Raw genomic sequence first — 56,973 nt, forward strand, 5'->3', positions numbered from 1 at the left:
CGCCTGCGGTAGCGCCGGGCCATGCCCGGCGAGGCGTAACGCGGCAGTGGGTTCCGGTGCCGCCGGGCATGGCCCGGCGCTACCGTCCTTCGATTGCGTGGAGGGCGGTCATGCCGCCGCCAACAACTCTGGCTGCAATGCGCTGAACACGTGCGCCAACCGCTGCGCCCAGGCCTGCTGGCCGGCCACGTCGGCAATCAGGTCCTGGCGGATTTCCAGTTCCACATGCACCAGCCCGCGGTCTTCGCCATGCACCGGCACCGCGTAGTCGCTGTTGCGGTTCACCGAATACGGTTCGTTGTCGCCCACCACCAGGTCGCCCTCGGCACGCAGCGCCCGCAGCAGCGCCTGGGCGAAGCGGGTGTCCTGGTGGTACAGCACGCCGGCGTGCCACGGTCGGGCGACGTCGTTCATTGCCGGGGTGAAGCTGTGCATCATCACCAGCAGGGTCGGGCGGCCCGCATCGCGGCGCGCGTCCAGTTCGGCATTGATGCGTGCGTGGTACGGCGCGTGGATCGCGTCGATGCGCTGCTGGCGCTGCGCCGCCGACAGCCCGGCATTGCCCGGCACCACGGTGTGGTCGCTCACTTCCGGGATCAGCGTGGGCGAGGCCAGCGGCCGGTTGCAGTCGATCAGCAGGCGCGAATAGGTCTGTTCGATCGCCCAGGCATCGAGCAGCCCGGCCAGTGCACGGGTGGTGCCGGCAATGCCGATGTCCCAGCCGATATGGCGATCCAGCTCATGCTGCGGCAGCCCCAGCTGCGCCAGCCCGCGCGGTACCTGCTGGCCGGCATGGTCGGCCAGCAGCAGGTAGGGCGAAGCCCCCTGCGCGCGATGGATCGTGTAGACGGCCGGGTCGTCGGCGCCCAGCAGGGCCGGCAGCCCGTGCAGGTCGGCGTCAGCCACGCGGGCGGCCATCCAGGTGATGTTCGATCATCCACAACCCGGCCCACAGCTTGGCGTCCAGTTCGTAGCCTTCGCCCATCTTCTGCACCAGCCAGGCGGCCGCCTCGCTGCGCGGAATCTCGTGCACGGTGATGTTCTCGCTCTCATCGCCGCCGCCGTTGCCGACCCGGCGCAGGCCGGTGGCGCGCACGAAGGCGATCTTCTCGCTGCTGGCGCCGGACGAGGTCGGGCCGATCATCAACACTTCGGCGTGCGCGGCGGTCCAGCCGGTTTCCTCTTCCAGTTCCCGCACGGCCGATACTTCGATCGATTCGCCGGCATCGACATCGCCGACCAGGCCGGCGGGCATCTCGATGGTCGGTGCCTGCAACGGCACGCGGAACTGTTCGACGAACAGCACCTTGTCTTCGGGGGTGACGGCGATGATGATCGCGGCCAGGCCGCCGGCGTGGGTGCGTTCGCTGTATTCCCACGTACCGCGCACGACCATGCGCTGGTACTTGCCTTCGTAGACGACACGCGGTGCTTCAGTGTTGCGCTGGCTCATGCGGGCTCGCTGGGTGTGGGAAGAGGGTCGGCCATGCCGGTGGCGGCGAACAGGCGGCGGCGGGTCAGCGGCCCGAAACGCAGGGTCTGGCACAGGCCATCCAGCAGTTCCGGGTCGGCGGGCTGGCGCAGCAGGCCCAGCGCGCTGCCGTCCAGCGGCGCATCCAGGGCAATGGTGGTCAGCTGCCGCCACAACAGCGCGTGTTCGCGCTGCTCGCGCAGGCGCACGGCCATCTGTGCCGCGCCGCGCAGGCGCAGGAACGGCACTTCATCGATACGTTCGAACAGGGCATCCATGCTGCCGAAGTGGGCCAGCAGCACCGCGGCCGACTTGGCGCCCACGCCGCTGACGCCGGGAATGTTGTCCACCGCATCGCCGCACAGCGCCAGGTAATCGGCAATCTGGTGCGCGTGCACGCCGTGGCGGGCCTTGACCCCGGCCACGTCCCAGCGCTGGTTGCGTGCGTAGTCCCACTGTTCGTCGTGGTCCAGCAGCAGCTGCGACAGGTCCTTGTCGGCCGAAATGATCACCCCGCGGTGGCTGCCGCGGTGGCGGTGCAGGGCGCTGCCGATCAGGTCGTCGGCCTCGAAATCGTGGTGGGCCAGCACCGCAAGCCCCAGCGCCGCACACAGCGCCTTGCAGTGCACGAACTGGCGCTTCAGCGCCTCCGGTGCCGGATCACGGTTGGCCTTGTAGGCCGGGTACAGCCGGTGGCGGAAGCCACTGTCGAGCGCTTCGTCGAAAGCAATGGCGATATGGCGGGGGCGCTCGCGTTCCAGCAGGTCCAGCAGGAAGCGGGCAAAGCCGTGCACGGCATTGGTCGGCCAGCCCTGGCTGTCCTGGAACTCGTCCGGCAGCGAGTGCCAGGCGCGGAACACGTAGATGCTGGCGTCGACCAGGTACAGCGGCGGTGCGGGGTGGGCGCTGATGGCGCTCACGGTGCGGTCCAGTCCTGCAGCAGGGCGGCCGCATCCGGGCGCTCGCGCTCGGGCACCGCCGCCTTGGGTGTGCCGATATGGATGAAGCCGGCAATCCGCTCGCCTTCCGCCAGGCCCAGGTGGGCGTGCACGGCCGGGTCGAAGGCCATCCACGCGGTCAGCCACTGCGCACCGAAGCCCAGCGCCTGCGCGGCCTGCAGCAGAGCGAAGCAGACGCAGCCGGCGGTCATCAGCTGTTCCTGCTCGGGCACCTTGGCGTCCGGGCGCGGGCTGGCCACCACCACGATCACCAGCGGGGCGTGGCTGAAGCGCTGCCGGTCCTTCTCGAACACGGCCTCGCCGGCGTGCGGATCGCGCTCGCGGCTACGCTCGGCCAGGAAATCGCCCAGAGTGTGACGCGCATCGCCGGCGATCTTCAGGAAGCGGAACGGCACCCGCTTGCCGTGGTCGGGCACGCGCACCGCCGAGGTCAGCATGCGCAGCAGGGTGGCGGGGTCCGGTCCGGGTTCGCCCAGCTGCCGCGAGGGCACCGAGCGGCGGGCATCCAGGGCGAGCAGGGCAGCGGGGTCGGGCATGGAGTCTGAACCGGTCATCACGGGCACATGATTATAGTCGGGGTGGTTGATGACGCCCGTCGTGTCGCGTCTGCCATTCAAATAACAAACTGTGATGAACGTCATGCCACTGGCGCGGCGCCCAACGCCGCTTCCCCTCGCCTCGCAGGCCCCGCACGGCTTACGATACCCGTCTTGCCGGGCCGCCGGTCGTGAGGTTTGAAGTGAGGACTGTTTCACTGTCCGTGACAGGCTGGCCGGCCTACCATCGGCGTACCGGTGCATGGGGTGCACCGGCCGTCGCGATGTCCATGATGTCAGTCGCAATAGAGAAGGTGGGGAGCCTTCCCGAATGATGAGCGCGCCCACTCCGATGGGATCGCCGGGTCGTGACCCGGCCCAGCTTCAGCTTGCCCGGGACATGGTCCTGCCGGCGCTGTGCCAGGCTTTTGCCGCGGCACTGGCCCGCTTCGACGATGCCCTGTTCGACCGTGCCGGCAATGCCGGTGCGTCGCAGCTGCTGTTCCTGGACGCCATGCGCGAGCTGCGCCGCCGTCGTGCCGAGATCGAGGCCGCCTACGCCAGCCACCTGCAGCGCGCCTGGGCGGCGCTCGCCGCCGGCGAGCCGCTGTCGGCCGAGGCCACGCTGTCCGGGCCGGCCGAAGAGGGCCTCAGCCTGATTCCCGAACATGTGCTGGAATCGCGGCTGGCCGTGCGCAACTTCGCCACGGTGCTGCTGCGTGACTTCAAGCCGGTGCTGGCGCGGCTGGACCGCCGGCTGGGCTGGCTGGCCGCCACCGGCGAGCTGGATGCCGATCGCAACCCGATCAGCCCTGAGCACCTGGGCGTGGCCATCCACGAGGCGTTCGCGCACTGCGAACTGGCCCCGGAAGTGCACCTGGTACTGATCAAGCTGTGCGAGCGCGACCTGCGCGTGCCGGTCGGGCGCATCTACGAGAAGCTGGACGAACAACTGGCTGCCGCCGGGGTGATGCCGCAGATGGGCGCGCCGCGTCGTGCCCCGTCCGCCACGCCGTCGCGGCCGCCGCCGGGGCTGGATGATCTGGTCGAGCAGCGCGCCATGCCTGGCTTCGACACCGATTTCAGCGATGAAGAACAGGCCGCGCCGGCCTGGGCGCAGCGCTTCGCCGCGCGCTGGTCCGAGCGCCGCGGGCACATGCAGCAGCACTTGGGCGTGGAAGAAGGCCCGGCCGGGGAAGGCTACGGCGGCCAGCAGGGCATGCTGCTGGAAGCCCTGCACGAACTGCTGCAGCAGACCCGCCACGTGCGCGAAGACGCGACGTCGGCCGCGCAGGTGGCGGTGGGCCAGCATCGCCCGCTCAGCCAGCGCGAAATGATGTCGGTGCTGTCGTTGCTGCAGGCCACGCCCAGCGCCACGCTGCGGGCGGCCATCGGTGAAGACGGCGAATCGCTGGCGCAGCGGCTGAAGAGCGAAGTGCTGTCCAGCGCCACCCGGCTCGGCGCCGATCCCGGCCAGACCCGCCTGGACCCGCAGGACGAGGATGCGATCGATCTGGTCGGCATGCTGTTCGACGTGATGCTGGACGAACGCGAGCTGGAAGGTCGTTCGCGCGAGCTGATCGGCCGTCTGGTGGTGCCGTTCGTGAAGGTGGCCATGCTCGACCGCCGCATGTTCGTGCAGAAGACCCACCCGGCACGCAAGCTGCTCAATTCGCTGGCCGAAGCCTGCGAGGGCAACACCGGCGAAAGCCAGGCCGAGCGCATGCTGATGGCCAAGGTGGAAGAAATCATCGAACGTCTGGTGGCCGAGTTCAACGAGAACCTGGCCATCTTCCTGACCCTGGAAGAAGAGTTCCGCGAGTTCCTGGTGCAGCACCGCCGGCGCGTAGAAATCGCCGAGCGTCGTGCCGCTGAAACCCAGCGCGGCCAGGAGAAGCTGGAAATGGCCCGCAGCCGCGCAGGCGCTGAGCTGGACCGCCGTATCGGCGATGCCACGCTGCCGGCGGCGATTGCCGAGTTCCTGCGCCAGCCCTGGCAGCATCATCTGACTCTGGCGCTGCTGCGCGAGGGCGAAGATGGCAGTTCGGTGGCCGAGGCGCTCACCCTGGGCGATGGCCTGCTGGAAGAAGTGGCCGAAGCGCGCCGCCAGATCGTCGGCAAGCCGTGGCTGCAGGCCTGGCAGCCGGCACTGGCCAAGGTGTTCGCCAGCGTGGGCGTTCACGGTGACGCCGCCAGCGCGGCGATCGATGCGCTGCACGACACGCTGCAGGGCATCGCCGAATCGCGCCCGGAACTGCAGCGCGCGCTGCCGGAGCTGCCGCAGGTCGCCCTGCCGACCGCGCCGGCGCCGGAAGCCGCGGCGGTGGAGCTGGGTGGGCAGGTGGACACCGATGATTTCGACAATGCCGACGCCGACCGCTTCCGCCGCATGGAAATCGGCAACTGGCTGGACTTCGTCGACAAGGACGGCAAGGTGCAGGCGGGCAAGCTGTCCTGGGTCAGCCCGATCTCCTCGCGCCTGCTGTTCGTCAACCGTCGTGGCGTGCGCTTCTGCGTGGCCTCGCCGGAAGAGCTGGCCGTGATGGTGCGCCTGGGCCGCCTGCGCGCCCATGTGGACGACGGCGCCTTCGACAGCGCCATGCAGGGCGTGATCGACCGCCTGGACCCGGGCAGCGCCACCCTGCACTGAGCCGGGCACCCCTGCTAGGATCGGGAAAACTCACCGATCAGCGGGGACTGCATGGCCGTGGCGTTGCTGGGGATGAAGGAGACCGCGCCGGGCGAACGGCGCGTGGCGCTGACGCCGGAAACGGCGAAGAAGCTGGGCGCACTGGGCATCACGGTCTGGTACGAAGCCGGCGCCGGACGGGCCGCCGGCTTCCCCGATGCCGCCTATGACGATGCCGGCGCACGCGTGTTCGACGCGGCGCGCTGGAGCGAGATCGACATTCTGCTGTGCGTGCAGGCGCCTGCACCGGCGCAGTTGGGCCTGCTCAAGCCCGGCGCCAGTGTGATCGGGCTGCTGGCGCCGGCGTCCGACCCGGCCCTGGCCGCGTTGGCTGCCGACGAGCGCCTGCGGCTGTTCCCGCTGCAGCAACTGCCGCGCACCACCCGTGCGCAGGCCATGGACGTGCTCAGTTCGCAGGCGGGCATGGCCGGCTACAAGGCGGCGCTGATCGCGGCTGATCGCGCGCCACGCTTCTTCCCGATGCTGACCACCGCCGCCGGCACGGTGCGGCCGGCCAAGGTGCTGGTGATCGGTGCCGGCGTGGCCGGCCTGCAGGCCATTGCCACCGCACGTCGCCTGGGCGCACAGGTGGAAGGCTTCGATGTGCGGCCGGAAACCCGCGAACAGATCCAGTCGCTGGGCGCACGTTTTCTCGATCTGGGCGTGAGCGCGGTGGGCGAGGGCGGCTACGCGCGCGCGCTGACCGATGACGAACGGGCTGAACAGCAGCGTCGCCTGGGCGAGCACCTGCGCAGCGTGGACGTGGTGATCTGCACCGCGGCGGTGCCCGGGCGACCGGCGCCGACCATTGTCACCGCGGCCATGGCCGAAGGCATGGCGCCGGGCAGCGTGATCGTCGATCTGGCCGCTGAAAGTGGCGGCAACTGTGCGCTGACCCAGCCTGGCCAGTGCATCGAACACAACGGCGTGGTGATCGATGGGCCGCTGCACCTGGCCAGTCGCGGTGCCACCCAGGCCAGCGAAATGTATGCGCGCAACCTGCTCAACTTCGTCGCGCTGTTCGTGCGCGAAGGGCAGCTGGCGTTCGACTGGGACGACGAACTGCTGGCGAAAACGCGCTGGCAGCCGTGAACCGCAGTGGGGCCGGATCCCTTTGCGCCAGCAAAGGGCTCTGACCCCGTTTCCCCCAGGCCAGGGGTCGGATCCCTTTGCGCCAGCAAAGGGCTCTGACCCCATTCCAGGCGCCTTACCGCGGCCGGGCCGGCGGCGGGTTCTCGCGCACCCAGTCGTTGCGCTGTTCCGGCGTCATCTGCGACCACCGTTCCCGCAGGGCATCGCGCTGGGCCGGGCTCAGCTGGCGCATCTGCCCGAACAGGGCACGGGCCTGTTCGCGCTGTTCCGGGCTCATGTGCTCGAAGCGACGCAGCCCGCGCCGCGCTTTGTCCCGCTCTTCCGGGCTCATCGACTGCCAGCGCTGGCCATGCGACAGCATGCGCTGGCGCTGCCCGGCGTCGGCACCGTTCCAGCGGTCACGCAGGGGCGCCAGCAGGGCTTCGCGCTGGGCCGGGCTCAGTTGTTCCCAGCCAGGTAGGGGCGTGGTGGGGGCCACGCGCGCGGGCGCGGCCGGTGGCGCAGCCTGGGCCAGCGCCGGTGCCGCCGGCAGCATGGCCAGGGCGATCAGGATCGGCAGGGTTGAAACTCGCAGCATGGTTCACTCCATCGCCAGGTCGGTGTCGCCCAGCCACAGGTACAGATCGGGATTCTCGTCGTACAGCGCACTGTTGTCGTCCACCGCAGCTACGGCAGGCGGCGCTACCGGCCCAGTATGCGGGGCGGTGCCGGTGAACTGCACGCCGATGCCCAGTGCAACCACCAGCGAACACGCGGTGGCCAGCCACCAGCGGCCACGGTCGCGGCGCGCGCCTGCAGCGCTGTGCCGGGCCTGCCGCAGCCGCGCCAGGGTGTCCGGGGAAAGCGACTGCAACGCGTGCGCGTGCAGGCTGCGCAGGGCGTCGTCGGAAGGCAGAGGGCGGTTCACGGGTCGATCTCCAGATGGTGCTGCAGCGCCTGTCGGGCGCGTGCCAGATGGGTTTTGACGGCACCTTCGCTGCAGCCCATGGCGCGCGCGGTGGTGGCGCCATCCAGGTCCTGCAGTACGCGCAGGGTGAAGGCTTCGCGCTGGCGGGCGGGCAGGGTGCGCAGGGCCTGCACCAGCTGCTGGTACTGCTGGCGCTGCTCGTGCGCCTGGGCCGGGTCCGGGCCAGGGTCGGCCCAGTCGATGTCGGCGCCGTCGGCGTCCTGGTTGTCGCGCCAGAACGGCAGGCGGAAGCGGCGCCGGCGCTGCATGTCGATCACCCGCCGGCGCAGGATGCTCCAGAACAGCGGCGCCCACTCGGTGGCCGGCTTGTCGGCATAGTCCAGCATGCGCAGCAGGGCGTCCTGCACGGCATCCAGCGCATCGTCGCGCTGGCGCAGGCCCGCTTCGGCGAAGCGGAACGCGCGCGGGCCCACGCCGGCCAGGAACGCCTCCAGCGATGCCGGCAGGGCATCGCTGTCAGCGGTCGGGGGAAGGGGGCTGCTCACCAGCACAGGGTACGGTTCCTCGTTCACGGTCACCATCGACAACGCGTGAGCGCGCCCGTGGTTGACCGGCCCGCGCGCCGGGTTCAGCCCATGGTTATGATGGGGCGACGAAGACAGAGCGGGAGGCGTTGCCGATGAGTGACGGGTTCGTGGCGCTGTACATCTTCATGCTGGCCGCCATTGCCGGCCACGTGATCATTTCGCGGGTGCCGGTCATCCTGCATACCCCGCTGATGTCGGGTTCCAACTTCATCCACGGCATCGTGCTGATCGGTGCCATGGTGGTGCTGGGCCACGCACAGACACCGCTGGAGAAAGCGCTGGGCTTCCTGGCCGTGGTGCTGGGGGCGGGCAACGCCGCCGGCGGCTACGTGGTGACCGCGCGCATGCTGGAAATGTTCAAGCCCAGCGCACCCAAGGGCGGCAAGGATGCAGCGAAGGAGCCGCAGGCGTGAACATCAGCACCGTTGAACTGCTTGATTGGCTGGTCAAGGCCAGCTACCTGGTGGCCGCCACCCTGTTCCTGCTGGGCCTGCAGCGCATGGCCTCGCCGCTGACCGCGCGCAGCGGCATCCGCTGGGCCGGGCTGGGCATGCTGCTGGCCACCGCGGCCACCTTCTTCCTGCCCGAACTGCACAACGTCCCGCTGATCCTGGTGGCGCTGCTGCTGGGTGCGGGCCTGGCCTGGTGGTCGGCCGGCAAGGTGGCCGTCACCGACATGCCGCAGATGGTGGCGCTCTACAACGGCATGGGCGGCGGTTCGGCGGCCGCCATCGGCGCGGTGGAACTGCTGCGCTATGCCTTTCTGGCCCACCGCGATACCAGCCACTGGAGCGCGCAGGCGCTGGCCGACCTGGCCGCGCGCCAGCCCTCGGCCACCGTGCTGATGCTGGCGGTGGTCGGTGCAGCCATCGGTGCGGTGTCGCTGTCCGGCTCGGTCATCGCCTGGGCCAAGCTGGATGGCCGCCTGGACAAGCGGGTGACCTGGCCCGGCCAACAGATCCTGAACCTGCTGGTGGCCCTGGCCGTGGTGGTGCTGGGCATCATCGCCGCCAGCACGCTCAGCACCTGGGCCATCGTCGGTTTCTTCGTGCTGGCGCTGGCGCTGGGCGTGTTGATGACCCTGCCCATCGGTGGCGCCGACATGCCGGTGGTCATTTCGCTGTACAACGCCTTCACCGGCCTGGCCGTGTCGTTCGAAGGCTACGTGCTGGGCAACGAGGCACTGATCATCGCCGGCATGATGGTCGGCGCGGCCGGCATCCTGCTGACGCGGTTGATGGCCAAGGCCATGAACCGGCCGATCCGCAACGTGCTGTTCTCCAATTTTGGCGGCGGCGCCAGTGGCGAAGCGCAGGCGATCAGCGGCTCGCAGAAGCCCATCGATGCGGCCGACGTGGCGGCGATGATGGCCTTCGCCGAACGCGTGGTGATCGTGCCGGGCTATGGCATGGCCGTGGCCCAGGCCCAGCACAAGATCTGGGAGCTGGCGCAGCGGCTGGGGCAGCGCGGGGTGAAGGTGAAGTTCGCCATCCACCCGGTGGCCGGGCGCATGCCCGGGCACATGAACGTGCTGCTGGCCGAAGCCGGCGTGCCCTACGACCTGATTGCCGACATGGACGACATCAACCCCGAGTTCGCCACCACCGACGTGGTGCTGGTGATCGGCGCCAACGACGTGGTCAACCCGGTGGCGCGCACCGACCCGGCCAGCCCGATCTACGGCATGCCGGTGCTGGATGTGGTGAACGCGCGCAACGTGGTGGTGATCAAGCGCGGCAAGGGCACCGGCTTTGCCGGCATTGAAAACGCCCTGTTCTATGCCGACAACACGCGCATGCTGTACGGCGATGGCGCCGAGGCCGCCGCTTCTCTGGTCAGCGAATTGAAGGCCCTGGACGGCGGCCATTGAAAGGCGGTTGCACCCGGTAGGTGCGGACCTTGGTCCGCACGCTCCTGCCGGCCGGCAGCCGGCCCTCCCCGCATCCACGCATGGCGTGGATCTACCCGGCCATCCCTGGTAGGTGCGGACCTTGGTCCGCACGCTCCTGCCGCGTAGCAATCGGCGGGCTCAGCGCGCCAGCCAGGCGCCGACCACCACGGCCACCGCCAGCCAGATCCATTCCATCGCCCCGTTGGCCAGAGTGGTCAGGGTCCAGGCCAGGTGCGGGCCCATGCGCAGGGACGCATCCATCGGGTTCAGCCCGATCGAACCGCCCATCCACGCACTGGCGATGCCCCAGTAAGCCACCGCGCTCACCAGCAGCGTGCCCAGTACCACCAGGGCAATGCGCAGCCGCCCCGGGCCCAGCGTGCCCAGGCGCAGCATGAACGCCAGTTCCAGTGCGGTCACCACCGCCATCCAGCCGACCTGGCGGCCGGTCATCAGGGCCAGCAGCACCCAGGCCATGGGAGCAACAACCAGGCCCAGCAGCAGCATGAAGGGCCAAAGCCAGGTCACGGTCCTGGCACGCGTGGCATTGGAGGACATCGAAGCTTCCTGAAAGTCAGCCACAGGATACTGTGGTTTGCCGCAGCGCACCGGCGTCGGTGGGGCGGGCGGGGTAGAATGCAGGCTTGCGCGGCCCGGCCCGCGGCCCCATATCGATCCCCATGTATTCCCGTAGCAGCGAACCTGTCCACTTCGAACGCGACTGCGAGGCCGTGATGGTCCCGCAGGGCGACACCGTCACCCTGCCTGCCGGCAGCTATGGGTACATCACCCAGGCGCTGGGCGGCAGCTATTCGGTGTTTGTCGAAGGCAATCTGTTCCGTATTGCCGGCAAGGATGGCGATGCCATCGGCAAAGAGGCGCCAGCACCGCTGGAACTGCCCGACGACGCCACCGACGAGCAGGTCGAACAGCTGGTGTGGCAGCAGCTGCGCACCTGTTTCGACCCGGAAATTCCGGTCAACATCGTCGAACTGGGCCTGGTCTACGAAGTGGAGATCAAGCACCTGGACGAAGGCCAGCGCGAGATCGACGTGAAGATGACGCTGACCGCGCCGGCCTGCGGCATGGGCGACATCCTGGTGGACGATGTACGCAGCAAGCTCGAAATGATCCCGACGGTGGCCCAGGCCGACGTCGAGCTGGTGTTCGACCCGCCGTGGAACCAGCACATGATGTCCGAGGCAGCGCGGCTCGAAACCGGCATGCTTTGACCCACGGTCCCGCCCCCGGCGGGCCCGGCACTACCCGCAACCAGAACAGGAATCCTCCGGTGTCCCAGTCCATCCCCAGCTTCGCCGTTACCCGTTCGGACCACCCGCGCAGCGCTGAAGAGCGCGCCCAGATCCTGGAGAAGCCGGGCTTCGGCCTGCACTTCACCGACCACATGGTGGAAGTGCGCTGGGACAAGGATGCCGGCTGGCACAACGCCAACGTGCGCGCCTACGGCCCGCTGCAGCTGGACCCGGCCGCGGCCGTGCTGCACTACGGCCAGGAAATCTTCGAAGGCATCAAGGCCTACCGCCACGCCGACGGTTCGATCTGGACCTTCCGCCCGGACGCCAACGGCCGCCGCCTGCAGCGTTCGGCCCAGCGCCTGGCGCTGCCGGAACTGCCGGTGGAGATCTTCGTTGAATCGCTGAAGCAGCTGATCGCGCTGGACAAGGACTGGGTGCCGTCGGCCGACGAATCCAGCCTGTACTTCCGCCCGTTCATGATCGGCGACGAGGCCTTCCTCGGCGTGCGCGGCGCGCACAAGGCCGGCTACTACGTCATCGCCAGCCCGGCCGGCCCGTACTTCGCCAAGGGCGTGGCCCCGGTGTCGATCTGGCTGTCCACCGAATACGCGCGTGCGGCCAAGGGCGGCACCGGTGCGGCCAAGTGCGGTGGCAACTACGCCGCTTCGCTGCTGCCGCAGCAGAAGGCGCAGGCGCAGGGCTGTTCGCAGGTGCTGTTCCTGGACCCGGTGGAAGGTAAGTACCTGGAAGAACTGGGCGGCATGAATGTCTTCCTGGTCTACAAGGACGGCACCCTGGTCACCCCGGAACTGTCCGGCAGCATCCTGGAAGGCATCACCCGCGAAAGCATCCTGCAGCTGGCCCGCGACCGCGGCATGAAGGTTGAAGAGCGCAAGGTCACCATCGACGAGTGGAAGCAGGGCGTGGCCTCGGGCGAGATCGCCGAAGTGTTCGCCTGCGGTACCGCTGCGGTGGTCACCCCGATCGGCCAGCTGAAGGGCGAAGGCTTCTCGGTGGGTGACATCAACGCGCCGGCCGGCGAAGTGACGATGTCGCTGCGCAAGGAACTGACCGACATCCAGTACGGCCGCCTGCCGGACCGCCACAACTGGCTGGTCAAGCTGGGCTGATCGCCCCCATGCAATCGTAGAGTCGAGCTTGCTCGACTGCATCGCTCCACGCTCCTGTAGAGTCGAGCCATGCTCGACTGCTCTGCTGGTTTCCCCGGAAAGCCCGTCCCCGCGACGGGCTTTCTGCGTTGTAGCGACCCATCCCGGCAGCGCCACTGCCGATGTCAGCAAAGACATCGCAGGACAGCTCATGTCCCAGTCATGTCTGTGCAGGTGGCGTGAAAGTTCCTTCACCTTCACAAACCCTCCACACGGGAAGTCTCAGAACAGACATTTCATGTTGCTGAAAAGACACTGAAAATCTTGTGGTGTCCGGATTGAGCCTTTAGCGTCATCTGACAGCGGATCGACAGGGGAATCCGCTGACTCACCGGACGCCGAGCCGCGCCCTCGTTCCTTGCCAAGCGCTCGCTCCGGTGCTTCTGCCGATTCCGGCATTCACACCACTAGAAAGGGAAATTCCGATGTCCCAGGTTTCGCATCTGCGTGCGCGCAAGTCGTGGGTGGTTCTCAGTGCATCCGTTGTCACCTCCCTGCTGCTGGCCGCCCCGGCCTTCGCCGGTGACGTCCAGCTCAGCGGCCTGCAGTCCGCCCCGACGCACCAGCGTTTCATCGTGAAGTACCGTGAAGGCAGTGCCCCGGTGGCCAACACCACCGCACTGGCCTCGTCCCTGAAGACCGCTGCAGCCGGCCTGTCCAGCAGCCAGGGCCGCGCCCTGGGCCTGCAGGAAGTCCGCAAGCTGGCCATCGGCCCGACCGTGGTCAAGACCGACCGCGCGCTGGACCAGGCCGAATCCGAGCTGCTGATGCGCAAGCTCGCCGCTGACCCGAACGTGGAATACGTGGAAGTCGACCAGATCATGCGGCCGACCCTGGTGCCCAACGATGCCCGCCTCAGCGAACAGTGGGGCTTCGGCACCTCCAACGCCTCGATCAACGTCCGCCCGGCGTGGGACAAGGCCACCGGCACCGGCGTAGTCGTGGCCGTGATCGATACCGGCATCACCAGCCATCCGGACCTGAACGCCAACATCCTGCCCGGCTATGACTTCATCAGCGATGCCGCGATGGCGCGCGATGGCGGTGGCCGCGACAACAACCCGAACGACGAAGGCGACTGGTACGCCGCCAACGAATGCGGCACCGGCTACCCGGCATCCGATTCCAGCTGGCACGGTACCCACGTGGCCGGCACCATCGCTGCGGTCACCAACAACAGCACCGGCGTGGCTGGTACCGCCTTCAACGCCAAGGTCGTGCCGGTGCGCGTGCTCGGCAAGTGCGGTGGCTACACTTCCGACATCGCCGACGCGATCGTCTGGGCCTCCGGTGGCACCGTCAGCGGCGTGCCCGCCAATGCCAATCCGGCCGAAGTCATCAACATGTCGCTGGGTGGCAGCGGCAGCTGCTCCACCACCTACCAGAACGCGATCAACGGCGCGGTTGGCCGTGGCACCACCGTGGTCGTCGCCGCTGGCAACAGCAACACCAACGTGTCCTCGGCCGTGCCGGCCAACTGCCCGAACGTGATCGCCGTGGCGGCCACCACCTCGGCCGGCGCCCGCGCCAGCTTCTCCAACTACGGCACCGGCATCGACGTGTCGGCACCGGGTGCCAACATCCTGTCCACCCTCAACAGCGGCACCACCGTGCCGGCCAGCCCCAGCTACGCCTCGTACAACGGCACCTCGATGGCGGCGCCGCACGTGGCCGGTGTGGTGGCCCTGATGCAGTCGGTGGCACCGAGCCCGCTCAGCCCGGCCCAGGTGGAAAGCATCCTGAAGAGCACTGCACGCGCGCTGCCGGGTGCCTGCTCGGGTGGCTGTGGTGCCGGCATCGTCGACGCCGATGCGGCGGTGACTGCGGCCATCAACGGCGGTGGTGGCACCACCCCGGAACCGGGTGGCACCGTGCTGCAGAACAACGTGCCGGTGACCGGCCTGGGTGCATCCAGCGGCGCCTCGCTCAGCTACACCGTGCAGGTGCCGGCCGGCAGCAGCCAGCTGCGCGTGGCCATCAGCGGTGGCAGCGGCGATGCCGATCTGTACATCCGCCAGGGCAGCGCCCCGACCGATACCACCTACACCTGCCGCCCGTACCTGAGCGGCAACAACGAGACGTGCACGGTGAACAGCCCGGCGGCGGGCACCTGGCATGTGCGGGTGAAGGCCTACAGCACCTTCTCGGGCGTGTCCCTCAACGCCCAGTACTGAGCCCAAGTCCCTCTCCAAGGGCACGCCCCGGCTTCGGCCGGGGCGTTTTTTTCATGGGCGGCGGCTGCATCAAAGCGTCGCGGTGCAAGGTACTTGGTCCTGCTGGCCGCACGCGGCGATCTGTCAGGAGGGGATGATCCCCCCGATGCAGGACCGCAGGCGCCAGGGATGGCGCCTACGAGCCCCCATGGACGGGTTTACGGCGTGTCCTGCGTCGGGGGGATCATCCCCTCAACCCAGCAGCAACCGAAACGCCGAATCCATCCGCGCGACAGCGCGCCGTGGAACCTCAGACCGATTCGAAGCGGTTGGCGGCCACGTTCTTGCGCACGTGCTGCGGATCGAAGATGCGGCCGTTCATGGCGATGTACACGCCCGACGGCAGCGACTGCACCGCGCCAATCGCACAGCCGATGTTGAATTCGGCATCCGAGCCGCGGAAGCGCGCCGGGCTGAGCGCACCGGTCATCACGATGGTCTTGTCGGCAATGGTCGACAGCACCTGGCCGGTCTGCACCATCGAATCGGTGCCGTGGGTGACCAGCACGTGGCGGGTCGGCTGCGCGGCGATGGTGGCGCGGATCAGCTCGCGGTCCTCATCGTTGATATGCAGCGAATCCTTGCGCAGGATCGGGATCACGTTGAAACGGAAAGTCACCCCCAGCTCGCGCAGGATCATGCCGATCTGCGGGTCGCCGATCTGGTAGTCCGACTTGTCGTCGAAATAGATCTTGTCGATCGTGCCACCGGTGGTGACGACCAGGAGCTCTTCCATCATGTGCATGCGCGAAACCAGGACTGGTACAGCGGCGCGGGGCCGGGACTGCAGATGATACGTGGCGCCGGGCGCAGCGTCAGCGCCGCTTGCTGAAGCGGGCCCGCAGGCCGGGCAGGCTGGCGGCGAAGATCACCAGCAGCGCCAGTGCCACTTCGATCAGGGCCAGCCCGCGGGTCTGCGGGTGGCTCCAGGCGCTCATCACGCCGTGGCTGAACCAGCCCAGCGCCAGCACCGAGGCCCAGAAGCCGGCCTTGCGCCAGCCCAGGCGCAGGGCGATCGCCAGCGCCACCGGCGGGGCGGTGAACACCAGCTGGGTCGCCAGCCAGTGCTTGTCATTGATGAACCAGCCGACGAACAGCGCGGCCAGGCCCAGCAGGGCCAGCAGCAGCACGGTGCGCGGCGCGCGGTTCATCGGGCCAGCCGCTGCGCGATATCGGCCACCCGCCGGCCCAGCGCCCGCGCCAGCAGGGCTTCATCCTCGCTGGGCTGGGGGTCGTCGGCGGCGCCGGCCACGTGGCTGGCACCGTAGGGCGTACCGCCGCCGGTGGTGTGGCTCAGCGCCGGCTCGGTGAACGGGATGCCCACGATCAGGCAGCCGTGGTGCAGCAGCGGCAATTGCATGGAAAGCAGCGTGGATTCCTGGCCGCCGTGCATCGAGGCGGTGGAGGTGAACACCCCGGCCGGCTTGCCGGCCAGCGTGCCGTTCACCCATTCGGCGCCCAGCCCATCCAGGAAATGCTTGACCGGCGCGGCCATGTTGCCGAAACGGGTCGGGCTGCCCAGCAGCACGCCCTGGCATTCGGCCAGGTCCTGCACGCTTACATAGGGCGCGCCCTCATCGGGCACGGGGGGCTGCGCCGTCTGGGTCACCGCGGCCACCGGCGGCACCGTGCGCAGGCGCGCGCTCATGCCCGGCACTTCGCCGATGCCACGCGCGATCTGGCGCGCCAGCCGTGCCACCGAACCGCCGCGGCTGTAGTACAGCACCAGGATCTCGCCCATCGTGCCCAGGTCTCCTCATCGTGTGGACGCCAGTATGGCTATCCTGCACGCATTCCGCATCGGGTACCCTTGCGCCGATGGAACCTCTGGATACGCTCAACCTGTGGATGGAGCGCGCGCGGGATCGCGCACGGACCGCCAGCTTCGGCCGCTTCCTGTGGCGGCGCTTTCTCGACGACCGCCTTTTCCAGGCCGCTGCGGCGCTGGCCTACACCACCGTGTTCGCGCTGGTGCCGCTGGCGATCGTGGTGTTCGGGGTGCTTTCGGCATTCCCGGTGTTCGATCGCTGGAGCGACCAGCTCAGCGACTACGTGTTCTCCAACTTCGTGCCCAGCGCCGCGCGCGCCGCTGAAGGCTACCTTCGGCAGTTCTCGGCCAGTGCCGGCCAGCTCACCGCCGCCGGCTTCATCGCGCTGGTGGTGTCGTTGCTGATCACGCTCAACAGCGTGGAAGAAACCTTCAACAAGATCTGGCGCATCGGCAACAGCCGCCCCAAGCTCACCCGCTTCCTGGTCTACTGGACGGTGCTGACCCTGGGCGCGATGCTGGCTGCGGCCTCGCTGGCGGTGTCGGCGCGGGTGTTCGCCCTGCCGTTGTTCGGCACCCAGGAGGGGCGCTGGCTGGCGGATCTGGCACTACGGCTGGCGCCGGTGCTGATCGAATTCGTCTGCATCATGCTGGTCTACCGGGTGGTGCCGCACCACACGGTGAAGTGGCGCCACGCGATTCCCGGCGCCGTGCTGGCCGCGGTGATGCTGGAACTGGTGAAGTGGGGCATCGGCGCCTACCTGGGCAGTTTCCAGTCGTACCAGAAGCTGTACGGCACCGTGGCGTTCGTGCCGATCCTGCTGTTGTGGATCTACCTGTGCTGGGTGGCGGTGCTGCTGGGCGCCTCGCTGGCCTCGTCCATGGCCGCCTTCCGCTACCAGCCGGTCGAACTGCGCCTGCCGCAGGGCTACGAGTTCTATGGCCTGCTGCGCCTGCTCGGGCGCTTCCACTATGCGCGGGCTGCAGGCAAGGGGCTGGATGATGACGAGATCCTGCGCATGGAGCCGATGCTGACCGATTCCCTGCTGCAGGACCTGGTGTGCAACCTGCAGGCCATCGGCCTGCTGCGCCGTGACGAGCGTGGCGAATGGCTGCTGGCGCGCGACCTGGACCAGGTCAGCCTGGCCGACCTGTACGAGTCCACGCAGCTGCGCATTCCGGTGGCCGAACAGCATCTGCCGTACCGCGACGACAGTCTGGGCCGGGCCGCCATGGCGGCGCTGGATGAACTTCGCCTGCCGCTGCGCGAGCGCCTCAAGCGCCGCGTCAGCGATATCTATCCTGATTCTGGAGACACCCCATGATCCGCACCACTCCGCTGCCGCTGGTCCTTGCGTTGGCTGCATCGCTGGCGCTGTCGGCCTGCAAGCCGGCCCAGGAACCGGCGCCGTCCAGCAGCGCGCCGCCCGCACAGGCCCCGACCGCCGCCGCGCCGGCGCCGATCGATGAAACGCCTGCCGAGCGAACCACCGCCGAATTTCCCACGCTGAAGATGAAGGCGGTGGACGGCAGCGACTACGACCTGGCGGCCCATCGCGGCAAGTGGGTGGTGGTGAACTTCTGGGCCACCTGGTGTGCGCCGTGCCGCAAGGAAATGCCCGAGCTGTCGGCGCTGCATGCCATGCGCAACACCATCGAAGTGGTGGGCCTGGCCTACGAAGACATCGAAGCGCCGGACATGCAGGCGTTCCTGGTCAAGCACCCGGTGACCTATCCGATCGTGGTGGTCGATCCCTTCGACCCGCCGGCCGATTTCGCCATCCCGCGCGGGCTGCCGCTGACCCACCTGATCGCGCCCGACGGCAAGGTCGCGCACACCTTCCTGGGCCCGGTCACCGCCGCCGACATCGAACAACAGATCGCCGCAGCCCGGTAGAGTCGACCGTTGGTCGACTGAAAAAACGGCGGGGTCGGATCCCGTTGCTACGCAACGGGCTCTGACCCCCTCCCGATCCATCCACGCATGGCGTGGATCTACCGATCCTCGACCGGGAAGTCCTCGATCGGCTCCAGCACGTCGTAGTGCTCGCGGTGCAGCTTGCCTTTCAGCGCCGGCAGTTCCGGCAGCGGCGCATCCACCCGCGTGTCGGGCAACCGGTCCAGCAGGTTGCGTACCAGGGTCAGCCGCCCCAGCCGCTGGTCGTTGAAATCCACCAGGGTCCATGGCGCCTGCTCGCGATGGGTCGCACGCAGCATCGCCTCGCGTGCCTCGGTGTACGCGCTGTACTTGCTGCGCGATTTCAGATCGACCGGTGACAGCTTCCAGCCCTTCAGCGGGTCCACGTGGCGCTCGGCGAAGCGCTTCTCCTGCTGTGCCTGGTCCACGCAGAGCCAGTACTTGAACAGCAGGATGCCCTCATCCACCAGCAGCTGTTCGAACACCGGCGCCTGGCGCAGGAACCGCTGGTACTCGCCTTCGCTGCAATAGCCCATCACCCGTTCCACGCCGGCACGGTTGTACCAGCTGCGGTCCATCAGCACGATCTCGCCGGCGGCGGGAAGATGGTTGGCGTACCGCTGGAAATACCACTGGGTGGCCTCGCGGTCGGTTGGCTTGGGCAGGGCCACCACCCGGCACTGGCGGGGGTTCAGGTGCTGGCTGATCGCCTGGATCGCGCCCCCCTTGCCGGCGGTATCGCGGCCCTCGAACAGCACCAGCAGGCGCTGCCCCGTGTGCTGTACCCAGCGCGCCATCGCCGTCAGTTCCAGTTGCAGCGGCTGCAGCAGTGCGTCGTAGTCCTTGCGTTTTATCTTGCCCATGGGTGCACCACGCGGGAAGGAGTCCCGAGCCTAGCGCAGCGGCTGCCCAGTCGATGTGGACGCCGGGGTAGAGTCGACCGTTGGTCGACTATCGCGCGCAGCGCGGGGTTTTCAGTCGCGGCCCGCGGGAGCAGTCGACCAACGGTCGACTCTACCCAGCTACGCCCACCCACCCGTGCTCGCGGGCCAGTGCCTGCAGCAGCATCGACAGGTCGCGCGCAAACCCGGCCATATCGAACACGCCGCTGCGCTCGCGCGCCTGCGCCAGCTGCGCGCGCAGCGCCGACAGGGCCACGGGATCGTTGCCCAGCGCGCTGGCGGTGGCCACGAAGGCGGCATCGTCAGCCACGTTCATCGCGTCCAGGCCCAGATGATGGTTGAGGCTGCCGGCCACGCGTGCGGCGAAGGTATCGCCTGGGCAGGTCAGCACCGGGCAGCCAGCCCACAACGCGTCCGACGCGGTGGTGTGGGCGTTGTAGGGATGGGTGTCCAGGAACAGGTCGGCCAGCGCGTAGCGCGCCAGGTATTGCGGGTGGGCCAGCTTGGCCATGAACACCAGTCGCGAGGGATCCACCCCGGCCGTCTGTGCCGCCGTGCGCAGGCGCGCATCGGCATTGCCCGGCCCGGACAGCAGCCACAGCACGCTGCCCGGTACCGCCTGCAGCACCGCAAAGGCGCGTGCCATGCTGCGCGGGTTGAGCTTGTAGCTGTTGTTGAAGCAGCAGAACACCACGCCCTGGGCGGGCAGCCCGCAGGCAGCACGGTCCGGGGCCGGTTCCAGTACGCGGGTGTTGTCCGACGGCTGGAACGCGCGCGGCAGGCGCAGCACGCGTTCGCTGTAATGCGGTTCCAGCGCAGCGGGCAGGGCGAACCCATCGGCCACCACCGCATCCAGCCACGGCGCGCCCGACGTACCGGGGTAGGCCAGCCAGTTCAGCTGCAGTGGGGCAGGGCGCATGGCCAGCACCTCCGGCGTACCGCCACCGCCCCAGCCGCGCAGGTCGAACAACACGTCGATGGCCTGCGCGCGGATGCGTGCGGCGGTCTCGGCGTGGCGCAATCCGGCCACGTCATGCAGCGTGGTGGCCGCCTGCAGGCGCTGGCGGATACGGCTGCCGTCATCGCGGTTCAGGGCAAACAGGTGCAGTTGCAGAGCGGGATCGGCACGCAGCTGTTCGAACAGTGCCACCGTCAGCAGACCGGTCGGGTGCGCACCGAAGCCGTTGGACAGCAAGCCCACCCGCAGCGGCCCGTGCGCGCGCACCGTTGCCGGCGCCAGCGGGCGCACCGAGGCAGCCACGGCCGTGGCGCGGCCGCGCGCGCAGGTCAATTGTTCAGCCGCGCTGGCGTCTTCGCTGAGGAAGGCGAACGGTTCAACGGCGCCCTGGCCCGAGGCCACCGCACGCCGGACCTGCGCGGCCAGCGCATCCAGGTCCTGCCAGTCGCATAGACGGCGTTGCCAGGCCAGGCGTTGCGCCGCGATGTAGGGCTCGCCCGGCAGCAGGGTGTGCGCGCGCCGGTAGGCGTCGGCAGCACCTTCAGCATCGTTGGCGTCTTCCAGCGCATGGCCCAGCCACAGGGCAATGCCCGGATGCTGCGGCGCCAACGCAGAGGCCTGGCGCAGCAGGGCCGCCGCATCGGCATGTACGCCTGCCATCCAGGCCACGCGGCCCAGCCGCGCCAGCGCTTCGGGATGGTCCGGGCGCAGCTGCAATGCACGGCGTGCGGCGCGTTCACCGGCGGCGATGTCGCCGGCTTCCAGCTCCAGGTCGGCCAGCATGACCCAGGCGATGAAATCGCCGGGCTGGCGGGCCAGTGCCTGCTGCAGTTGCTGCCGTTGCTGCCAGGCCGACACGCCGCTCAGCCCGCCGACAGCTGGGCCAGGGCGTCCACCTGGTGCTCGTGGCTCAGGCGCTGCAGCAGGGGATCCAGATCGCCGGCCAGGACGTTGGGCAGGTCGTACAGGGTCAGGCCTTCCACGCGATGGTCGGTGATCCGGCCCTGCGGGAAGTTGTAGGTGCGGATGCGCTGGCTGCGGTCACCGCTGCCCACCTGCAGGCGGCGCGATTCGGCCTGCGCGGCATCCTGGCGCTGGCGCTCGGCATCCAGCAGCTGCGCCTTCAGGCGCTTCATCGCCTTGTCGCGGTTGGCGTGCTGGCTGCGCTCGGTCTGGCATTCCACCACCACGCCGGTCGGCACGTGGGTGATGCGGATCGCCGATTCGGTCTTGTTCACGTGCTGGCCGCCCGCGCCGGACGAACGGAACGTATCGACCTTCAGGTCGGCCGGGTTGATGACGATGTCATCCACTTCGTCCGCTTCGGGAATGATCGCCACCGTTGCCGCCGAGGTATGGATGCGGCCCTGCGATTCGGTGGCCGGCACGCGCTGCACGCGATGCGTGCCCGATTCGAACTTCAGGCGCGAAAACGCGCCGCGGCCGACCACACGGGCCACCACTTCCTTGTAGCCCCCATGTTCACCGGGGCTGTCCGATTCAACTTCGACCTTCCAGCCCTGGCGCTCGGCGTAGCGCGCATACATGCGGAACAGGTCGCCGGCGAAGATCGCGGCTTCGTCACCGCCGGTACCGGCGCGCACTTCCAGGAACAGGTTGCCGTCGTCGCGCGGGTCGCGCGGCACCAGCAGCAGCGCCAGTTCCTGTTCCAGTTCCTGCAGGCGGGCCTGTGCGGCGGCGATCTCTTCGTCGGCCAGCTCGCGCAGGTCGGGGTCGGCACGCATGCTTTCGGCCGCGGTCAGGTCGGCCTTGGCGCGGGCTTCCTCGGCCAGGGCCGTGGCGATCGGTTCCAGTTGGGCGAATTCGCGCGAAAGATCGCGGAAACGTGTGTTGTCGGCGACCACGTCGGGTTCGGCGAGCAGGCGTTCCAGTTCTTCGCGGCGCTCGGCCAGCGCTTCCAGCTTACGGCGCAGGGTCGGCGTCATCGGGTCTCACGGGTGGATGGTGGTAGCCCGGCGTGGCCGGGAACAGGCGCTGCGCGGCGCGGGTCAGGTCGGCATCGCCGGTGAGCGCGGCGGCGCGCAGGGCCGCAGTGGGCGGGTGCAGCAAACGGTTGGTCAGGCCGTGGGCCAGCAGCTCCAGTACTTCGTCGGCCGGCTTGCCGTTGGCCAGCTGCTGGCGCGCACGCTCCAGCAGTTCGGCGCGGGTGGCTTCGCCGAAGGCGCGCAGCTGCCGCAGCGGTGCCTGGTGGGCGCTGGCCTGCAGGGTTTCCACGTAGCGCGACACCTGCAGGTCGATGATCGCTTCGGCTTCGGCGGCGGCCTCGCGGCGCCCGCGGCGGTTGTCTTCCACCGCGCGTTCCAGATCATCCACGGTGTACAGGAACGCATCGTTCAGCGTGCCCACCTCCGCTTCGATGTCGCGTGGCACGGCCAGGTCGAACAGCAGCATCGGCTTGTGCCGGCGCGCGCGCAGGGCATTGGCCACGGCCGCGCGGTGGATCACCGGTTCGCGGGCGGCGGTGGCCGAAAACACCACGTCCGCTTCGGCCAGGTGGCGTTCCAGCTCGGTCAGCGGCAGGGCCACGCCACCATGGCGGCTGGCCAGCTCCTGGGCATGGGCCAGCGTGCGGTTGGCAATCAGCAGGCGCCGCACCTTGCCTTCGCTCAGGTGGCGCGCAGCCAGTTCGATGGTCTCGCCGGCGCCGACCAGCAGTACGGTGGATTCGTCCAGTCGTGCGAACGCGTTCTGCGCCAGGCGCACGGCGGCCGACGCCACCGACACCGGGTTGGCGCCGACCTGGGTATCGGTTCGGGCGCGCTTGGCCACCGAGAAGGTCTGCTGGAACAGCCGGTCCAGGCGTTGGCCGAGCAGACCGTGGTCGCGCGCGGTGGACCAGGCATCCTTCACCTGGCCCAGGATCTGCGGTTCACCCAGCACCATGGAATCCAGCCCGGTGGCGACCCGGAACAGATGGCGCACGGCCTCGGCGTCGGCGTGCTGGTACAGATAGCCCTGCAGATCGCCGGCCTGCTGCTGCAGCCACTGGTCCAGGGCCTGCGCCGAGTCGGCCACCGCGTACAGTTCGGTGCGGTTGCAGGTGGACAGCAGCACCGCTTCGGCGATCTGCGGGGTATCGCGCAGCGAACCGAGCGCGCGCGGCAGCGCCTCACCGGCGAAGGCTGCGCGTTCGCGCAGTTCCACCGGTGCGGTCTGGTGATTCAGTCCGAGCACCCACAGGGTCATTGTTCAGTTGCTTGCGATAAGCTGCTGGCCATTGGATGACATTTTAAGGCCCCGATGCCGACGATGCCCGCATTGATTCGCATCCCCAGTGTTCTGCTGCTGTCCCTGGCCTGTGCCCAGGTGCTGGCGGCGGCGCCGGCCAAGGCCCCTGCGCGGGCCCCGGCGGCGGAAGAACTGGCCCTGGAACCGGTGATGGCCGGGGAATTCGCCCTGCAGGCCGGCAAGCTGGCCGAGGCCGCGCGCTGGTACCTGCAGGCGGCCCAGCAGACCGACGGCGATGCCGGGCTGGCCGAACGGGCCACCCGTATTGCCATGCTGGCCAACGACGATGCCAGTGCCGCCAAGGGCCTGGCGCTGTGGCAGCAGCGTGCCCCGGCTTCGCTGCCCATGCGCAGTGCCGCCGGTGCGCTGGCCATGCGCCAGGGCAATGTGAAGACCGCCCGCGCCGAACTGCAGTCACTGCTGCAGGATCGCGACGAGCAGGGCTGGAAGTTCGCCCTGGCCGCGCTGATCGGCGGTGGTCGCGACCCGGCGGTGCCGGCCCAGGTGCTGGGTGAACTGGTCGATGCCAATGCCATTCCGGCGAAGATCGAGGCCTGGCAGGAGTTCGGTCGGCTCGCGCTGCGCATGGAAAAGCCCGAACTGGCGCAGCGGATGATCGACGAAGTGGTGCGCCGCTTCCCGGAAGAACCGCGGGTGGCCCTGTTGCGGGCCAGCCAGTTGCAGCAGGCCGGCCAGACCGGCCAGGCCCTGTCGTTGCTGCAGGGGGTCGAGCCCAAGACCCGGCAGGACCCGGAACTGCGCAATGCGGTGGCCATCGCCTATGACAGCCTGGGCCAGCCGGCCGCCGCCGAGCGCGTGCTGGCGGTCGGCCCGCAGAACGTGCAGACCTGGGGCATGCGGGCTTCGCTGCTGGCCAAGCAGGGCGACAACGCCGCCCTGGGCAACCTGTACAACGAGCTGTCGCGCCAGGCGGCCAAGCCTGACCCTGCGCAGCGCCTGCTGCTGGGCAAGATCGCCGAATACCTGAAGCGTTACCCCGAGGCGGTGAACTGGTACCACAGCGTGCCGGGCGGCGAAGAGCTGAACGAAGCGCGCCTGCGTGCGGCCAACGCGCAGGGCCTGGCCGGGCGCCAGGACCTGGCGCTGCAGGAAGTGCATGCCATCCAGTCCGACGCGACGGTGGACGATGACGTGCGCCGCGATGCCTATCTGCTGGAAGCCGAGCTGCGCCAGCGCGCCGACGATCTGCCGGGCGAGCTGGATGCCCTGGCCCGGGGCCTGGCCGCCTATCCGGACGAAAACGCGCTGCTGTACGCGCGCGCACTGGCCTGGGAGCGCCGCGATGACATCGCCCGCGCCGAGGCCGACCTGCGCAAGATCCTGGTCACCGAGCCGGAGAACGTGCCGGCGCTGAACGCGCTGGGCTACACCCTGGCCGACCGTACCGGGCGTTACCAGGAAGCGCTGGAACTGATCGACCGCGCGCGCGTGGCCGAGCCGGACAATGCCGCCATCGTCGACAGCTACGGCTGGGTGCTCTATCGCCTGGGCCGCAATGACGAAGCGCTGGTGCAGCTGCGCCGCGCCTGGACCCTGGCCAAGGACCCGGAGATCGCCGCCCATGTGGGCGAAGTGCTGTGGGTGCTCGGCAAGCACGACGAGGCCCGCCACTTCTTCGACGAAGCGGCCAAGCTGGACCCCGAGAACCGCGCGCTGCTGCGCGCCCGCGAGAAATTCAATCCATGAGTGTTTCCTCGATCCGGCCGCTGCTGCTGGCGGCCGTGACCCTGGCGGTCAGTGCCTGCACCAGCGTCGGCACGCAGAAGACCCCCGCGCCTGAAGTCGTCTATACGGTTTCGCCGGCCGCCGAGCGCGCCGAAGAGGCCCGCGTGCAGGCGCTGCGTGCGCAGCCGGACTACGCCTTCCAGGGCCGGGTTGCGGTAAGCAAAGGCAAGAATGGCGGCAGTGGTCGCATCGACTGGGTGCAGCAGGGCAGCCAGTACCGGGTGCAGCTGAGCGCGCCGGTCACCCGCCAGAGCTGGACCCTGCAGGGCGACGCGGTGCAGGGTGGGGCGCGCCTGGAGGGGCTGGGCGACGGCCCGCGCGCCGGTGACGACGCGCGCCAGTTGCTGCTCGATGCCACCGGCTGGGACATTCCGGTCAACGAACTGTCTGACTGGACCCGCGGCCTGGTGCTGCGTGGCAGCGGCGAAAGCACCGTGGAGCGTGATGCCGACGGCCGACCGCGGCGCATGCAGCAGGCTGGCTGGCTGATCCAGTACCTGGACTGGTACCCGGCGCAGGAAGGGCGCCCGGCGCTGCCGCGGCGCATCGAAGCCAGCCGCGAGGACGCCAAGGTCCGTCTGCTGGTGGACCAGTGGGGCAGCGACGCGCCATGACCGCGCAGATCGACGCCGAGGGCTGGTCCTGGTGGCCGGCCCCGGCCAAGCTGAACCTGTTCCTGCACATTACCGGCCGCCGCGCCGACGGCTACCACGAGCTGCAGACCGTATTCCGGCTGCTGGACTGGGGCGACCGGATCGGCCTGCGCCTGCGTGAAGATGGCCAGGTGCGTCGCCAGGGCGCGGGTCTGGCGGGCGTGCCGGAGGATCAGGATCTGGCCGTGCGTGCGGCGCGCCTGCTCAAAGAGTCTGCCAACGTCGCCCATGGTGCAGATATCGTCGTCGAAAAGCATGTTCCGGCAGGCGGTGGCTTCGGCGGGGGGTCTTCCGACGCGGCGACCGTGCTGGTGGTGCTGAACCGGCTCTGGCAGGCCGGTCTGGACGAAGATGCGCTGGCCGCCCTGGGTCTTCGCCTGGGGGCGGACGTGCCGGTGTTCGTGCGTGGCCGCAATGCCTGGGCCGAAGGGGTGGGCGAGCGCCTGCGCCCGATCACCCTGCGCCCGGCCTGGTATGTGATCGCCGAACCCGGCGTTCATGTGCCGACCCCGGCCCTGTTTGCGGACCCGGATTTGACGCGCGACAGCCCAGTTGCGAAAATAGAGGACTTCGCTTCCGGCGCTCTGGTCGGAAACGTGTTCGAGCCGGTGTTGCGCCGCCGCGAGCCTGCCGTCGAGGCGGTGCTTGCCGCGTTGAGCCACATAGGCCAGGCACGTTTGACCGGGTCCGGAAGTGGTTGTTTCGTCGAGTTCGATTCGCAGGCTGCCGCAGAGCAGGGACGAGCGAAATTGCCGAAGGAGTTGCGGGCAAGGGTGGCAGCGGGCGTCATGCGTTCGCCACTGCTGGAAGCACTCGAGCAACACTGATTCATTACTGCAGGGGCGTCGCCAAGAGGCCCAAGGCACCAGGTTTTGATCCTGGCATTCGTAGGTTCGAATCCTACCGCCCCTGCCAATTGCGGCTGTGTCCGCGCCTTCCAGCGCATCGACCGCGCGGGACGTGGAAACAACCGCGGTGTTGTCAGCAGCAAGGGCCGCAAGGTCCTTGCCGTTACCGGATCCCCGCCACTCGTCCCCGCCCGAGACAATCATGATGCAAGAGTCCCCGAACCTGCTGGTCTTTTCCGGCAACGCCAACAAACGTCTGGCGCAGAACATCTGCAAGGAACTGGGGGTTCGCCCGGGCAAGGCACTGGTCTCGCACTTCTCCGATGGTGAAGTGCAGGTGGAAATCGAAGAGAACGTGCGCAAGCAGGACGTCTTCGTGATCCAGCCGACCAGCGCGCCGAGCGCGGAAAACCTGATGGAACTGCTGGTGCTGATCGACGCGCTCAAGCGCGCATCGGTGGCCAGCGTGACCGCCGTGGTGCCGTACTTCGGTTACTCGCGCCAGGATCGCCGCATGCGTTCCTCGCGCGTGCCGATCACCGCCAAGCTGGCCGCGAAGATGTTCAGCACCGCCGGCGCCGACCGTGTGCTGACCGTCGACCTGCACGCCGACCAGATCCAGGGTTTCTTCGATATCCCGGTGGACAACGTGTATGCGTCCCCGCTGCTGCTGGCCGACATCTGGCGCGCCTACGGCACCGAGAACCTGATCGTGGTGTCGCCGGACGTGGGTGGCGTGGTCCGCGCCCGTGCCGTGGCCAAGCGCCTGGATGACGCCGATCTGGCGATCATCGACAAGCGCCGCCCGCGCGCCAACGTCTCCACCGTGATGAACATCATCGGTGACGTCGAAGGCAAGACCTGCGTGATGGTCGATGACATCGTCGATACCGCCGGCACCCTGTGCGCTGCTGCCGCTGCCCTGAAGGCGCGCGGTGCGCTGAAGGTCGCCGCCTACTGCACCCACGCGGTGCTGTCGGGCCCGGCAGTGGACAACATCACCAATTCGCAGCTGGACGAACTGGTGGTCACCGACACCATTCCGCTGAAGGACGCCGCGCGCGTGTGCAGCAAGATCCGCCAGCTGAGCGTGGCGGAAATGCTGGCCGAAACGATGCGCCGCATCGCCTTCGGCGAGTCGGTCAGCTCGCTGTACGTCGATTGAGTTTTTCGCCCCTGCCGGCAACGGTGGGGGCATGCCCCGGATGCTTCTGGTCGCGGAAGCATCTTCAACCGCCTCGCCGCAAGGCAAGGCAACAACCTGAGTAGTCGAAAATGTCGAAGACCCATGAAATCAAGGTCACCAAGCGTGAACTGCAGCGTAAGGGTGCGAGCCGCCGCCTGCGTCACGCTGGTGTGATCCCGGCCATCGTGTACGGCGGCAACGCCGAGCCGGTCGCCATCAGCCTGGACCACAACGAAATCTGGCTGGCCCAGCAGAACGAGTGGTTCTATGCCTCCATCCTGGACCTGAACCTGGACGGCCAGGTGCAGAAGGTCCTGCTGCGTGACATGCAGCGCCACCCGTACAAGCAGCTGATCATGCACCTGGACTTCCAGCGCGTGAACGAGAACGAAGCCCTGACCGCTTCGGTCCCGCTGCACTTCGTCAACGAAGACACCTCGCCGGCTGGCAAGGCTGCCGACGTCGTGGTCACCCACGAACTGAAGGAAGTGACCATCACCTGCCTGCCGAAGGACCTGCCGGAGTCGATCGAAGTCGACCTGGGCGAGCTGAAGGCCGGTGACGTGGTGTACCTGTCCAACATCAAGCTGCCGAAGGGCGTGGAAATCCCGGCCCTGGCGCTGGGCAAGGACCACGACGACGCCATCGTCACCGCCAAGGCCGGCAAGGCCGATGCGGCCGACGAAGAAGCGGCTGCCGAGTAATACCCAAGCGGTGCCTGCCTTCGGGCAGGCACCGTGCTGGAAGGAACCATGGCAGGATTGCGACTGATTGTCGGTCTGGGCAACCCCGGATCGGAACACGCCCGGACCCGGCACAATGCCGGGTTTCATTTCGTTGAGGCCCTGGCTGAAAAAGCCGGTGCGCGCTGGAACGTGGACAGCAAGCTGTTCGGCGAGACCGCCAAGGTCGAGATCGCCGGGCAGACGGTCTGGCTGCTGAAGCCGGCCACCTTCATGAACCTCAGCGGCAAGTCGGTCACCGCCGCACAGCGGTTCTGGAAGATCGAGCCGGAGGAAACCCTGCTGGCCCACGACGAACTGGACCTGCCGCCCGGTGCGATACGGCTGAAGTTCGACGGCGGCCACGGCGGCCAGAACGGCCTGCGCGACACCATGCGCCTGCTCGGCCACGGCAAGTTCCACCGCCTGCGCGTGGGCATCGGCCACCCCGGCCACAAGGATCGCGTGGTGGGTTGGGTGCTGGGTCGCCCATCCAAGGAAGACGACGTCCTGATTGCCCGTGCCATCGACGATGCCATCGACGTGCTGCCGCTGGCGGTGCAGGGCGATTTCAACGAAGCGATGAAGCGGCTGCACACCCCGAAATAGCGCTTCTGGCAGGTGCCAACCTTGGTTGGTGCACGTTTCACTCCGGTAGGTGCCAACCTTGGTTGGCACACAATGATCGACACCGAGATGGATTGGCCAAGCAGCGCGCGCGCTGTTTCACCAATCACTTTCACCCCAGAGAGCTGTCACCCATGGGTATCAAATGCGGCATCGTCGGCCTGCCCAACGTCGGCAAGTCGACCCTGTTCAACGCGCTGACCAAGGCGGGCATCGCCGCGGCGAACTTCCCGTTCTGCACCATCGAACCGAACGTCGGCATCGTGCCGGTGCCGGACCCGCGCCTGGGCGAACTGGCCGGCATCATCAATCCGCAGAAGGTCATTCCGACCGCCGTGGAATTCGTCGACATCGCCGGCCTGGTGGCCGGTGCTGCCAGCGGTGAAGGCCTGGGCAACAAGTTCCTGGCCCACATCCGCGAAGTCGATGCGATCACCCACGTGGTGCGCTGCTTCGAGAACGCCGACGTCATCCACGTCAACAACAAGGTCGACCCGATCTCGGACATCGAAACCATCGATACCGAACTGGCCCTGGCCGACCTGGACAGCGTGGAAAAAGCCCTGAACCGTGCCGAGCGCGCTGCCAAGGGTGGCGACAAGGAAGCGGCCGCGCGCAAGCCGGTGCTGGCCAAGCTGCAGGCCGCACTGGCCGACGGCAAGTCTGGTCGTTCGGTCGGCCTGGACGAGGAAGAGAAGGCCCTGGTCCGTGATCTGTTCCTGCTGACCCTCAAGCCGGTGATGTACATCGCCAACGTGCTGGAAGATGGCTTCGAGAACAACCCGCACCTGGACGCCGTGCGCGCCCACGCCGCCGCCGAAGGCGCGCAGGTGGTGCCGGTGTCGGCCGCGATCGAAGAAGAGCTGTCCCAGCTCGACGACGAAGACCGCGACACCTTCCTGGCCGACCTCGGCCTCAGCGAGCCGGGCCTGAACCGCGTGATCAACGCGGCCTACAGCCTGCTGGGCCTGCAGACCTACTTCACCGCTGGCGTGAAGGAAGTCCGCGCGTGGACCGTGCGCAAGGGCGCCACCGCCCCGCAGGCGGCCGCCGTCATCCACACCGACTTCGAGAAGGGTTTCATCCGCGCCGAAACCATCGCGTATGACGACTTCATCAAGTACAAGGGCGAAGCCGGCGCCAAGGAAGCCGGTCGCCTGCGCCTGGAAGGCAAGGAATACCGCGTGCAGGAAGGCGACGTGCTGCACTTCCGCTTCAACGTCTGATCCTGCCGCACCGGATCGACCCCGAACGCCCCGCCCTGTGCGGGGCGTTCGCGTTTCCAGTCCACCGCCGGTTGCTGGCGAAAAAAATGACCATGCGTTGAAACGCTTGCGCCGCAAGACTCGCGCACACTTGTCCACACCAAACCCCCACCACTTTCCACGCCCGGTGTGGAAAACCAAGGGGTCGGATCCCTTTCCACAGGAAAGGGCTCCGACCCCGATCCAACGCGTCGACCCGTGGACAAATTTTCACCACGCCCCGAAACGCCTGCGCTGCAACGCTCGCGCCCACTTGTCCACACCAAGTTCCCATCGCTTTCCACGTGCCATGTGGAAAACAACCGTGGCGCTGGATAAAAAATCACCACCCCTGCAAACGCTTGTGCGGCAAAGCTCGCGCCCACTTGTCCACATCAAGTTCCCATCGCTTTCCACCCGGTGTGTGGAAAACCCGCATGTCCGGGCGGATATCACTTTCGGATGTGTTGCATGGAGCACTGCACGCTGCTGCGTCAGACTGTCACTTCACCCTTTCACTGATATCGGCGCGCGGTGTGATGCCCCTCCACTATCCGGGAACAACTTCATGACACCACGAACGTACTGGCTGGTAGTCACGATCTTCGTGGTCGGATTACTGCTGGCCTTCGTATATCGATACGTGGCCGCGCGGCCCACCAAGCTCGTCGGACCTGGGGCAGCGCGGGAGTGCAGTGCGCAAGCCCTGCTGAACGCAATGCGCGAGCAGCTGCGGCCTGAAGTGGATTCCAGCGAGAACCAAGGCATCTACCTCGACGCGGCCGACCCGGCCGACAAGGAGGCACTGGCCGCTTACGCAGTATTGGGGCGCATGTGCCAGGAATCCTCGGGGCGACGCGCCAGCGAAGGAGCGCCCTTGGCCGAACGGCTGGCCCGTACCGCATCGGGTTTCATCATGCAGGGCAAGCTCGAGCCCGGCCGCTACGTCCTGACTGGAGCCATGGGCGGCTCCGGGGGCGATGGAGTGGTGACCGTGTCATCGGAACACCTGGCGTTGCTGCGAAGCATGAACACTCGCACACAGGGGCGTGCAGTGATGCTGATGGACGGCAAGCGTCCCTATGGGGATATGTCGTACTTCTACATCGACATGGCCCGTGCACTGGGGGAGCCGGTTGCGCTCGATGCGAGCGGGCGGGCGTCGTTTGCCCCGGAAGTCATCGCCCGGTACGACGAACTGCATGGACAGATGCCCGCCGTGGTCCATGTCTTCTGGAGCGTTGCGGAGCCGAGTCCCGCTTCGTCCTGAGAAGATAGGCGCCAAAAGAAAAGGACGGAGGCCTGCGCCTCCGTCCTTTTCTGTCCCGCGCACCGCAAGCCTTACAGCGCGCTGCCACCAAACTTGTGGGTGTACTGCAGGTTGATCGTGCGCCCCACCGTGTCGAACCAGGAAACGTCGTAGTACGGGTAGGCCGTATACGAGGCATCCTTCGGCGGCATCTTGTTGAACACGTTCACCACCGACAGCGACAGGCGCGCGTGGTCGTCGAAGCGATACTGCACCGACGCGTTGTAGCGGTAGGTCGCCTTGATGTACGGGCTGTCACCGCTGTCCCAGTCGAACACCTGGTCATAGCTGTCCGAGGTCGGCAGCTTGCCCAGCCGCGAGCCGTACACCGTGGCCGACCACGCCGCCTTTTCCCAGGTCACGCTCAGGCTGGTCTTGGTGCGCGGAATGTCGAAGCCACTGTTCACCGCGAACTGGTCTTCCACCGGGTCGCCCGGGAACTGCTGGAAGTCGTGCTTCTTCACCCAGGTGTGGTTGCCGTTGAAGGAGAACTCGCCGATGCCGGTCTGCACGCGCCAGCGCAGGCCCACATCCACGCCCTGGGTGCGCTCGCGGGCGATGTTCACCGGGTTCACGTGTACGCCGTACAGACGGCCGTCGTCGGTGCGGGTCACCCGTGCAAGGGCATCCACGCAGGTGGCCGAGGTGGCGTCCAGCTCGCCCAGGCGACAGGCCGCCTCGTCGCGCAGGATCGCGTCCACGTTCATGTCCTGCACCTGGTTGCGCATGTCGATGTCGAACCAGTCCGCGCTGACATCGAAGCCGCCGCCGGGTGACCAGACGAAACCGGCGCTCCAGGAGGTGCTGGTTTCCGGATCGAGGCGACGGTTGCCTTCGCGGCTGCGGATCAGGTTCTCTTCGTAGTCGCTGCAGTCGTCAGCGCCGTCGGACAGGCAGCCGTAGTAGTCGTTGCCGGCAGTCTCGTCATTGCCAGGCCCGGCGTACACGTAGTGCAGGTCCGGCGCACGGAAGGCGGTGCCGTAGGAGCCGCGTACCAGCAGGGTATCGATCGGACGCCATTCCAGGCCGCCACTCCAGGTGGCCTTGCCGATCGTGTTGCCCGAATAGCGGTACTGGTCGTATCGGCCAGCCACGCTCAGGTTCACGCTGTCCAGCAGCGGCATGCGCAGCTCGGCGGCGGCGGCCCAGCGGTTGCGCGAGCCCTGGCCGTCCGAATCCTTCCAGCTGTAGTAGTAGTACTGCGTGGCCAGCGGATCGGGATTCAGCGCGTAGGCCTGCTGGCCCACTTCCACGGTGGCGGCAAAGCCGGCATCGCCGCCGGGCAGGCCGAACAGCGCGCCGTTGGTCAGGGTGAAGGCGGCCGTTTCCGTGCGCGACTTCGGCGTATAGGTGGTGCGCGCAGCGATCGAATCGTATTCGGCGCGCGTCAGCGGGCGATACAGGCGTTCCGGATCGGCGTTGTAGATCGGGAAGCCGTCGTCGTCCTCGCCCAGCTGCGGGCCCAGGAACAGATCGTTGGCCTTGGCCGCCACGATCTGCGGCCAGCTGATCCGCGACTGGTACTGCGAATGGCTCAGGGCCGCTTCGTAATCCCAGTTGCCGGCCAGGTTGCCCTTGAAGCCGGTAGTCACGCTGAAGGTCTTCTGCGTGCTGCGCACCATGCCATTGCGCAGGCCGCCCATTTCCTCCGGCGAGAACTGGCGCTGCCAGAACTCGATTTCACCGGTGGCTGCGTTGTTGAAGTAGCCCGACTCGTCGCCATCGGGCGCCATGCGGCCCCAGGAAGTGACATCGCGCATCAGCGCCAGGCTGTGGTAGCCCAGCTGCACATCGGCGAACCACTGCTGGCCGTTGTCGAAGTCGTAGCTGAGCGAGGCATAGCCGTTGGCGCCGCGGCGCTTGCTGAGGATGGTGCCGTAGCCGATCGACGCGTCGCTGCCGCAGTAGTAGCCGTAGCGCGGGCGGAAGGCATGGTAGGTGCTGCCGTTGTTCTGCCCGGCCAGCCCGTCGCAGGTCGCTGCACCCGGGTCCAGATAGTCATCGTTGTAATCGGTGCGCAGGTAGGCGCGGCGGGCAATGCGCGAGCCTTCGGTGGGGCCGTCCTGGGTGGAGTCCTGCTGGTCGCGCTCGTAGGCCCACAGCGGGGTCTGCGACTGCAGTTCCACGCTGTACACCGCGTTGAAGTTGCCGCGGCTGAAGCCACTGGCCACGCTCATGTCGAACGAATCGCCGCCACCTTCGGTAGTGGTGCCCATGCGCACGTCCACCGTGGTGCCATCGGCCTGCTTCTTCAGGATGAAGTTGACCACGCCGGCGATCGCATCCGAGCCGTAGATGGCCGAGGCGCTGCCGGTCAGCACTTCGATGCGCTCGATCATGCCCAGTGGGATGTTGGACACATCGGTGAAGTTGCTGCGGCCCTGGAACGGCATCGGGAAGTCGGCGATGCGGCGGCCGTTGACCAGCACCAGGGTGTGGTTCGGCCCCAGCCCGCGCAGATCGACCTGCTGTGCGCCGGGCGAGAAGTCGGCACCGCTGGACGACTGCTGGCTCTGCGTCTCACCGCCGTTCTGGGTCATCGCGCGCAGCACGTCGGGCACGCTGGTGAAGCCGGCCGACTGGATCTGCTCGGCACTGATCACCGTGATCGGCGCCGGGCCTTCAACCTGCGCACGTGGAATGCGCGAGCCGGTGACCTGCACCGCATCGAGCTGTTGAACCGAAGAGGTCGCTGGGGACTGGGCTGCTGCCGAAGCGGCCACACCCATCAACGCCAGCTGGATCGACCACGCCATCGCCTGTCTACGCATGAAGAATTCCCGGAAGTGATGCCGGCCCGCAGAGGAGGGGCCCTGTCCCCCATTCAGTTTTCCCGGATGGGCGCGCGCATTTAACGCCTTTTTTATGTTCTTGACTACTGGCTTTCTATCTGGCAAAGAATGAAAACGGTTGCAAGTCGATTCTGTTCAGGGAGATCAACATGCGACAGGTCTTTCCCGGTCCCTGGCTTCGCCTGGCCCTGTGCACAGGGCTGGCGCTGGCGTGGGTGCTCCCGGCGGCAGCGCAGAGCGCGCAGGAACCCGGCTTCGCCTATTACGAGGCGGGCAATCTCGACGCACCCCGGCCCGGCCCACGGGCGCCCGCCATGATGCTGATGGGCGGGGGCGAATGGGTGCCCGAGGCCTTCCATTGGTGGTTGCGGCAGGCCGGCAACGGACGGGTCCTGATCCTGCGCGCCTCCGGCGGCGACGATCTGCAGGAGCGCCTGTACCACGACATCGGCGGTGCCACCGCGGTGCAGACCCTGGTCTTCGACAGCCGACGCGGTGCGGACGATCCCGCCGTCCTTCGCGTGGTCGCGGCGGCCGACGCCATCTTCATCGCCGGCGGCGACCAGGCGCGCTACATCCGTTTCTGGAAAGGCACCGCACTCAACCGCGCGCTCAACGCACACATCCGCGCCGGCAAGCCCATCGCCGGGACCAGTGCCGGGCTGGCGATCCTCGGCGGCTATGCCTATGGCGCGCTGGATGGCGGCAGCATCGATTCGGCCAGTGCGCTGGCCGATCCCCGCGGCGCGGCCGTCACCCTCGACCACGGCTTCCTGCAGATGCCGTACCTGCAACGGGTGGTCACCGACACCCACTTCGACAAGCGCGACCGGCTGGGCCGTTTGATCGTGTTCGTCGCCCGGGCCGCGCAGGACAGTGGCGACCCGGACATGGTCGGTATCGGGGTGGACGAAGATACCGCCCTGTGCGTTGAACCCGATGGTCAGGCGCGTGTGTACAGTGCGGACGGGCAGGGCCGGGTCTGGGTGGTGCGGCCGGGGCGTGGCGCCGACCACATGGTCGATGGCGAGCCGCTGCGTTTCCAGGCCGTGCCGGTAACGGTGGTTGCCTCCGGTGGCCGCCTGCGGCTTGATGATTTCCAGGCCGACGTGGACGATCAGATGCTGGCAGACGTCGATGACGGCCAGATCGAGCTCACCCGACGGTAGGGCCGGGCCGTGCCCGGCCAGACCGAACCTCATTCCCCTGGAGATGCACCTGATGAAACTGCGCATGGCCCTGTCCGCGCTGCTGTCGCTTCCCCTGCTGGCCCACGCCGCGCCTTCGCCTTCGCCGCTGCTGGTCATCCACGGCGGCGCCGGCGTGGAGCGCAAGGACCTGTCCCCGGCCGAGGAGAAGGCTGCGCGCGATGCGCTGAAGGCCGCGCTGCTGAAGGGCCACGCCGAGCTTGCGGCAGGTCGCCCGGCGCTGGCCGCGGTGACGGCTGCGATCACCGTGCTGGAGGACGATCCGACCTTCAATGCAGGCAAGGGCGCGGTGTTCACCCATGACGGGCGCAATGAACTGGATGCGGCGGTAATGGATGGCGCCAGTCAGGCCGCCGGCGCAGTGGCAGGCGTGCAGCGCGTGCGTAATCCGATCCTGCTGGCGCAGGCGGTCATGCAGAAGTCGCCGCACGTGATGATGGTGGGGCAGGGCGCCGAGGCGTTTGCCACCGAGCAGGGCATCGGCCTGGTCGATCCGTCGTACTTCCGCACCGACAAGCGCTGGCAGCAGCTGCAGCGTGCGCTGAAGGAAGAGGCCAGCGGCCAGGCCCATGCCGACCTGGAAACGGCCCGGCACTTCGGCACGGTCGGTGCCGTGGCCCTGGATGCGCAGGGCCATCTGGCTGCAGGAACATCCACCGGCGGCATGACCAACAAGCGCTATGGCCGCGTGGGTGATTCGCCGATCATCGGCGCCGGTACCTGGGCCGATGCGCAGTGCGCGGTGTCGGGCACCGGCTGGGGCGAGTACTACATCCGTACCGCCGCGGCGCACGAGATCTGCGCGCGCATCCGCTACCAGGGCCAGTCGCCGGCACAGGCGGGCAGGGCGGTGATCAACGAGACCATTCCGAAGATGGGCGGCGACGGCGGCGCGATCGTGCTGTCGGCGGACGGAAAAATGGCCACGCCGTTCAACACCCAGGGCATGTATCGGGGCTGGATTGGCGCCGACCGCGTGCCACATGTCGCTATTTTCGCCAGCGAGTCCCTGCCGCTTCCAGGGCAATAACGTTGTGCATCAAGGGGTTTGCAACAACGTGTGAAAAAAGTGGAAAAAAGCGTTGACAGCACCCCGCCCCATCAGCAGAATAAGCGGCTCACCACCACACACCGCACCGCTTCGGCGGAACGGGATGGGGCGGTAAGGAGGGATACCCAAGCGGCCAACGGGGGCAGACTGTAAATCTGCTGGCTTACGCCTTCGGTGGTTCGAATCCACCTCCCTCCACCAGTTTCACGTTGTGACATTCCCGGCGCGGGAGTAGTTCAATGGTAGAACCTCAGCCTTCCAAGCTGATGGTGCGGGTTCGATTCCCGTCTCCCGCTCCATTGAATGAACTTTGAATATTATCGAGTTCGTGTCATAATGCAAAACTCGGCTCACGTAGCTCAGTCGGTAGAGCACTTCCTTGGTAAGGAAGAGGTCGAAGGTTCGATTCCTTTCGTGAGCACCATCTTAAGCATCACCTCTCAGACGAATTCGAGATAAGCAGCCATGGCCAAGGGTAAGTTCGAGCGCACCAAGCCGCACGTCAATGTCGGCACCATCGGTCACGTCGACCACGGCAAGACCACGCTGACCGCCGCACTGACCAAGATCGGTGCCGAGCGCTTCGGTGGTGAATTCAAGGACTACTCGGCGATCGACGCCGCGCCGGAAGAAAAGGCGCGTGGCATCACGATCTCGACCGCGCACGTCGAATACGAATCCACCACCCGTCACTACGCCCACGTTGACTGCCCGGGCCACGCTGACTACGTCAAGAACATGATCACCGGTGCCGCCCAGATGGACGGCGCGATCCTGGTGTGCTCGGCCGCTGACGGCCCGATGCCGCAGACCCGCGAACACATCCTGCTGTCGCGTCAGGTCGGCGTGCCGTACATCGTCGTGTTCCTGAACAAGGCCGACATGGTTGACGATGCCGAGCTGCTGGAACTGGTCGAAATGGAAGTCCGCGAGCTGCTGAGCAAGTACGACTTCCCGGGCGACGACACCCCGATCATCTCGGGTTCGGCCCGCCTGGCGCTGGAAGGCGACCAGAGCGACATCGGTGTCCCGGCCGTCATCAAGCTGGTTGACGCCCTGGACAGCTGGATCCCGACCCCGGAGCGCGACGTCGACAAGCCGTTCCTGATGCCGGTGGAAGACGTGTTCTCGATCTCGGGCCGCGGCACCGTGGTGACCGGTCGTATCGAGCGCGGCGTGATCAAGGTCGGCGAAGAAATCGAAATCGTCGGCATCCGTCCGGTGCAGAAGACCACCGTGACCGGCGTCGAAATGTTCCGCAAGCTGCTGGACCAGGGTCAGGCAGGCGACAACGCCGGTCTGCTGCTGCGCGGCACCAAGCGTGACGACGTCGAGCGCGGTCAGGTTCTGGCCAAGCCGGGTTCGATCAAGCCGCACACCAAGTTCGACGCCGAAGTGTACGTGCTGTCGAAGGACGAAGGTGGCCGTCACACCCCGTTCTTCAAGGGCTACCGTCCGCAGTTCTACTTCCGTACCACCGACATCACCGGTGCGGTCGAGCTGCCGGAAGGTGTCGAGATGGTGATGCCGGGCGACAACATCAAGATGGTTGTCACCCTGATCAACCCGGTCGCCATGGACGCCGGTCTGCGCTTCGCTATCCGCGAAGGTGGCCGTACCGTCGGTGCCGGCGTGGTTGCCAGCATCCTCGAGTAATCCTGCAAGGCCGGCGGTTGCATAGCACTGCCGGTTGCGCGAGTGGCGGGCCGGGAACCTCGGTCCGCCTTCGCCGTCTAAGGGAAGGCAAGTTTCAATCTGTACGCCAGTAGCTCAATTGGCAGAGCAGCGGTCTCCAAAACCGCAGGTTGGGGGTTCGAGTCCCTCCTGGCGTGCCATCTGCCACCCTATCCAGCGGCCCAGCCGTCGCTAAAGCAGATATAGCCTGATGAATAGCAAGATCGAACACTCCAAGGATGCCTCCGCCACCGGTGGGGATATCGTCAAGTACGCGCTGGCCTCGCTGCTGGTGCTGGCTGGTCTGTTCGTCTGGTTCTGGTTCTCCGCTGATTCCGGTCGTGCCACCCAGCTGGGGGCGTGGACGGGTCAGCTGCGTGCGTTGGCGGTCGTGGTCGGTCTGGTTGGCGGTGTCGGCGTGTTCATGCTGACCGGCAAGGGGCGCGACACCCGCGAATTCCTCTCCGAGTCGCGCTTCGAACTGCGCAAGGTGGTCTGGCCGACGCGCCAGGAAGCCGTTCGCATGACCTGGGTCGTGATTGTCGTGGTGGTCATCCTCAGCCTGCTGCTGGGTGGCTTCGACTTCTTGATCCAGAAACTGACTCAGTGGTTCCTGAGCCGCTAAGGAGAAATGCATGAAGCGTTGGTATGTCGTTCACGCCTATTCGGGCTTCGAGAAGTCGGTTGCGCAGGCTCTGCGTGATCGCATCGCCCGTGATGGCATGGAAGAGCGCTTCGGCGACGTCCTGGTCCCGACCGAAGAAGTGGTCGAGATGCGTGCCGGCCAGAAGCGTCGTTCCGAGCGCAAGTTCTTCCCGGGTTACGTGCTGGTCCAGATCGAGACCCACGAAGAAGCCGGTATCCCGCGCATCGACAACGAAAGCTGGCACCTGGTCAAGGAAACCCCGCGCGTGATGGGCTTCATCGGCGGCACCGCCGATCGTCCGCTGCCGATCGCCGATTCCGAAGCCGAGTCCATCCTGAATCGCGTTCAGGAAGGCGTGGAAAAGCCGCGTCCGAAGGTGCTGTTCGAACCGGGCCAGATGGTCCGCGTCACCGACGGCCCGTTCAACGACTTCAATGGCGTCGTCGAAGAAGTCAACTACGAGAAGAGCCGTCTGCGCGTCTCGGTGCTGATCTTCGGTCGTGCCACCCCGGTCGAGCTCGAGTTCGGCCAGGTCGAAAAGGCCGTCTGACCGCCCGTAGAGTCGAGCTTGCTCGACTGAACGGAAAGTCGAGCAAGCTCGACTCTACAAAAGGAACCGGGCCTGGCCCGGTTTCCTCGTTTACGTGCCGCTTCAGGCACGTGAAGAAAAAACATGTTATAGTGCGCGGCTCCCGCTGGGATGCCAGCGGAGCCGGGCCGCCGCAAGGTGGCCTTCGGCATGATTTCAAAACGCGATGCCGGGACGCGTGATTCCCGGTCCGATGGGGAGCCTGTTGTCGAAAGGCGCTAGCACCCGGAGAGCACTCAAATGGCAAAGAAAGTTGTCGGTTACATCAAGCTGCAGGTGAAGGCCGGTCAGGCCAACCCCTCGCCGCCGGTCGGTCCTGCGCTGGGTCAGCGCGGCCTGAACATCATGGAATTCTGCAAGGCGTTCAACGCTGCCACGCAGAAGCTCGAGCCGGGTCTGCCGGTTCCGGTGATCATCACGGCCTACTCGGACCGTACGTTCACCTTCATCACCAAGAGCACCCCGGCCACCACCCTGCTGAAGAAGGCCGCTGGCATCTCGTCGGGCTCCAAGCGCCCGAACACCGAGAAGGTCGGCAAGGTCACCCGTAAGCAGCTGGAAGAGATCGCCAAGGCGAAGGAACCGGATCTGACTGCCGCCGATCTGGACGCCGCCGTGCGTACCATCGCTGGCTCTGCCCGTTCCATGGGCCTCGTGGTGGAGGGTTAAGAAGATGGCACAGACCAAGCGTGAGAAGGCCATCAAGGCCGCCGTTGTCCCGGGCAAGTCGTACGCCTTCGAGGACGCGATCAACATCCTGAAGTCCGCCACCAAGGCCAAGTTCGTCGAGTCGATCGACGTTGCCGTGCGCCTGGGCGTTGACGCGAAGAAGTCCGACCAGCAGGTCCGTGGCTCCACCGTGCTGCCGGCGGGTACCGGCAAGTCGGTCCGCGTTGCCGTGTTCGCTCCGGCCGGTGCCAAGGCTGACGAAGCCCTGGCCGCTGGCGCCGAAGCAGTCGGTATGGACGACCTGGCCGAGAAGATGCAGGCCGGCGATCTGAACTACGACGTCGTCATCGCGACCCCGGACGCCATGCGCGTTGTCGGTAAGCTGGGCACCGTGCTGGGCCCGCGCGGCCTGATGCCGAACCCGAAGGTCGGCACCGTTTCCCCGAACCCGGGCGAAGCCGTGAAGAACGCCAAGTCGGGCCAGGTCCGTTACCGCACCGACAAGGCCGGTATCATCCACTGCACCATCGGCAAGGCCGACTTCGCCGAAGACGCGCTGAAGTCGAACCTGACCGCGCTGCTGCTGGACCTGATCAAGGCCAAGCCGGCTACCTCGAAGGGCACCTACCTGCAGAAGGTTTCGGTCAGCTCGACGATGGGCCCGGGCGTCACCGTCGACCAGTCGTCGCTGACCCTGAAGTAATTGTTTCAAGCGGTCACGGTACCCTCGGGCACCGTGACCGTGACATTTGAAGGCATCGCCGGCGGTTCATCGCCGGTGGTAGCCGTCAAAGACCGCAGGCGCGGTCGTGGCAGTACCGGCGACGGGCACGGAAGCTCGAACTGGCAGGGAGTCGCCGCCGGCACCGCACTGACCGCTTAATCGATTCCCCGGAATCAACCTGCGTAGATGGTGCCCTTCTGGAGTTTTTCTGGTTCACGCACGTCTGGGATCTTCCCCGATTGCACTCCAGGTCTGGAACGGCCCACCCCCGGAACATCATTCCGATGTTCCCGGCGTCCAGGACGGATGCCGCACAGGACCGCACACGGCAGGAGCCGTAAGCGGAGTTCAACTGGAGGAGTGCAATGGCTCTCAATCTGTCCCAGAAGCAAGAAGTAGTCGCCGAGCTGGCAGACGTCGCCGCCAAGGCCCACTCCTTGATCGCAGCCGAATACGCTGGCACCACGGTCGCCCAGATGACCGCGATGCGCAAGCAGGCTCGCGAAACCGGCGTTTTCTTGAAAGTTGTCAAGAACACCCTGGCGTCGCGTGCTGTTGAAGGCACCGAGTTCGCAGTGGCCCAGGACCAGATGGTTGGTCCGCTGCTGTACGCGTTCTCGCTCGAGGAGCCCGGCGCAGCCGGTCGCCTGATCAAGGAAGCCGCCAAGGGCAACGACAAGCTGAAGGCTAAGGTGGTCGCCATCGGTGGTGAAGTGTTCCCGGCAAGCCACGTCGATGTGCTGGCCTCGCTGCCGACCCGCGACCAGGCCCTGGCCATGCTGGCCCGCGTCCTGACCGAGCCGGTCACGATGTTTGCCCGCGCCATCAAGGCCGTTGGCGAGAAGCAGGGTGGTGGCGATGTCGCCGCTGACGCTGCCGAGCCGGCCGCCGAGACCGCCTGAGTTTCGACTTATCGTGGTTCCTGACGGAACCTCAACCCAGAAAATCATCCAAAGGTATCAATCATGTCCCTTACCAACGAACAGATCGTCGACGCCATCGCCGAGAAGTCCCTGATGGAAGTGATGGAGCTGGTCAAGGCCATCGAAGAGAAGTTCGGCGTCTCCGCCGCTGCTCCGGTTGCCGTGGCTGCTGCCGCTGGCCCGGCTGCTGCTGTTGAAGAGCAGACCGAATTCACCGTCACCCTGAAGACTGCCGGCGACAAGAAGGTCGAAGTCATCAAGGCCGTCCGCGCCATCACCGGCCTGGGCCTGAAGGAAGCGAAGGACCTGGCCGAAGCCGGTGGCGTCCTGAAGGAAGGCGCTTCGAAGGACGAAGCCGAGAAGATGAAGAAGGACCTGGAAGCTGCTGGCGCGACTGTCGAAGTCAAGTAAGCACTTCCCTTGCATCGTCATCGATTCACGGCGATGCAGCCAAGGCTGGGGGCGTAAGCCCCCGGCCTTTGGTCGTTCCTGCGGTGCCGGTAGAGTCGACTGTTAGTCGACTGTTTCAAAAGCAGCAAAAAGCCCAACACGGGCTGCAGTCAAACCCCGGCCGGCCAGCGCAGTGCGCGGCAGCAGGGGCGTGGTAGCAGACGAGTTGGCAGTTGGAAGTAGCGGGAGAAGGCGTGCTGGTGCCGGCAATACCAGCGACTTCCAACTGACAATTTCAAGTTCCCTTCGGGTTGTGGACGCACGACCCGCACAACAAGGTGGAAGACCTCATGACGTCCTATTCGTTCACCGAGAAAAAGCGCATCCGCAAGGATTTCGGCAAGCAGCGCTCGATCCTGGAAGTTCCCTTCCTGCTCGCCATCCAGGTGGATTCCTACCGTGATTTCCTCCAGGAAAACGTCGATCCGGCCAAGCGCGCCGATTACGGCCTGCACGCTGCGCTGAAGTCGGTCTTCCCGATCGCCAGCTACAGCGGCAATGCGGCCCTGGAATACGTCGGCTACAAGCTGGGCGACCCGGTCTTCGACGAGCGTGAGTGCCGCCAGCGTGGCATGAGCTACGGCGCGCCGCTGCGCGTGACCGTGCGCCTGGTCATCTACGACCGTGAGTCGTCGACCAAGGCCATCAAGTACGTGAAGGAGCAGGAGGTCTATCTGGGCGAAATCCCGCTGATGACCGAAAACGGCACCTTCATCGTCAACGGCACCGAGCGCGTCATCGTCTCGCAGCTGCACCGCTCGCCGGGTGTGTTCTTCGACCACGACCGTGGCAAGACCCACAGCTCGGGCAAGCTGCTGTACAGCGCCCGCATCATTCCTTACCGCGGCTCCTGGCTGGACTTCGAGTTCGACCCGAAGGACGCGCTGTTCACCCGTATCGACCGCCGCCGCAAGCTGCCGGTGTCGATCCTGCTGCGCGCGCTTGGCTACAGCAACGAAGAGATGCTGGCCGAGTTCTTCGAGATCAACACCTTCCACATCAACCCGGATGAAGGCGTCCAGCTGGAGCTGGTGCCGGAACGCCTGCGTGGCGAAACCCTGGGCTTTGACCTCGCCGACGGCGACAAGGTCATCGTGGAAGCCGGCAAGCGCATCACCGCGCGCCACATCAAGCAGCTGGAAGCCTCGGGCATTGCCGCCCTGGCCGTGCCGGACGATTACATCGTCGGCCGCATCCTGTCGCACGACGTGGTCGACGCGTCGACCGGTGAACTGCTGGCCCAGGCCAACGACGAAATCAGCGACGAGCAGCTGCAGAACTTCCGCAAGGCCGGCGTCGATGCGGTGGGCACCCTGTGGGTGAACGACCTGGATCGTGGCCCGTACCTGTCCAACACCCTGCGCATCGATCCGACCAAGACCCAGCTGGAAGCCCTGGTCGAAATCTACCGCATGATGCGTCCGGGCGAGCCGCCGACCAAGGATGCCGCGCAGAACCTGTTCCACAACCTGTTCTTCACCTTCGAGCGCTACGACCTGTCCGCGGTCGGCCGCATGAAGTTCAACCGTCGCGTGGGCCGCAAGGAAACCACCGGCGAAGCCGTGCTGTACGACCGCAAGTACTACGGCGAGCGTAACGACGAAGAATCCAAGCGCCTGGTTGCCGCCCACGGCGACAGCTCCGACATCCTGGACGTGATCAAGGTCCTGACCGAGATCCGCAATGGTCGCGGCGTGGTCGATGACATCGATCACCTGGGCAACCGTCGCGTGCGTTCGGTCGGTGAAATGGCCGAGAACGTGTTCCGCGTAGGCCTGGTCCGCGTCGAGCGCGCGGTCAAGGAACGCCTGTCGATGGCCGAATCCGAAGGCCTGACCCCGCAGGAACTGATCAACGCCAAGCCGGTCGCTGCGGCCATCAAGGAGTTCTTCGGCTCCTCGCAGCTGTCGCAGTTCATGGATCAGAACAACCCGCTGTCGGAAGTGACCCACAAGCGTCGCGTCTCGGCCCTGGGCCCGGGCGGTCTGACCCGTGAGCGCGCCGGCTTCGAAGTGCGCGACGTGCACCCGACCCATTACGGCCGCGTCTGCACCATCGAAACCCCGGAAGGCCCGAACATCGGCCTGATCAACTCGCTGGCCGTGTACGCCCGCACCAACCAGTACGGTTTCCTCGAGACCCCGTACCGCAAGGTCGTGGACGGCAAGGTGTACGACGAAGTCGAGTTCCTGTCGGCCATCGAAGAAAACGAGTACGTCATTGCGCAGGCCAACGCGCTGACCGACGCCAACAGCGTGCTGAGCGAGCAGTTCGTTCCGTGCCGCTTCCAGGGCGAATCGCTGCTGAAGCCGCCGGCGGAAGTCCACTTCATGGACGTCTCGCCGATGCAGACCGTGTCGATCGCGGCCGCGCTGGTTCCGTTCCTGGAGCACGATGACGCCAACCGTGCACTGATGGGCGCCAACATGCAGCGCCAGGCCGTGCCGACCCTGCGTGCGCAGAAGCCGCTGGTGGGTACCGGTATCGAACGCGCCGTGGCCCGTGACTCGGGTGTGACCGTGAACGCCCGTCGCGGTGGCGAGATCGTGCAGATCGACGCCGCCCGCATCGTGGTGAAGGTGGTTGAAGAAGAAATCGTCGGCGCCACCGATGCCGGCGTGGACATCTACAACCTGGTCAAGTACACCCGTTCGAACCAGAACACCTGCATCAATCAGCGTCCGCTGGTCCAGGTGGGCGATATCATCGCCCGCGGCGACGTGCTGGCCGACGGTCCGTCCACCGACATCGGCGAACTGGCCCTGGGCCAGAACATGCTGATCGCGTTCATGCCGTGGAACGGCTACAACTTCGAAGACTCCATCCTGCTCTCCGAGCGCGTGGTGGAAGAGGATCGTTACACCACGATCCACATCGAAGAGCTGACCTGCGTTGCGCGTGACACCAAGCTGGGGCCGGAGGAAATCTCCGCCGACATCCCGAACGTTTCCGAGCAGGCGCTGAACCGCCTGGACGAAAGCGGCGTGGTGTACATCGGTGCCGAAGTCCGCGCCGGCGACATCATGGTCGGCAAGGTCACCCCGAAGGGCGAAAGCCAGCTGACCCCGGAAGAGAAGCTGCTGCGCGCGATCTTCGGCGAGAAGGCTTCGGACGTGAAGGACAGCTCGCTGCGCGTTCCGCCGGGCATGGACGGCACCGTCATCGACGTGCAGGTCTTCACCCGCGATGGCATCGAGAAGGACAAGCGCGCCCGTCAGATCGAAGAGTCTGAAATCAAGCGCGTCAAGAAGGACTTCGACGACCAGTTCCGCATCCTGGAAGCGGCCATCTACATGCGTCTGCGTTCGCAGATCGTGGGCAAGGTGGTCAACGGTGGCGCCGGCCTGAAGAAGGGCGACGTGATCTCCGACGCCTTCCTGGACGGTCTGAAGAAGGCCGACTGGTTCGCCCTGCGCATGAAGGACGAGGACGCTTCGGAAGCCATCGAGCGCGCGCAGAAGCAGATCCAGGCGCACGAGAAGGAATTCGAGCGTCGTTTCGCCGACAAGCGCGGCAAGATCACCGCTGGCGACGATCTCGCCCCGGGCGTGCTGAAGATGGTCAAGGTGTTCCTGGCCGTGAAGCGCCGCATCCAGCCGGGCGACAAGATGGCAGGCCGCCACGGTAACAAGGGTGTGGTGTCCAACGTGGTTCCGGTCGAGGACATGCCGTACATGGCCTCGGGCGAAACCGTGGACATCGTGCTGAACCCGCTGGGCGTGCCGTCGCGTATGAACATCGGCCAGATCCTGGAAGTGCACCTGGGCTGGGCAGCCAAGGGTCTGGGTCGCAAGATCCAGGCGATGATGGAAGCCCAGGCGGCCGTGGCCGACCTGCGCAAGTTCCTGGACGACATCTACAACCACGATGACACCAACGTGGCCAACCGTGTCGACCTGTCGCAGTTCAGCGACGAGGAACTGCTGCGCCTGGCCCGCAACCTTACCGACGGCGTGCCGATGGCCTCCCCGGTGTTCGACGGTGCCACCGAAGCGGAAATCAAGCGCATGCTGGAACTGGCCGACCTGCCGAGCAGTGGCCAGACCCAGCTGTACGACGGCCGCACCGGTGAAGCCTTCGATCGTCACACCACCGTTGGCTACATGCACTACCTGAAGCTGAACCACCTGGTCGACGACAAGATGCACGCCCGTTCGACCGGTCCGTACTCGCTCGTTACCCAGCAGCCGCTGGGCGGCAAGGCGCAGTTCGGCGGCCAGCGCTTCGGTGAAATGGAAGTCTGGGCGCTGGAAGCCTACGGCGCGGCCTACACCCTGCAGGAAATGCTGACGGTGAAGTCCGATGACGTGCAGGGCCGCAACCAGATGTACAAGAACATCGTCGACGGTGAGCACGAGATGGTCGCGGGCATGCCGGAATCCTTCAACGTGCTCGTGAAGGAAATCCGCTCGCTGGCCATCAACATGGAACTGGAAGACAACTGATCCATGCCGGCGCGGCGGTCACCGCCGCCGCGCCGCTGGCAGTGAACTGAAAGCCCATCGACACAGCATTCCTCCTTTCGGAGAACACCATGAAAGACCTGCTCAACCTCTTCAACCAGCAGCGCCAGACGCTGGACTTCGACGCGATCAAGATCGCGCTGGCCTCGCCGGACCTGATCCGCTCGTGGTCCTTCGGCGAAGTGAAGAAGCCGGAAACCATCAACTACCGTACCTTCAAGCCGGAACGTGACGGCCTGTTCTGCGCCGCCATCTTCGGCCCGGTGAAGGACTACGAGTGCCTGTGCGGCAAGTACAAGCGCATGAAGCACCGCGGCGTGGTCTGCGAAAAGTGCGGCACCGAAGTGACCCTGGCCAAGGTGCGCCGCGAGCGCATGGGCCACATCGACCTGGCTTCGCCGGTCGCGCACATCTGGTTCCTGAAGTCGCTGCCGTCGCGCATCGGCCTGATGCTGGACATGACCCTGCGCGACATCGAGCGCGTGCTGTACTTCGAAGCCTACGTGGTGACCGAGCCGGGCCTGACCGCCCTGGAGCGCCGCCAGCTGCTGACCGAAGAACAGTACCTGCAGGCCCGCCAGGAGCACGGTGACGACTTCGACGCCGCCATGGGCGCCGAGGCCGTGTACGAACTGCTGCGCACCATCGACCTGCAGTCGGAAATGACCCGCCTGCGCGAAGAAATCGCCAGCACCGGTTCGGAAACCAAGCTGAAGCGACTGACCAAGCGCATCAAGCTGATCGAAGCCTTCCTGGAATCGGGCAACCGTCCGGAATGGATGGTCATGACCGTGCTGCCGGTGCTGCCGCCGGACCTGCGTCCGCTGGTTCCGCTGGATGGCGGCCGCTTCGCGACCTCCGACCTGAACGACCTGTACCGCCGCGTCATCAACCGTAACAACCGCCTGCGCCGCCTGCTCGAACTGAGCGCGCCGGACATCATCGTGCGCAATGAAAAGCGCATGCTGCAGGAATCGGTCGATGCGCTGCTGGACAACGGCCGTCGTGGCCGTGCCATCACCGGCACCAACAAGCGCCCGCTGAAGTCGCTGGCCGACATGATCAAGGGCAAGCAGGGTCGCTTCCGCCAGAACCTGCTGGGCAAGCGCGTCGACTACTCGGGCCGTTCGGTCATCGTGGTCGGCCCGTACCTGCGCCTGCACCAGTGCGGCCTGCCGAAGAAGATGGCGCTGGAGTTGTTCAAGCCGTTCGTCTTCGCCAAGCTGCAGCGTCGTGGCCTGGCCACCACCATCAAGGCCGCCAAGAAGCTGGTCGAGCGCGAAGAAGCCGAAGTCTGGGACATCCTGGAAGAGGTCATCCGCGAACACCCGGTGATGCTGAACCGTGCGCCGACCCTGCACCGTCTGGGCATCCAGGCGTTCGAGCCGGTGCTGATCGAAGGCAAGGCCATCCAGCTGCACCCGCTGGTCTGCACCGCGTTCAACGCCGACTTCGACGGTGACCAGATGGCCGTCCACGTGCCGCTCTCGCTGGAAGCCCAGCTGGAAGCGCGTGCGCTGATGATGTCCACCAACAACATCCTGTCGCCGGCCAACGGCGAGCCGATCATCGTGCCGTCGCAGGACGTCGTGCTGGGTCTGTACTACATGACCCGCTCGCTGGAAAACAAGAAGGGCGAGGGCATGGCCTTCGCCAACATCGCCGAAGTCAAGCGCGCCTACGACAACCGCGTGGTGGAACTGCATGCACGCGTCAAGGTCCGCATCACCGAAGTGGTGACCGACGAGGAAGGCAACAAGCAGAACAAGACCTCGATCGTGGACACCACGATCGGTCGCGCCCTGCTGGCTGAAATCCTGCCGGAAGGCCTGCCGTTCGCGCTGGCCAACACCGAACTGACCAAGAAGAACATCAGCCGCCTGATCAACTCCAGCTACCGCCAGCTGGGTCTGAAGGACACGGTCGTGTTCGCCGACAAGCTGATGTACACCGGCTTCGCTTACGCGACCCGCGCCGGCGTCTCCATCGGCATCGACGACATGCTGATCCCCGACGAGAAGAAGGGCATCCTCACCGAGGCCGAAGCCGAAGTGCTGGAAATCCAGGAGCAGTACCAGTCGGGCCTGGTCACCGCCGGCGAGCGCTACAACAAGGTGGTCGACATCTGGTCGCGTACCAATGAACGCATCGCCAAGGCGATGATGGACACCATCGGTACCGAGAAGGTGGTCAACGCCAAGGGCGAGACCATCGACCAGAAGTCGATGAACTCGCTGTACATCATGGCCGACTCCGGTGCGCGAGGCAGCCAGGCACAGATCCGTCAGCTGGCCGGCATGCGCGGCCTGATGGCCCGTCCCGATGGCTCGATCATCGAGACGCCCATCAAGGCGAACTTCCGCGAAGGCCTGAACGTGCAGGAGTACTTCAACTCCACCCACGGTGCCCGTAAGGGTCTGGCCGATACCGCGCTGAAGACCGCGAACTCGGGTTACCTGACCCGTCGTCTGGTCGACGTGGCGCAGGACGTGGTGATCACCGAGGTGGATTGCGGTACCACCGAAGGCCTGATCATGACCCCGATCGTGGAAGGCGGCGACGTGGTCGAGCCGTTGAAGGACCGCGTGCTGGGTCGCGTGGTTGCCGAGGACGTGTTCCTGCCGGGCAACGACGAAGATCCGATCGTGACCCGCAACACCCTGCTGGACGAAGCCTGGGTGGCCAAGCTGGAAGATGCCGGCGTGCAGACCATCAAGGTCCGCTCGACCATCTCCTGCGAATCGGCCTTCGGCGTCTGCGCCCGCTGCTACGGCCGCGATCTGGCCCGTGGCCACCTGGTCAACATCGGTGAAGCGGTCGGCGTCATCGCCGCCCAGTCCATCGGTGAGCCGGGTACCCAGCTGACCATGCGTACGTTCCACATCGGTGGTGCGGCGTCGCGAGCTGCTGCGGTCGACAACATCACTGTCAAGACCACCGGTTCGGTCAAGTTCAGCAACCTCAAGTCGGTCGAGCACGCCAATGGCTCGCTGGTGGCAGTGTCGCGCTCGGGCGAAATCTCGGTGCTCGATGCCCACGGCCGTGAGCGTGAGCGTTACAAGCTGCCGTACGGTGCCACCATCACGTCCAAGGACGGCGATGCGATCAAGGCTGGCCAGACCGTGGCCAACTGGGATCCGCATAACCACCCGATCGTGTCGGAAGTGGCCGGTTTCATCCGCTTCATCGACTTCGTCGACGGCATCACCGTCATCGAAAAGACCGATGAACTGACCGGTCTGGCTTCGCGCGAAATCACCGATCCGAAGCGTCGTGGTGCACAGGCCAAGGACCTGCGCCCGATCGTGCGCATCGTCGATGCCAAGGGCAATGATCTGTCCATCCCGGGCACCGATCTGCCGGCGCAGTACCTGCTGCCGCCGCGTTCGATCGTCAACCTGCAGGACGGCGCCCCGGTGGGCGTGGGCGACGTGGTCGCCAAGATCCCGCAGGAAGCGTCCAAGACCCGCGACATCACCGGTGGTCTGCCGCGCGTGGCCGATCTGTTCGAAGCGCGCAAGCCGAAGGATCCGGCGGTGCTGGCCGAGCGCTCGGGCATCATCAGCTTCGGCAAGGACACCAAGGGCAAGCAGCGCCTGATCATCAAGGACACCGATGGTTCGGAACACGAAGAGCTGATTCCGAAGTACCGCCAGGTGATCGTGTTCGAAGGTGAACACGTGACCAAGGGCGAAACCATCGTGGACGGCGAACCGAGCCCGCAGGACATCCTGCGTCTGCTGGGTGTCGAACCGCTGGCCGCCTACCTGGTGAAGGAAATCCAGGACGTGTACCGCCTGCAGGGCGTGAAGATCAACGACAAGCACATCGAAGTCATCACCCGCCAGATGCTGCGCAAGGTCGAGATCACCGACCAGGGCAGCAGCAAGTTCCTGAACGGTGAACAGGTGGAGCGTCAGCGCGTGATCGAGGAGAATGCACGCCTGGCCACCCGCAGCGAGCTGCCGGCGCACTTCGACCCGGTGCTGCTGGGTATCACCAAGGCATCGCTGGCCACTGAATCGTTCATCTCGGCGGCGTCCTTCCAGGAAACCACCCGCGTGCTGACCGAAGCTGCCGTCCGCGGCACCAAGGACAACCTGCGTGGCCTGAAGGAAAACGTCATCGTCGGCCGTCTGATTCCGGCCGGTACCGGTCTGTCGTACCACAGCAGCCGCCGTCGCGACGCGTCCGGCCTGACCGAATCGGAAATGCAGACCCTGGCCGGTGCTCCGGCTGCGGTCGAGGCGCCGGTGGTCGAGGCGGAAGCTGAACAGGCTTCGGAAGACTGATACACCGGTCCGGCCTCACGGCCGGACCACCCCGTCGGTGCAACGACGGGGTTGGGACAGGGCAGGGTGCACCGCCAGCGGTTCACCCTGCCAACCTGAACGGGGTACATGGAGGCCCCCCAGTAACGTTCCGGGATCAGGAACGGGCTTGACAGAACGCGTTTGACTGCGTTCCTGACAGGTTGCTACAATCGTCTGTCTCAGCAGGCCAGAATTTTGGCCTGCTTTAACATTTCCGCATCTCTGGCCGGATTTCCGGCCACCAATCAGAAGAACCTACTGATGGCGACGATCAACCAGCTGGTCCGCAAGCCGCGGCAAGCTACTACGTACAAGAGTGCCTCGCCGGCGCTCGACAAGTGCCCGCAGCGCCGTGGCGTCTGCACCCGCGTCTACACCACCACCCCGAAGAAGCCGAACTCGGCTCTGCGCAAGGTTGCCAAGGTCCGCCTGACCAACCAGGAAGAAGTCATTTCCTACATCGGCGGTGAAGGCCACAACCTGCAGGAACACTCCGTGGTCCTGATCCGTGGCGGTCGTGTCAAGGATCTGCCGGGTGTGCGTTACCACACCGTTCGTGGCTCGCTCGACGCCGCCGGCGTTGCCAAGCGTCGCCAGGCCCGTTCCAAGTACGGCGCCAAGCGTCCGAAGGCCTAAGGGGAGAGCACTATGTCGCGTAAGGGTAATACTCCGCAGCGTTCCGTCCTGCCGGATCCGAAGCACGGAAGCGAAACCATCGCCCGTTTCATCAACATGGTCATGCAGAGCGGCAAGAAGTCCGTCGCTGAAAAGATCGTGTACGGTGCCATGGACGTCATCTCCGAGAAGAACGCCAACTCGATCGAGCTGGTGCAGAAGGCTCTGGACAACGTCGCTCCGGCGGTCGAAGTGAAGTCGCGTCGCGTCGGCGGCGCTACCTACCAGGTGCCGGTCGAAGTGCGCGCCTCGCGCAAGATGGCCCTGGCCATGCGTTGGCTGATCGACTCCGCGCGCAAGCGTGGTGAGAACACCATGCCGAAGAAGCTGGCTGCTGAACTGATCGACGCCGCGGAAAACCGTGGTGGCGCCATCAAGAAGCGCGAAGAAACCCACCGCATGGCCGAAGCCAACAAGGCCTTCGCCCACTACCGCTGGTGAGTTTGACGGCCTTGTAAAACAGGCAGGGCAGCACCATCACGGTGCTGCCTCGCGGCCCCAGAAGGGCTGCGCCAATCCGAAGGCCGCCGCAAGGCGGCGTTCGGCCATCCGAAATCCAAGAAATCTGAGAGGCTCCCCGTGGCCCGTTCCACTCCCATCGAGCGTTACCGTAACTTCGGCATCATGGCTCACATCGATGCCGGCAAGACCACCACGTCCGAGCGCATCCTGTTCTACACCGGCAAGAGCCACAAGATCGGTGAAGTGCATGACGGCGCCGCCACCATGGACTGGATGGAGCAGGAACAGGAACGTGGCATCACGATCCAGTCCGCTGCCACCACCGCGTTCTGGAAGGGCATGGACAAGTCCCTGCCGGAGCACCGCTTCAACATCATCGACACCCCCGGGCACGTCGACTTCACCATCGAAGTGGAGCGCTCGCTGCGCGTGCTCGACGGTGCGGTGTTCGTGCTGTGTGCCGTGGGTGGCGTGCAGCCGCAGTCGGAAACCGTGTGGCGCCAGGCCAACCGCTACAAGGTGCCGCGCATCGCGTTCGTCAACAAGATGGACCGCACCGGCGCCAACTTCTACAAGGTCCGTGACCAGCTGAAGGCCAAGCTCGGTGCCGTCGCTGTGCCGATGCAGCTGCCGATCGGCGCTGAAGACGGCTTCAAGGGCGTTGTCGATCTGCTGAAGATGAAGGCCATCCACTGGGATGAAGCCTCGCAGGGCATGAAGTTCGAATACGGCGACATCCCGGCCGAACTGCAGGAAAAGGCTGAAGAAGCCCGTACCTTCATGATCGAGACCGCGGCTGAAGCCAGCGAAGAGCTGATGGAAAAGTACCTGGGCGGCGAAGAGCTGGCCGAGTCGGAAATCATCAACGCGCTGCGTACCCGTACCCTGGCCACCGAAATCGTCCCGATGTACTGCGGTTCGGCGTTCAAGAACAAGGGCGTGCAGGCCATGCTGGACGGCGTGATCCAGCTGCTGCCGTCGCCGGTTGACGTGCCGGACGTGACCGGTACCGACGTGGACGACGAAAACGTCGCCATGACCCGCAAGTCCGACGACAAGGCTCCGTTCTCGTCGCTGGCCTTCAAGATCATCACCGACCCGTTCGTCGGCGCGCTGACCTTCTTCCGTGTCTACTCGGGCACCCTGAATGGCGGCGACACCGTGCTGAACTCGGTGAAGGGCAAGAAGGAGCGCATCGGCCGCATCCTGCAGATGCACTCGAACAACCGCGAAGAAATCAAGGAAGTTCTGGCCGGTGACATCGCCGCTGCCGTGGGCCTGAAGGACACCACCACCGGTGACACCCTGTGCTCGATCGACCAGCCGATCATCCTGGAGCGCATGACGTTCCCGGAGCCGGTGATCTCGATGGCCGTCGAACCGAAGACCAAGTCGGACCAGGAAAAGATGGGTCTGGCCCTGGGCCGTCTGGCGCAGGAAGATCCGTCGTTCCGCGTCAAGACCGACGAAGAATCCGGCCAGACCATCATCTCGGGCATGGGCGAGCTGCACCTGGACATCATCGTCGACCGCCTGAAGCGCGAGTTCAACGTTGAAGCCAACGTCGGCGCGCCGCAGGTGGCCTACCGCGAAACCATCACCCTGGCTGACGTGAAGTCGGACTACAAGCACGCCAAGCAGTCCGGTGGTAAGGGTCAGTACGGTCACGTCGTGATCGAGCTGTCGCCGATCACCGCTGAAGACCGTGCCGATGCCAAGATCGCTCCGCTGATCAAGGACGACTTCCTGTTCATCAACGACATCACCGGTGGTGTGATTCCGAAGGAATTCATCCCGTCGATCGAAAAGGGCCTGCGCGAAACCATCACCAGCGGTCCGCTGGCTGGCTTCCCGGTCGTGGACGTCAAGGTGAAGCTGGTGTTCGGCTCGTACCACGACGTCGACTCGTCGGAAATGGCGTTCAAGCTGGCCTCGTCGATGGCCTTCAAGCAGGGCTTCTCCAAGGCCAAGCCGGTCCTGCTGGAGCCGATCATGAAGGTCGAGATCGTGACCCCGGAAGACTACCAGGGTGACGTGATGGGCGACGTCAGCCGTCGTCGCGGCGTGCTGCAGGGTTCCGACACCACCGGTGACGGCTCCGCTTCGATCATCAACGCGATGATCCCGCTGGGTGAAATGTTCGGTTACGCCACGGCGCTGCGTTCGCAGACCCAGGGCCGCGCCACCTTCACCATGGAATTCGACCATTACGAGCCGGCGCCGAACAACATCGCCGAAGCCGTCATGAAGAAGGGCTGAGCCTCGCTCAGCCTCTCCTGAAAACCACTTTCAATATCAAGGTAAACAACAATGGCAAAGGGTAAGTTCGAGCGCACCAAGCCGCACGTCAACGTCGGCACCATCGGTCACGTCGACCATGGCAAGACCACGCTGACCGCTGCACTGACCAAGATCGGTGCCGAGCGCTTCGGTGGCGAGTTCAAGGATTACTCGGCAATCGACGCCGCTCCGGAAGAGAAGGCTCGTGGTATCACGATCTCGACCGCGCACGTCGAGTACGAATCCACCACCCGTCACTACGCCCACGTCGATTGCCCGGGCCATGCTGACTACGTCAAGAACATGATCACCGGTGCTGCCCAGATGGACGGCGCGATCCTGGTGTGCTCGGCCGCTGACGGCCCGATGCCGCAGACCCGCGAGCACATCCTGCTGTCGCGTCAGGTCGGCGTGCCGTACATCGTCGTGTTCCTGAACAAGGCCGACATGGTTGACGATGCCGAGCTGCTGGAACTGGTCGAAATGGAAGTCCGTGAACTGCTGAGCAAGTACGAGTTCCCGGGCGACGACACCCCGATCATCGCCGGTTCGGCTCGTCTGGCGCTGGAAGGCGACCAGAGCGACATCGGCGTGCCGGCGATCATCAAGCTGGTCGACGCGCTGGACACCTGGATTCCGGAGCCGGAGCGTGCAGTCGACAAGCCGTTCCTGATGCCGGTGGAAGACGTGTTCTCGATCTCGGGCCGCGGCACCGTGGTTACCGGTCGTATCGAGCGCGGCGTGATCAAGGTCGGCGAAGAAATCGAAATCGTCGGCATCCGTCCGGTGCAGAAGACCACCGTGACCGGCGTCGAAATGTTCCGCAAGCTGCTGGACCAGGGCCAGGCAGGCGACAACGCCGGTCTGCTGCTGCGCGGCACCAAGCGTGACGACGTCGAGCGCGGCCAGGTTCTGGCCAAGCCGGGCACCATCAAGCCGCACACCACCTTCGAAGGCGAAGTGTACGTGCTGTCGAAGGACGAAGGCGGCCGTCACACCCCGTTCTTCAACGGCTACCGCCCGCAGTTCTACTTCCGTACCACCGACATCACCGGTAAGGCCAACCTGCCGGAAGGCGTCGAGATGGTGATGCCGGGCGACAACGTGAAGATGGTTGTCGAGCTGATCAACCCGGTGGCAATGGACGAAGGCCTGCGCTTCGCCATCCGCGAAGGCGGCCGTACCGTCGGCGCCGGCGTGGTCTCGAAGATCATCGCGTAATCTGGTAGTATCTGCGCCCCGATGTTGCCTGGGTAGGGCATCGGGGCGTATCAAATGGGAAAGCAGGCACAGGATGTGCCTTGTGTTCCCCGGACCAGGAACGGTCAATGCCATTCAGGCGGCGTCAACAGGCAACTGTTGACAGCTGCCTTGCGTGCCATTATGCTTCCACGTCTGGGCAGACCGGGAAACTGGCCTGCCTACGTTTTTGGGGTCTACGGATTGACCTTGTCGGCCTGCAGGAGTGCGGGCCGTCTGTATTCAGGGATTTCACGGGACAAAGCAACCCAGAGGCTTTGTCTGTCGCTCTTTTAACGAAGGAACCTACCGCCATGGCGGACCAAAAGATCCGGATCCGGCTGAAAGCGTTCGATCATCGTCTGATCGACCGTTCGGCCAGCGAGATCGTTGAAACGGCCAAGCGGACCGGCGCGCAAGTGCGTGGCCCGATCCCGCTGCCGACCAAGATCGAGCGTTACACCGTCCTCGTTTCCCCGCACGTCGACAAGGACGCGCGTGACCAGTACGAGACCCGCACGCACAAGCGCGTGCTCGATATCGTTGACCCGAATGACAAGACCGTGGACGCGCTGATGAAGCTCGAACTGGCTGCCGGCGTCGACGTTCAGATCAAGCTGACCTGAGGACTACGACCATGACGAAGAAGTATTCGTTGGGCTTCGTGGGCCGCAAGGCTGGCATGAGCCGCGTGTTCACTGAAGATGGCCGCTCCATCCCGGTGACCCTGATCGAAGCAACCCCCAACCGCATCGCGCAGATCAAGACCGTCGAAACCGACGGCTACAGCGCCGTGCAGGTGACCGTCGGCGCGCGTCGCGCTGCCCTGGTCAACAAGCCGGAAGCCGGCCACTTCGCCAAGGCGAAGGTGGAAGCGGGTCGTGGCCTGTGGGAATTCCGCGTTGAAGACGCGCA

Annotated in this window: 51 protein-coding genes and 5 tRNA genes (2 of these 56 cut by a window edge); 40 read left to right on the top strand and 16 right to left on the bottom strand. The window is 66.2% G+C overall.

Features of this window, described 5'->3' with window-relative positions:
* Positions 1–12: the 3' end of a DUF7716 domain-containing protein gene (locus AC06FA_RS05240; RefSeq protein WP_478067419.1), read on the top strand. It extends 660 nt beyond the left edge of the window; the window shows 12 of its 672 coding nt (coding positions 661–672); the start codon falls outside the window, past its left edge; the stop codon is at positions 10–12.
* Positions 13–108: 96 nt separating this feature from the next.
* On the opposite strand, the gene AC06FA_RS05245 is transcribed toward AC06FA_RS05240, so the two are convergent.
* The 4 genes from AC06FA_RS05245 to AC06FA_RS05260 are packed head-to-tail and all read right to left on the bottom strand — an operon-like array spanning position 109 to position 2,966.
* The gene (locus AC06FA_RS05245) at positions 109–906 is read right to left on the bottom strand and encodes an N-formylglutamate amidohydrolase (RefSeq protein ID WP_478067420.1); all 798 of its coding nucleotides are present in this window, start codon (positions 904–906) and stop codon (positions 109–111) included.
* Positions 899–1,453 carry an NUDIX hydrolase gene (locus tag AC06FA_RS05250; RefSeq protein ID WP_478067421.1) on the bottom strand — a complete coding sequence of 185 codons (555 nt, stop codon included), beginning with the start codon at positions 1,451–1,453 and terminating at the stop codon, positions 899–901. The genes AC06FA_RS05245 and AC06FA_RS05250 overlap by 8 nt, the downstream gene beginning before the upstream one ends.
* Positions 1,450–2,382, bottom strand: coding sequence for a 5'-3' exonuclease (locus AC06FA_RS05255; protein WP_312706810.1), 933 nt, complete (start codon positions 2,380–2,382; stop codon positions 1,450–1,452). The genes AC06FA_RS05250 and AC06FA_RS05255 overlap by 4 nt, the downstream gene beginning before the upstream one ends.
* A 5-nt stretch (positions 2,383–2,387) precedes the next feature.
* Positions 2,388–2,966 carry a nitroreductase family protein gene (locus tag AC06FA_RS05260; RefSeq protein ID WP_478067422.1) on the bottom strand — a complete coding sequence of 193 codons (579 nt, stop codon included), beginning with the start codon at positions 2,964–2,966 and terminating at the stop codon, positions 2,388–2,390.
* Positions 2,967–3,297: 331 nt separating this feature from the next.
* Here AC06FA_RS05260 and AC06FA_RS05265 point away from each other — a divergent pair, with 331 nt between their 5' ends.
* A complete protein-coding gene (locus AC06FA_RS05265; RefSeq protein WP_478067423.1) occupies positions 3,298–5,616 on the top strand; it encodes a DUF1631 domain-containing protein in 2,319 nt (772 codons plus the stop codon).
* A gap of 51 nt (positions 5,617–5,667) precedes the next feature.
* Complete coding sequence (locus AC06FA_RS05270) at positions 5,668–6,747, top strand: NAD(P) transhydrogenase subunit alpha (RefSeq protein ID WP_478067424.1); 1,080 nt, start codon at positions 5,668–5,670, stop codon at positions 6,745–6,747.
* A gap of 115 nt (positions 6,748–6,862) precedes the next feature.
* On the opposite strand, the gene AC06FA_RS05275 is transcribed toward AC06FA_RS05270, so the two are convergent.
* The 3 genes from AC06FA_RS05275 to AC06FA_RS05285 are packed head-to-tail and all read right to left on the bottom strand — an operon-like array spanning position 6,863 to position 8,235.
* Positions 6,863–7,324 carry a DUF3106 domain-containing protein gene (locus tag AC06FA_RS05275; RefSeq protein WP_478067425.1) on the bottom strand — a complete coding sequence of 154 codons (462 nt, stop codon included), beginning with the start codon at positions 7,322–7,324 and terminating at the stop codon, positions 6,863–6,865.
* Positions 7,325–7,327: 3 nt separating this feature from the next.
* Entirely contained in the window at positions 7,328–7,654 is a 327-nt protein-coding gene (locus tag AC06FA_RS05280) for a hypothetical protein (protein WP_478067426.1), read from the bottom strand.
* Complete coding sequence (locus AC06FA_RS05285; protein ID WP_478067427.1) at positions 7,651–8,235, bottom strand: RNA polymerase sigma factor; 585 nt, start codon at positions 8,233–8,235, stop codon at positions 7,651–7,653. The genes AC06FA_RS05280 and AC06FA_RS05285 overlap by 4 nt, the downstream gene beginning before the upstream one ends.
* Positions 8,236–8,333: 98 nt before the next feature.
* On the opposite strand from AC06FA_RS05285, the gene AC06FA_RS05290 reads away from it, so the two are divergent.
* Complete coding sequence (locus tag AC06FA_RS05290) at positions 8,334–8,654, top strand: NAD(P) transhydrogenase subunit alpha part 2 (protein ID WP_108755481.1); 321 nt, start codon at positions 8,334–8,336, stop codon at positions 8,652–8,654.
* Positions 8,651–10,111 carry an NAD(P)(+) transhydrogenase (Re/Si-specific) subunit beta gene (locus AC06FA_RS05295; RefSeq protein ID WP_478067428.1) on the top strand — a complete coding sequence of 487 codons (1,461 nt, stop codon included), beginning with the start codon at positions 8,651–8,653 and terminating at the stop codon, positions 10,109–10,111. Before AC06FA_RS05290 ends, AC06FA_RS05295 begins: the two co-directional genes overlap by 4 nt.
* Positions 10,112–10,270: 159 nt before the next feature.
* Here AC06FA_RS05295 and AC06FA_RS05300 read toward each other — a convergent pair whose 3' ends face one another.
* Positions 10,271–10,690 carry a hypothetical protein gene (locus AC06FA_RS05300; protein ID WP_478067429.1) on the bottom strand — a complete coding sequence of 140 codons (420 nt, stop codon included), beginning with the start codon at positions 10,688–10,690 and terminating at the stop codon, positions 10,271–10,273.
* A 122-nt stretch (positions 10,691–10,812) separates the two neighbouring features.
* Between AC06FA_RS05300 and sufT the strand changes: the two genes are divergently transcribed.
* The 3 genes from sufT to AC06FA_RS05315 all read left to right on the top strand — a co-directional run bounded on the left by sufT (position 10,813) and on the right by AC06FA_RS05315 (position 14,731).
* Positions 10,813–11,364 carry a putative Fe-S cluster assembly protein SufT gene (gene sufT, locus AC06FA_RS05305; RefSeq protein ID WP_108748620.1) on the top strand — a complete coding sequence of 184 codons (552 nt, stop codon included), beginning with the start codon at positions 10,813–10,815 and terminating at the stop codon, positions 11,362–11,364.
* A gap of 59 nt (positions 11,365–11,423) precedes the next feature.
* Positions 11,424–12,518, top strand: a complete 1,095-nt coding sequence (locus AC06FA_RS05310) for a branched-chain amino acid aminotransferase (RefSeq protein WP_108748621.1) — start codon at positions 11,424–11,426, stop codon at positions 12,516–12,518.
* A 464-nt stretch (positions 12,519–12,982) separates the two neighbouring features.
* Positions 12,983–14,731 carry a S8 family peptidase gene (locus tag AC06FA_RS05315; protein ID WP_478067430.1) on the top strand — a complete coding sequence of 583 codons (1,749 nt, stop codon included), beginning with the start codon at positions 12,983–12,985 and terminating at the stop codon, positions 14,729–14,731.
* Positions 14,732–15,020: 289 nt separating this feature from the next.
* On the opposite strand, the gene AC06FA_RS05320 is transcribed toward AC06FA_RS05315, so the two are convergent.
* The 3 genes from AC06FA_RS05320 to wrbA form a co-directional block, all read right to left on the bottom strand.
* Positions 15,021–15,506 carry an asparaginase domain-containing protein gene (locus AC06FA_RS05320; protein ID WP_478067514.1) on the bottom strand — a complete coding sequence of 162 codons (486 nt, stop codon included), beginning with the start codon at positions 15,504–15,506 and terminating at the stop codon, positions 15,021–15,023.
* A 79-nt stretch (positions 15,507–15,585) separates the two neighbouring features.
* Entirely contained in the window at positions 15,586–15,921 is a 336-nt protein-coding gene (locus AC06FA_RS05325) for a DUF2069 domain-containing protein (RefSeq protein WP_478067431.1), read from the bottom strand.
* Positions 15,918–16,511: an NAD(P)H:quinone oxidoreductase gene (gene wrbA, locus AC06FA_RS05330; protein ID WP_108748625.1), complete on the bottom strand. Its 594-nt coding sequence runs from the start codon at positions 16,509–16,511 to the stop codon at positions 15,918–15,920. Before wrbA ends, AC06FA_RS05325 begins: the two co-directional genes overlap by 4 nt.
* Positions 16,512–16,588: 77 nt before the next feature.
* On the opposite strand from wrbA, the gene AC06FA_RS05335 reads away from it, so the two are divergent.
* Both AC06FA_RS05335 and AC06FA_RS05340 read left to right on the top strand, forming a co-directional pair.
* Positions 16,589–17,863 (top strand): YihY family inner membrane protein, encoded by a 1,275-nt coding sequence (locus AC06FA_RS05335; protein WP_478067432.1) that lies wholly within the window; start codon positions 16,589–16,591, stop codon positions 17,861–17,863.
* Positions 17,860–18,435, top strand: a complete 576-nt coding sequence (locus AC06FA_RS05340; protein WP_478067433.1) for a TlpA family protein disulfide reductase — start codon at positions 17,860–17,862, stop codon at positions 18,433–18,435. Before AC06FA_RS05335 ends, AC06FA_RS05340 begins: the two co-directional genes overlap by 4 nt.
* Before the next feature lie 98 nt (positions 18,436–18,533).
* Here the strand turns inward: AC06FA_RS05340 and ppk2 are convergent, their stop codons facing one another.
* From ppk2 to hemA, 4 genes are all read right to left on the bottom strand, one after another.
* Positions 18,534–19,319, bottom strand: coding sequence for a polyphosphate kinase 2 (gene ppk2, locus AC06FA_RS05345; RefSeq protein ID WP_478067434.1), 786 nt, complete (start codon positions 19,317–19,319; stop codon positions 18,534–18,536).
* Positions 19,320–19,470: 151 nt separating this feature from the next.
* On the bottom strand, positions 19,471–21,174 hold the full coding sequence (locus tag AC06FA_RS05350) for an O-linked N-acetylglucosamine transferase, SPINDLY family protein (RefSeq protein ID WP_478067436.1): 1,704 nt from the start codon (positions 21,172–21,174) through the stop codon (positions 19,471–19,473).
* 5 nt (positions 21,175–21,179) lie between these two features.
* Entirely contained in the window at positions 21,180–22,262 is a 1,083-nt protein-coding gene (prfA, locus tag AC06FA_RS05355; RefSeq protein ID WP_312706718.1) for a peptide chain release factor 1, read from the bottom strand.
* On the bottom strand, positions 22,240–23,523 hold the full coding sequence (gene hemA, locus AC06FA_RS05360) for a glutamyl-tRNA reductase (protein WP_478067439.1): 1,284 nt from the start codon (positions 23,521–23,523) through the stop codon (positions 22,240–22,242). Before hemA ends, prfA begins: the two co-directional genes overlap by 23 nt.
* Before the next feature lie 63 nt (positions 23,524–23,586).
* Between hemA and AC06FA_RS05365 the strand changes: the two genes are divergently transcribed.
* The 9 genes from AC06FA_RS05365 to AC06FA_RS05405 all read left to right on the top strand — a co-directional run bounded on the left by AC06FA_RS05365 (position 23,587) and on the right by AC06FA_RS05405 (position 31,861).
* Positions 23,587–25,272, top strand: a complete 1,686-nt coding sequence (locus AC06FA_RS05365; protein ID WP_478067440.1) for a tetratricopeptide repeat protein — start codon at positions 23,587–23,589, stop codon at positions 25,270–25,272.
* Complete coding sequence (gene lolB, locus AC06FA_RS05370) at positions 25,269–25,925, top strand: lipoprotein insertase outer membrane protein LolB (protein ID WP_478067441.1); 657 nt, start codon at positions 25,269–25,271, stop codon at positions 25,923–25,925. Before AC06FA_RS05365 ends, lolB begins: the two co-directional genes overlap by 4 nt.
* Positions 25,922–26,791 carry a 4-(cytidine 5'-diphospho)-2-C-methyl-D-erythritol kinase gene (ispE, locus tag AC06FA_RS05375; RefSeq protein WP_478067442.1) on the top strand — a complete coding sequence of 290 codons (870 nt, stop codon included), beginning with the start codon at positions 25,922–25,924 and terminating at the stop codon, positions 26,789–26,791. Before lolB ends, ispE begins: the two co-directional genes overlap by 4 nt.
* Before the next feature lie 11 nt (positions 26,792–26,802).
* Positions 26,803–26,879, top strand: a tRNA-Gln gene (locus tag AC06FA_RS05380).
* 138 nt (positions 26,880–27,017) lie between these two features.
* A complete protein-coding gene (locus AC06FA_RS05385) occupies positions 27,018–27,977 on the top strand; it encodes a ribose-phosphate diphosphokinase (protein WP_025879147.1) in 960 nt (319 codons plus the stop codon).
* A 110-nt stretch (positions 27,978–28,087) separates the two neighbouring features.
* On the top strand, positions 28,088–28,702 hold the full coding sequence (locus tag AC06FA_RS05390; RefSeq protein ID WP_107229949.1) for a 50S ribosomal protein L25/general stress protein Ctc: 615 nt from the start codon (positions 28,088–28,090) through the stop codon (positions 28,700–28,702).
* A gap of 48 nt (positions 28,703–28,750) precedes the next feature.
* Entirely contained in the window at positions 28,751–29,329 is a 579-nt protein-coding gene (gene pth / locus AC06FA_RS05395; RefSeq protein ID WP_478067443.1) for an aminoacyl-tRNA hydrolase, read from the top strand.
* Between the two features lie 152 nt (positions 29,330–29,481).
* The gene (ychF, locus tag AC06FA_RS05400; protein ID WP_108748637.1) at positions 29,482–30,573 is read left to right on the top strand and encodes a redox-regulated ATPase YchF; all 1,092 of its coding nucleotides are present in this window, start codon (positions 29,482–29,484) and stop codon (positions 30,571–30,573) included.
* A gap of 586 nt (positions 30,574–31,159) precedes the next feature.
* Positions 31,160–31,861, top strand: a complete 702-nt coding sequence (locus AC06FA_RS05405; protein WP_478067444.1) for a hypothetical protein — start codon at positions 31,160–31,162, stop codon at positions 31,859–31,861.
* A 71-nt stretch (positions 31,862–31,932) separates the two neighbouring features.
* On the opposite strand, the gene AC06FA_RS05410 is transcribed toward AC06FA_RS05405, so the two are convergent.
* Positions 31,933–34,671 (bottom strand): TonB-dependent receptor plug domain-containing protein, encoded by a 2,739-nt coding sequence (locus tag AC06FA_RS05410; RefSeq protein WP_478067445.1) that lies wholly within the window; start codon positions 34,669–34,671, stop codon positions 31,933–31,935.
* Positions 34,672–34,841: 170 nt separating this feature from the next.
* Here AC06FA_RS05410 and AC06FA_RS05415 point away from each other — a divergent pair, with 170 nt between their 5' ends.
* From AC06FA_RS05415 to rplC, 21 genes are all read left to right on the top strand, one after another.
* Positions 34,842–35,861, top strand: coding sequence for a cyanophycinase (locus AC06FA_RS05415; RefSeq protein ID WP_478067446.1), 1,020 nt, complete (start codon positions 34,842–34,844; stop codon positions 35,859–35,861).
* A gap of 52 nt (positions 35,862–35,913) precedes the next feature.
* Positions 35,914–36,930, top strand: coding sequence for an isoaspartyl peptidase/L-asparaginase family protein (locus AC06FA_RS05420; protein ID WP_478067447.1), 1,017 nt, complete (start codon positions 35,914–35,916; stop codon positions 36,928–36,930).
* 136 nt (positions 36,931–37,066) lie between these two features.
* Positions 37,067–37,152, top strand: a tRNA-Tyr gene (locus tag AC06FA_RS05425).
* Between the two features lie 24 nt (positions 37,153–37,176).
* Positions 37,177–37,250, top strand: a tRNA-Gly gene (locus tag AC06FA_RS05430).
* A 49-nt stretch (positions 37,251–37,299) separates the two neighbouring features.
* Positions 37,300–37,375, top strand: a tRNA-Thr gene (locus AC06FA_RS05435).
* Between the two features lie 41 nt (positions 37,376–37,416).
* Positions 37,417–38,607: an elongation factor Tu gene (gene tuf, locus AC06FA_RS05440; protein WP_108748647.1), complete on the top strand. Its 1,191-nt coding sequence runs from the start codon at positions 37,417–37,419 to the stop codon at positions 38,605–38,607.
* A gap of 103 nt (positions 38,608–38,710) precedes the next feature.
* Positions 38,711–38,786, top strand: a tRNA-Trp gene (locus AC06FA_RS05445).
* A gap of 50 nt (positions 38,787–38,836) precedes the next feature.
* Positions 38,837–39,250 carry a preprotein translocase subunit SecE gene (secE, locus tag AC06FA_RS05450; protein ID WP_478067448.1) on the top strand — a complete coding sequence of 138 codons (414 nt, stop codon included), beginning with the start codon at positions 38,837–38,839 and terminating at the stop codon, positions 39,248–39,250.
* Positions 39,251–39,260: 10 nt separating this feature from the next.
* Positions 39,261–39,821 carry a transcription termination/antitermination protein NusG gene (nusG, locus tag AC06FA_RS05455; protein WP_312706730.1) on the top strand — a complete coding sequence of 187 codons (561 nt, stop codon included), beginning with the start codon at positions 39,261–39,263 and terminating at the stop codon, positions 39,819–39,821.
* A gap of 279 nt (positions 39,822–40,100) precedes the next feature.
* Entirely contained in the window at positions 40,101–40,529 is a 429-nt protein-coding gene (rplK, locus tag AC06FA_RS05460) for a 50S ribosomal protein L11 (protein WP_004145248.1), read from the top strand.
* A 4-nt stretch (positions 40,530–40,533) separates the two neighbouring features.
* Positions 40,534–41,232 (top strand): 50S ribosomal protein L1, encoded by a 699-nt coding sequence (rplA, locus tag AC06FA_RS05465; RefSeq protein ID WP_108748650.1) that lies wholly within the window; start codon positions 40,534–40,536, stop codon positions 41,230–41,232.
* A gap of 386 nt (positions 41,233–41,618) precedes the next feature.
* Complete coding sequence (rplJ, locus tag AC06FA_RS05470) at positions 41,619–42,155, top strand: 50S ribosomal protein L10 (protein ID WP_005408203.1); 537 nt, start codon at positions 41,619–41,621, stop codon at positions 42,153–42,155.
* Positions 42,156–42,218: 63 nt separating this feature from the next.
* Positions 42,219–42,587, top strand: coding sequence for a 50S ribosomal protein L7/L12 (gene rplL, locus AC06FA_RS05475; protein WP_108752271.1), 369 nt, complete (start codon positions 42,219–42,221; stop codon positions 42,585–42,587).
* A gap of 329 nt (positions 42,588–42,916) precedes the next feature.
* The gene (rpoB, locus tag AC06FA_RS05480) at positions 42,917–47,071 is read left to right on the top strand and encodes a DNA-directed RNA polymerase subunit beta (RefSeq protein WP_478067449.1); all 4,155 of its coding nucleotides are present in this window, start codon (positions 42,917–42,919) and stop codon (positions 47,069–47,071) included.
* A gap of 89 nt (positions 47,072–47,160) precedes the next feature.
* On the top strand, positions 47,161–51,381 hold the full coding sequence (gene rpoC / locus AC06FA_RS05485) for a DNA-directed RNA polymerase subunit beta' (RefSeq protein WP_478067450.1): 4,221 nt from the start codon (positions 47,161–47,163) through the stop codon (positions 51,379–51,381).
* A gap of 282 nt (positions 51,382–51,663) precedes the next feature.
* Complete coding sequence (rpsL, locus tag AC06FA_RS05490; RefSeq protein WP_004145320.1) at positions 51,664–52,038, top strand: 30S ribosomal protein S12; 375 nt, start codon at positions 51,664–51,666, stop codon at positions 52,036–52,038.
* Positions 52,039–52,050: 12 nt separating this feature from the next.
* Positions 52,051–52,518 (top strand): 30S ribosomal protein S7, encoded by a 468-nt coding sequence (gene rpsG, locus AC06FA_RS05495; RefSeq protein ID WP_108748654.1) that lies wholly within the window; start codon positions 52,051–52,053, stop codon positions 52,516–52,518.
* A 138-nt stretch (positions 52,519–52,656) separates the two neighbouring features.
* A complete protein-coding gene (gene fusA, locus AC06FA_RS05500; RefSeq protein WP_199932086.1) occupies positions 52,657–54,798 on the top strand; it encodes an elongation factor G in 2,142 nt (713 codons plus the stop codon).
* A gap of 51 nt (positions 54,799–54,849) precedes the next feature.
* On the top strand, positions 54,850–56,040 hold the full coding sequence (tuf, locus tag AC06FA_RS05505) for an elongation factor Tu (protein ID WP_478067451.1): 1,191 nt from the start codon (positions 54,850–54,852) through the stop codon (positions 56,038–56,040).
* Positions 56,041–56,372: 332 nt separating this feature from the next.
* A complete protein-coding gene (rpsJ, locus tag AC06FA_RS05510; protein ID WP_005408208.1) occupies positions 56,373–56,684 on the top strand; it encodes a 30S ribosomal protein S10 in 312 nt (103 codons plus the stop codon).
* A gap of 11 nt (positions 56,685–56,695) precedes the next feature.
* Positions 56,696–56,973, top strand: the 5' end (the start) of a protein-coding gene (gene rplC, locus AC06FA_RS05515) for a 50S ribosomal protein L3 (protein ID WP_004145336.1). The gene runs 373 nt beyond the window's last position; only the first 278 of its 651 coding nucleotides appear in the window; its start codon is at positions 56,696–56,698; the stop codon falls past the right edge of the window.

It is taken from the genome of Stenotrophomonas sp. Steno-C17, from assembly GCF_056393165.1.

Coding starts and splice junctions, on each gene's coding strand:
- AC06FA_RS05315 (WP_478067430.1), top strand. CDS start 12,983: ATGTCCCAGGTTTCGCATCTGCGTGCGCGCAAGTCGTGGGTGGTTCTC.
- rpsJ (WP_005408208.1), top strand. CDS start 56,373: ATGGCGGACCAAAAGATCCGGATCCGGCTGAAAGCGTTCGATCATCGT.
- AC06FA_RS05415 (WP_478067446.1), top strand. CDS start 34,842: ATGCGACAGGTCTTTCCCGGTCCCTGGCTTCGCCTGGCCCTGTGCACA.
- ppk2 (WP_478067434.1), bottom strand. CDS start 19,319: ATGGGCAAGATAAAACGCAAGGACTACGACGCACTGCTGCAGCCGCTG.
- tuf (WP_108748647.1), top strand. CDS start 37,417: ATGGCCAAGGGTAAGTTCGAGCGCACCAAGCCGCACGTCAATGTCGGC.
- sufT (WP_108748620.1), top strand. CDS start 10,813: ATGTATTCCCGTAGCAGCGAACCTGTCCACTTCGAACGCGACTGCGAG.
- AC06FA_RS05410 (WP_478067445.1), bottom strand. CDS start 34,671: ATGCGTAGACAGGCGATGGCGTGGTCGATCCAGCTGGCGTTGATGGGT.
- wrbA (WP_108748625.1), bottom strand. CDS start 16,511: ATGGGCGAGATCCTGGTGCTGTACTACAGCCGCGGCGGTTCGGTGGCA.
- AC06FA_RS05270 (WP_478067424.1), top strand. CDS start 5,668: ATGGCCGTGGCGTTGCTGGGGATGAAGGAGACCGCGCCGGGCGAACGG.
- rplL (WP_108752271.1), top strand. CDS start 42,219: ATGTCCCTTACCAACGAACAGATCGTCGACGCCATCGCCGAGAAGTCC.
- rplK (WP_004145248.1), top strand. CDS start 40,101: ATGGCAAAGAAAGTTGTCGGTTACATCAAGCTGCAGGTGAAGGCCGGT.
- AC06FA_RS05385 (WP_025879147.1), top strand. CDS start 27,018: ATGCAAGAGTCCCCGAACCTGCTGGTCTTTTCCGGCAACGCCAACAAA.
- hemA (WP_478067439.1), bottom strand. CDS start 23,523: ATGACCCTGTGGGTGCTCGGACTGAATCACCAGACCGCACCGGTGGAA.
- AC06FA_RS05285 (WP_478067427.1), bottom strand. CDS start 8,235: ATGGTGACCGTGAACGAGGAACCGTACCCTGTGCTGGTGAGCAGCCCC.
- AC06FA_RS05405 (WP_478067444.1), top strand. CDS start 31,160: ATGACACCACGAACGTACTGGCTGGTAGTCACGATCTTCGTGGTCGGA.
- AC06FA_RS05390 (WP_107229949.1), top strand. CDS start 28,088: ATGTCGAAGACCCATGAAATCAAGGTCACCAAGCGTGAACTGCAGCGT.
- AC06FA_RS05340 (WP_478067433.1), top strand. CDS start 17,860: ATGATCCGCACCACTCCGCTGCCGCTGGTCCTTGCGTTGGCTGCATCG.
- secE (WP_478067448.1), top strand. CDS start 38,837: ATGAATAGCAAGATCGAACACTCCAAGGATGCCTCCGCCACCGGTGGG.
- ychF (WP_108748637.1), top strand. CDS start 29,482: ATGGGTATCAAATGCGGCATCGTCGGCCTGCCCAACGTCGGCAAGTCG.
- AC06FA_RS05325 (WP_478067431.1), bottom strand. CDS start 15,921: ATGAACCGCGCGCCGCGCACCGTGCTGCTGCTGGCCCTGCTGGGCCTG.
- nusG (WP_312706730.1), top strand. CDS start 39,261: ATGAAGCGTTGGTATGTCGTTCACGCCTATTCGGGCTTCGAGAAGTCG.
- tuf (WP_478067451.1), top strand. CDS start 54,850: ATGGCAAAGGGTAAGTTCGAGCGCACCAAGCCGCACGTCAACGTCGGC.
- AC06FA_RS05300 (WP_478067429.1), bottom strand. CDS start 10,690: ATGTCCTCCAATGCCACGCGTGCCAGGACCGTGACCTGGCTTTGGCCC.
- rplJ (WP_005408203.1), top strand. CDS start 41,619: ATGGCTCTCAATCTGTCCCAGAAGCAAGAAGTAGTCGCCGAGCTGGCA.
- AC06FA_RS05365 (WP_478067440.1), top strand. CDS start 23,587: ATGCCCGCATTGATTCGCATCCCCAGTGTTCTGCTGCTGTCCCTGGCC.
- lolB (WP_478067441.1), top strand. CDS start 25,269: ATGAGTGTTTCCTCGATCCGGCCGCTGCTGCTGGCGGCCGTGACCCTG.
- AC06FA_RS05420 (WP_478067447.1), top strand. CDS start 35,914: ATGAAACTGCGCATGGCCCTGTCCGCGCTGCTGTCGCTTCCCCTGCTG.
- rpoC (WP_478067450.1), top strand. CDS start 47,161: ATGAAAGACCTGCTCAACCTCTTCAACCAGCAGCGCCAGACGCTGGAC.
- AC06FA_RS05260 (WP_478067422.1), bottom strand. CDS start 2,966: ATGCCCGACCCCGCTGCCCTGCTCGCCCTGGATGCCCGCCGCTCGGTG.
- rplA (WP_108748650.1), top strand. CDS start 40,534: ATGGCACAGACCAAGCGTGAGAAGGCCATCAAGGCCGCCGTTGTCCCG.
- AC06FA_RS05265 (WP_478067423.1), top strand. CDS start 3,298: ATGATGAGCGCGCCCACTCCGATGGGATCGCCGGGTCGTGACCCGGCC.
- AC06FA_RS05250 (WP_478067421.1), bottom strand. CDS start 1,453: ATGAGCCAGCGCAACACTGAAGCACCGCGTGTCGTCTACGAAGGCAAG.
- AC06FA_RS05275 (WP_478067425.1), bottom strand. CDS start 7,324: ATGCTGCGAGTTTCAACCCTGCCGATCCTGATCGCCCTGGCCATGCTG.
- ispE (WP_478067442.1), top strand. CDS start 25,922: ATGACCGCGCAGATCGACGCCGAGGGCTGGTCCTGGTGGCCGGCCCCG.
- AC06FA_RS05320 (WP_478067514.1), bottom strand. CDS start 15,506: ATGGAAGAGCTCCTGGTCGTCACCACCGGTGGCACGATCGACAAGATC.
- rpoB (WP_478067449.1), top strand. CDS start 42,917: ATGACGTCCTATTCGTTCACCGAGAAAAAGCGCATCCGCAAGGATTTC.
- AC06FA_RS05335 (WP_478067432.1), top strand. CDS start 16,589: ATGGAACCTCTGGATACGCTCAACCTGTGGATGGAGCGCGCGCGGGAT.
- rpsL (WP_004145320.1), top strand. CDS start 51,664: ATGGCGACGATCAACCAGCTGGTCCGCAAGCCGCGGCAAGCTACTACG.
- rpsG (WP_108748654.1), top strand. CDS start 52,051: ATGTCGCGTAAGGGTAATACTCCGCAGCGTTCCGTCCTGCCGGATCCG.
- AC06FA_RS05290 (WP_108755481.1), top strand. CDS start 8,334: ATGAGTGACGGGTTCGTGGCGCTGTACATCTTCATGCTGGCCGCCATT.
- pth (WP_478067443.1), top strand. CDS start 28,751: ATGGCAGGATTGCGACTGATTGTCGGTCTGGGCAACCCCGGATCGGAA.
- prfA (WP_312706718.1), bottom strand. CDS start 22,262: ATGACGCCGACCCTGCGCCGTAAGCTGGAAGCGCTGGCCGAGCGCCGC.